General features: G+C 34.5%; 51 protein-coding genes and 3 other annotated features (1 of these 54 running past the window's edge). Of the genes, 6 read left to right on the top strand and 45 right to left on the bottom strand.

Annotation, left to right across the window (positions count from 1 at the left end; genetic code table 11):
• Both pheS and ADJ83_RS05835 read right to left on the bottom strand, forming a co-directional pair.
• Positions 1-960, bottom strand: the 5' portion of a protein-coding gene (gene pheS / locus ADJ83_RS05840; protein ID WP_031534802.1) for a phenylalanine--tRNA ligase subunit alpha. Its footprint begins 81 nt before the window's first position; 960 of the gene's 1,041 nt are visible here — the first part of the coding sequence; its start codon is at positions 958-960; its stop codon lies beyond the left edge, outside the window.
• A 66-nt stretch (positions 961-1,026) separates the two neighbouring features.
• Positions 1,027-1,277: a binding site (T-box leader), on the bottom strand.
• 102 nt (positions 1,278-1,379) lie between these two features.
• Positions 1,380-2,126 (bottom strand): TrmH family RNA methyltransferase, encoded by a 747-nt coding sequence (locus tag ADJ83_RS05835; protein WP_031534804.1) that lies wholly within the window; start codon positions 2,124-2,126, stop codon positions 1,380-1,382.
• Positions 2,127-2,308: 182 nt separating this feature from the next.
• Here ADJ83_RS05835 and sspI point away from each other — a divergent pair, with 182 nt between their 5' ends.
• Positions 2,309-2,515: a small acid-soluble spore protein SspI gene (gene sspI, locus ADJ83_RS05830; RefSeq protein ID WP_031534806.1), complete on the top strand. Its 207-nt coding sequence runs from the start codon at positions 2,309-2,311 to the stop codon at positions 2,513-2,515.
• A gap of 51 nt (positions 2,516-2,566) precedes the next feature.
• Here the strand turns inward: sspI and xylB are convergent, their stop codons facing one another.
• Complete coding sequence (gene xylB, locus ADJ83_RS05825; RefSeq protein ID WP_031534808.1) at positions 2,567-4,066, bottom strand: xylulokinase; 1,500 nt, start codon at positions 4,064-4,066, stop codon at positions 2,567-2,569.
• Between the two features lie 192 nt (positions 4,067-4,258).
• Positions 4,259-5,566, bottom strand: a complete 1,308-nt coding sequence (gene xylA / locus ADJ83_RS05820; RefSeq protein ID WP_031534809.1) for a xylose isomerase — start codon at positions 5,564-5,566, stop codon at positions 4,259-4,261.
• 278 nt (positions 5,567-5,844) lie between these two features.
• On the opposite strand from xylA, the gene ADJ83_RS05815 reads away from it, so the two are divergent.
• Both ADJ83_RS05815 and ADJ83_RS05810 read left to right on the top strand, forming a co-directional pair.
• The gene (locus ADJ83_RS05815; RefSeq protein WP_031534811.1) at positions 5,845-7,005 is read left to right on the top strand and encodes an ROK family protein; all 1,161 of its coding nucleotides are present in this window, start codon (positions 5,845-5,847) and stop codon (positions 7,003-7,005) included.
• A gap of 249 nt (positions 7,006-7,254) precedes the next feature.
• On the top strand, positions 7,255-8,367 hold the full coding sequence (locus tag ADJ83_RS05810; RefSeq protein ID WP_031534813.1) for an AI-2E family transporter: 1,113 nt from the start codon (positions 7,255-7,257) through the stop codon (positions 8,365-8,367).
• Positions 8,368-8,459: 92 nt separating this feature from the next.
• On the opposite strand, the gene ADJ83_RS05805 is transcribed toward ADJ83_RS05810, so the two are convergent.
• On the bottom strand, positions 8,460-9,545 hold the full coding sequence (locus ADJ83_RS05805) for a M42 family metallopeptidase (protein ID WP_031534815.1): 1,086 nt from the start codon (positions 9,543-9,545) through the stop codon (positions 8,460-8,462).
• Between the two features lie 290 nt (positions 9,546-9,835).
• Between ADJ83_RS05805 and ADJ83_RS05800 the strand changes: the two genes are divergently transcribed.
• Positions 9,836-10,201 (top strand): hypothetical protein, encoded by a 366-nt coding sequence (locus ADJ83_RS05800; protein WP_031534818.1) that lies wholly within the window; start codon positions 9,836-9,838, stop codon positions 10,199-10,201.
• A 289-nt stretch (positions 10,202-10,490) separates the two neighbouring features.
• Here ADJ83_RS05800 and ADJ83_RS05795 read toward each other — a convergent pair whose 3' ends face one another.
• The 21 genes from ADJ83_RS05795 to ADJ83_RS05700 form a co-directional block, all read right to left on the bottom strand.
• Positions 10,491-11,066, bottom strand: a complete 576-nt coding sequence (locus ADJ83_RS05795) for a TVP38/TMEM64 family protein (RefSeq protein WP_031534820.1) — start codon at positions 11,064-11,066, stop codon at positions 10,491-10,493.
• Between the two features lie 68 nt (positions 11,067-11,134).
• Entirely contained in the window at positions 11,135-11,401 is a 267-nt protein-coding gene (locus ADJ83_RS05790) for a DUF1294 domain-containing protein (RefSeq protein WP_109767440.1), read from the bottom strand.
• 74 nt (positions 11,402-11,475) lie between these two features.
• Positions 11,476-11,832, bottom strand: a complete 357-nt coding sequence (gene rplT / locus ADJ83_RS05785) for a 50S ribosomal protein L20 (protein ID WP_031534824.1) — start codon at positions 11,830-11,832, stop codon at positions 11,476-11,478.
• Positions 11,833-11,858: 26 nt separating this feature from the next.
• On the bottom strand, positions 11,859-12,059 hold the full coding sequence (gene rpmI, locus ADJ83_RS05780) for a 50S ribosomal protein L35 (RefSeq protein WP_016201803.1): 201 nt from the start codon (positions 12,057-12,059) through the stop codon (positions 11,859-11,861).
• A 15-nt stretch (positions 12,060-12,074) separates the two neighbouring features.
• Complete coding sequence (gene infC / locus ADJ83_RS05775) at positions 12,075-12,578, bottom strand: translation initiation factor IF-3 (RefSeq protein ID WP_016201804.1); 504 nt, start codon at positions 12,576-12,578, stop codon at positions 12,075-12,077.
• 150 nt (positions 12,579-12,728) lie between these two features.
• Positions 12,729-12,866 (bottom strand) — a sequence feature (ribosomal protein L20 leader region).
• A 296-nt stretch (positions 12,867-13,162) separates the two neighbouring features.
• Positions 13,163-15,100, bottom strand: coding sequence for a threonine--tRNA ligase (gene thrS, locus ADJ83_RS05770; protein ID WP_031534826.1), 1,938 nt, complete (start codon positions 15,098-15,100; stop codon positions 13,163-13,165).
• 81 nt (positions 15,101-15,181) lie between these two features.
• Positions 15,182-15,420, bottom strand: a binding site (T-box leader).
• Positions 15,421-15,489: 69 nt separating this feature from the next.
• Positions 15,490-16,335, bottom strand: coding sequence for a sporulation protein YtxC (gene ytxC / locus ADJ83_RS05765; protein ID WP_048717213.1), 846 nt, complete (start codon positions 16,333-16,335; stop codon positions 15,490-15,492).
• 193 nt (positions 16,336-16,528) lie between these two features.
• Complete coding sequence (locus ADJ83_RS25160; RefSeq protein WP_031534830.1) at positions 16,529-16,837, bottom strand: hypothetical protein; 309 nt, start codon at positions 16,835-16,837, stop codon at positions 16,529-16,531.
• A gap of 44 nt (positions 16,838-16,881) precedes the next feature.
• On the bottom strand, positions 16,882-17,811 hold the full coding sequence (gene dnaI / locus ADJ83_RS05760; RefSeq protein ID WP_031534832.1) for a primosomal protein DnaI: 930 nt from the start codon (positions 17,809-17,811) through the stop codon (positions 16,882-16,884).
• 15 nt (positions 17,812-17,826) lie between these two features.
• Complete coding sequence (locus ADJ83_RS05755; RefSeq protein ID WP_031534834.1) at positions 17,827-19,245, bottom strand: replication initiation and membrane attachment family protein; 1,419 nt, start codon at positions 19,243-19,245, stop codon at positions 17,827-17,829.
• Positions 19,246-19,490: 245 nt separating this feature from the next.
• Positions 19,491-19,946, bottom strand: a complete 456-nt coding sequence (gene nrdR / locus ADJ83_RS05750) for a transcriptional regulator NrdR (RefSeq protein WP_031534836.1) — start codon at positions 19,944-19,946, stop codon at positions 19,491-19,493.
• A 108-nt stretch (positions 19,947-20,054) separates the two neighbouring features.
• The gene (gene coaE, locus ADJ83_RS05745) at positions 20,055-20,660 is read right to left on the bottom strand and encodes a dephospho-CoA kinase (RefSeq protein WP_031534838.1); all 606 of its coding nucleotides are present in this window, start codon (positions 20,658-20,660) and stop codon (positions 20,055-20,057) included.
• Positions 20,661-20,821: 161 nt separating this feature from the next.
• On the bottom strand, positions 20,822-21,457 hold the full coding sequence (gene ytaF, locus ADJ83_RS05740; protein ID WP_031534840.1) for a sporulation membrane protein YtaF: 636 nt from the start codon (positions 21,455-21,457) through the stop codon (positions 20,822-20,824).
• A gap of 78 nt (positions 21,458-21,535) precedes the next feature.
• Positions 21,536-22,363 (bottom strand): DNA-formamidopyrimidine glycosylase, encoded by an 828-nt coding sequence (gene mutM / locus ADJ83_RS05735; RefSeq protein WP_031534842.1) that lies wholly within the window; start codon positions 22,361-22,363, stop codon positions 21,536-21,538.
• A 75-nt stretch (positions 22,364-22,438) separates the two neighbouring features.
• Positions 22,439-25,063 carry a DNA polymerase I gene (polA, locus tag ADJ83_RS05730; protein ID WP_031534844.1) on the bottom strand — a complete coding sequence of 875 codons (2,625 nt, stop codon included), beginning with the start codon at positions 25,061-25,063 and terminating at the stop codon, positions 22,439-22,441.
• Between the two features lie 869 nt (positions 25,064-25,932).
• Positions 25,933-27,687, bottom strand: coding sequence for a two-component system histidine kinase PnpS (pnpS, locus tag ADJ83_RS05725; RefSeq protein WP_031534846.1), 1,755 nt, complete (start codon positions 27,685-27,687; stop codon positions 25,933-25,935).
• Complete coding sequence (locus ADJ83_RS05720; protein ID WP_031534847.1) at positions 27,688-28,404, bottom strand: response regulator transcription factor; 717 nt, start codon at positions 28,402-28,404, stop codon at positions 27,688-27,690.
• A 232-nt stretch (positions 28,405-28,636) separates the two neighbouring features.
• Positions 28,637-29,572 (bottom strand): malate dehydrogenase, encoded by a 936-nt coding sequence (gene mdh, locus ADJ83_RS05715; RefSeq protein WP_031534849.1) that lies wholly within the window; start codon positions 29,570-29,572, stop codon positions 28,637-28,639.
• A gap of 189 nt (positions 29,573-29,761) precedes the next feature.
• Positions 29,762-31,030, bottom strand: a complete 1,269-nt coding sequence (gene icd / locus ADJ83_RS05710) for an NADP-dependent isocitrate dehydrogenase (protein WP_031534851.1) — start codon at positions 31,028-31,030, stop codon at positions 29,762-29,764.
• A gap of 205 nt (positions 31,031-31,235) precedes the next feature.
• Positions 31,236-32,351 carry a citrate synthase gene (gene citZ / locus ADJ83_RS05705; RefSeq protein ID WP_031534853.1) on the bottom strand — a complete coding sequence of 372 codons (1,116 nt, stop codon included), beginning with the start codon at positions 32,349-32,351 and terminating at the stop codon, positions 31,236-31,238.
• 484 nt (positions 32,352-32,835) lie between these two features.
• Entirely contained in the window at positions 32,836-33,303 is a 468-nt protein-coding gene (locus ADJ83_RS05700; protein ID WP_031534855.1) for a DUF441 domain-containing protein, read from the bottom strand.
• A gap of 193 nt (positions 33,304-33,496) precedes the next feature.
• On the opposite strand from ADJ83_RS05700, the gene ytvI reads away from it, so the two are divergent.
• Entirely contained in the window at positions 33,497-34,621 is a 1,125-nt protein-coding gene (ytvI, locus tag ADJ83_RS05695; RefSeq protein WP_031534857.1) for a sporulation integral membrane protein YtvI, read from the top strand.
• A gap of 72 nt (positions 34,622-34,693) precedes the next feature.
• On the opposite strand, the gene ADJ83_RS05690 is transcribed toward ytvI, so the two are convergent.
• Positions 34,694-35,677 carry an aldo/keto reductase gene (locus tag ADJ83_RS05690; RefSeq protein ID WP_031534859.1) on the bottom strand — a complete coding sequence of 328 codons (984 nt, stop codon included), beginning with the start codon at positions 35,675-35,677 and terminating at the stop codon, positions 34,694-34,696.
• A 355-nt stretch (positions 35,678-36,032) separates the two neighbouring features.
• Here ADJ83_RS05690 and ADJ83_RS05685 point away from each other — a divergent pair, with 355 nt between their 5' ends.
• A complete protein-coding gene (locus ADJ83_RS05685; RefSeq protein ID WP_035415958.1) occupies positions 36,033-37,208 on the top strand; it encodes an ROK family transcriptional regulator in 1,176 nt (391 codons plus the stop codon).
• Between the two features lie 57 nt (positions 37,209-37,265).
• Here ADJ83_RS05685 and ADJ83_RS05680 read toward each other — a convergent pair whose 3' ends face one another.
• From ADJ83_RS05680 to ADJ83_RS05595, 18 genes are all read right to left on the bottom strand, one after another.
• Positions 37,266-38,396 (bottom strand): glycosyl hydrolase family 8, encoded by a 1,131-nt coding sequence (locus tag ADJ83_RS05680; protein WP_031534862.1) that lies wholly within the window; start codon positions 38,394-38,396, stop codon positions 37,266-37,268.
• A gap of 19 nt (positions 38,397-38,415) precedes the next feature.
• A complete protein-coding gene (locus ADJ83_RS05675; protein WP_031534864.1) occupies positions 38,416-39,930 on the bottom strand; it encodes a GH39 family glycosyl hydrolase in 1,515 nt (504 codons plus the stop codon).
• Between the two features lie 155 nt (positions 39,931-40,085).
• The gene (locus ADJ83_RS05670) at positions 40,086-40,931 is read right to left on the bottom strand and encodes an SDR family oxidoreductase (protein WP_031534866.1); all 846 of its coding nucleotides are present in this window, start codon (positions 40,929-40,931) and stop codon (positions 40,086-40,088) included.
• Positions 40,915-42,030 (bottom strand): mannonate dehydratase, encoded by a 1,116-nt coding sequence (gene uxuA / locus ADJ83_RS05665; protein WP_031534868.1) that lies wholly within the window; start codon positions 42,028-42,030, stop codon positions 40,915-40,917. The genes ADJ83_RS05670 and uxuA overlap by 17 nt, the downstream gene beginning before the upstream one ends.
• Before the next feature lie 33 nt (positions 42,031-42,063).
• The gene (uxaC, locus tag ADJ83_RS05660; RefSeq protein WP_109767444.1) at positions 42,064-43,476 is read right to left on the bottom strand and encodes a glucuronate isomerase; all 1,413 of its coding nucleotides are present in this window, start codon (positions 43,474-43,476) and stop codon (positions 42,064-42,066) included.
• A gap of 158 nt (positions 43,477-43,634) precedes the next feature.
• Positions 43,635-44,312 carry a GntR family transcriptional regulator gene (locus ADJ83_RS05655; RefSeq protein ID WP_031534873.1) on the bottom strand — a complete coding sequence of 226 codons (678 nt, stop codon included), beginning with the start codon at positions 44,310-44,312 and terminating at the stop codon, positions 43,635-43,637.
• 30 nt (positions 44,313-44,342) lie between these two features.
• Positions 44,343-45,050, bottom strand: a complete 708-nt coding sequence (locus tag ADJ83_RS05650) for a DUF624 domain-containing protein (protein ID WP_031534876.1) — start codon at positions 45,048-45,050, stop codon at positions 44,343-44,345.
• Between the two features lie 107 nt (positions 45,051-45,157).
• Positions 45,158-46,780 (bottom strand): extracellular solute-binding protein, encoded by a 1,623-nt coding sequence (locus ADJ83_RS05645; RefSeq protein ID WP_031534878.1) that lies wholly within the window; start codon positions 46,778-46,780, stop codon positions 45,158-45,160.
• Positions 46,781-46,901: 121 nt separating this feature from the next.
• Positions 46,902-47,771, bottom strand: a complete 870-nt coding sequence (locus ADJ83_RS05640) for a carbohydrate ABC transporter permease (RefSeq protein WP_031534880.1) — start codon at positions 47,769-47,771, stop codon at positions 46,902-46,904.
• Between the two features lie 13 nt (positions 47,772-47,784).
• Positions 47,785-48,747, bottom strand: coding sequence for an ABC transporter permease (locus tag ADJ83_RS05635; RefSeq protein ID WP_031534882.1), 963 nt, complete (start codon positions 48,745-48,747; stop codon positions 47,785-47,787).
• 292 nt (positions 48,748-49,039) lie between these two features.
• Positions 49,040-49,831, bottom strand: coding sequence for a Nif3-like dinuclear metal center hexameric protein (locus tag ADJ83_RS05630; protein ID WP_031534884.1), 792 nt, complete (start codon positions 49,829-49,831; stop codon positions 49,040-49,042).
• 128 nt (positions 49,832-49,959) lie between these two features.
• Positions 49,960-50,595 carry a YesL family protein gene (locus tag ADJ83_RS05625; protein ID WP_031534886.1) on the bottom strand — a complete coding sequence of 212 codons (636 nt, stop codon included), beginning with the start codon at positions 50,593-50,595 and terminating at the stop codon, positions 49,960-49,962.
• Between the two features lie 171 nt (positions 50,596-50,766).
• Positions 50,767-52,887, bottom strand: coding sequence for a glycoside hydrolase family 52 protein (locus tag ADJ83_RS05620; protein WP_031534888.1), 2,121 nt, complete (start codon positions 52,885-52,887; stop codon positions 50,767-50,769).
• Positions 52,888-52,906: 19 nt separating this feature from the next.
• Positions 52,907-53,803, bottom strand: coding sequence for a carbohydrate ABC transporter permease (locus ADJ83_RS05615; protein ID WP_031534890.1), 897 nt, complete (start codon positions 53,801-53,803; stop codon positions 52,907-52,909).
• A 15-nt stretch (positions 53,804-53,818) separates the two neighbouring features.
• Complete coding sequence (locus ADJ83_RS05610; protein WP_031534892.1) at positions 53,819-54,697, bottom strand: carbohydrate ABC transporter permease; 879 nt, start codon at positions 54,695-54,697, stop codon at positions 53,819-53,821.
• 206 nt (positions 54,698-54,903) lie between these two features.
• Positions 54,904-56,223, bottom strand: a complete 1,320-nt coding sequence (locus ADJ83_RS05605; RefSeq protein WP_031534894.1) for an extracellular solute-binding protein — start codon at positions 56,221-56,223, stop codon at positions 54,904-54,906.
• Between the two features lie 107 nt (positions 56,224-56,330).
• The gene (locus tag ADJ83_RS05600) at positions 56,331-57,116 is read right to left on the bottom strand and encodes a response regulator transcription factor (protein ID WP_031534896.1); all 786 of its coding nucleotides are present in this window, start codon (positions 57,114-57,116) and stop codon (positions 56,331-56,333) included.
• A partial coding sequence (locus ADJ83_RS05595; RefSeq protein WP_048717209.1) for a sensor histidine kinase occupies positions 57,113-57,671 on the bottom strand: 559 nt, incomplete at its 5' end. The genes ADJ83_RS05595 and ADJ83_RS05600, both read right to left, overlap by 4 nt.

The following is a 57,671-nucleotide window of genomic DNA, read 5'->3' as shown; positions in this document are numbered from 1 at the left end:
CAACATCGCAATTCGCTCTGGACCCATTCCAAAGGCAAAACCAGAATATTTCTTTGAATCAAACCCCGACATTTCCAATACATTTGGATGAACCATTCCCGCTCCTAAAATTTCGATCCAGCCTGTTTTTTTACATACACTACAGCCTGCACCTTTACAGATAAAGCAAGAGATATCTACTTCAACGGAAGGCTCTGTGAATGGGAAAAAGCTTGGACGCAAGCGGATTTCTCTATCTTCCCCAAACATTTTTTTAGCAAAAACTTCCAATGTTCCAATTAAATCGCTCATTCGAATGTTTTCGTCTACTACAAGTCCTTCAATCTGCATAAATTGATGGGAATGTGTCGCATCATCATTATCACGGCGATACACTTTACCAGGACAAATAATTTTCACTGGCCCTTTCCCTTTATGCTTCTCAAGCGTTCTTGCTTGCATTGGAGAAGTTTGTGTTCTAAGTAATGTTTCTTCTGTTATATAGAAAGAATCTTGCATATCGCGCGCTGGGTGATCTTTAGGAAGATTCAATGCTTCGAAATTATAGTAATCATTTTCCACTTCTGGTCCTTCTTCCACGGTATAACCCATACCAATAAAGAGATCTTCAATTTCTTCCACTACTCTTGTAAGCGGATGATGATTTCCTACAGAAACTGGACGACCTGGTAAGGTAATATCAATTGTTTCAGAAGCAATTTTTTCTTGGACAATTGCTTCTTCTAAAGCCTTTTGTTTAGCTTCAATGTGGCTAGTAATATCGTCACGAATTACGTTTACTAGTGCACCCATTTTTGGTCTTTCTTCAGCAGATAGCTTTCCCATTCCTTTTAACACTTCTGTAATTGGACCTTTTTTACCTAAATATGCGATACGAATTTCATTTAGTTCTTTCATATCATTACTGTTTTCAATGCGTGATAGTGCTTCAGCTTGCAGTTCTTTTAATTTATCTTCCATCACTTTTCCTCCTTATATATTGGTTGATTTTGCATGAAAATTGGCATAAAAAAAACCCATCCCCAAAAAAGGGACGAGGTTATTGTCGCGGTACCACCCTAATTAACTTGTATGTATGATAAAACAAGTTCACTTCATTTGGATAACGGTAGTCTATACCGGTACATCTTTACATCATTTCTAAAAAGAAAAAATGGTCCCGATGCCGACTCAGGAGGTGAACTTCATTCATGTTTTTAATAAAAATGCTTACAGTCTGCGGCATTTTCTCCCTTGATTAAAAATCACCAATTACTTTTCTCCATCAATGTCTTTATTCATGTAATTTGTTTTTAATTATAATATATATCTATTCAGTTTTCAAATGCCTTTTTAGCCTAAGATTCCACCATTTCGAAAACTTTATTTAGGAAAACAGATTATTTAAAATAATACATCAAAATCCCAGCTGCTACAGCAACATTTAAGGATTCACTTTTTCCGTAAATAGGGATATACAAGTTGGTATCTGTCTTACTTAAAACTTCTTTGCTTACACCATTGCCTTCATTCCCGACAATCAAACAAAACTCGTCTGTTTTTACTGTTTCTCGGTAATCTCTGCCATTTTCAAGTGCAGTACCGTAAACGGGAACCTTTCTTTCTTTCAATTCCTCTATAAATGCAGGTATATTTGTTTTTATGATTGGCAAGTGAAAATGGCTGCCTTGACCGGATCTAACTACTTTTGGATTGTATATATCAACAGTTCCTTCTCCTATAATAACAGCATCTATCCCTGCTGCATCTGCAGTTCGGATAATGGTTCCCATATTACCAGGATCTTGAACCTGATCAATCGCAATAAAGGTTTGAGCAGTGGATAGTATTTCTTGATGACTTTGCTGTTTGCAGAGTGCAAGAATGCCTTGTGGTGTTTCTGTATCTGAAAGCTCTTTAATGATTTCTTTCGTAACAATTGTTATCGGTATATCTCTATAATTCCAAGCAGGTACATCTATATCTTCAGAAATAATCAAATCGATGATGGCATCTGCTTTGAATGCTTCTTCCACAAGGTGAAAGCCTTCCACCAAAAACGTTCCCGTTTTATCTCTTTCCTTTTTTGTTAATCTTTTTTTCCATTCTTTAATTTGTGGATTTTTTACTGAAAGTATGTGTTTCACTTACTATTCTCCTTCATAATCACCAGATGATCTCTATGTCCTCTATTATAGCTTAAATAAAATACATAATAAACGGCATTAGTGAAATGATAAAAATAGATGTGTTCTACAAAACGTCTATCTAATATCATTTCCAATTGAAATGGTGTTGATAGATAACAATGGAAAGAAGGGTGCTTATTATGAATTTAAATTTACGAAATGCAATAATCCACAATGTTTCTGGAAATTCTCAAGATGAATTAAAAGACACCATCGTGGATGCTATTCAAAATGGGGAAGAGAAAATGTTACCTGGTTTAGGCGTTCTATTCGAAGTAATTTGGAAAAATTCTTCTGAAGATGATAAAATTGAAATGTTGCAGACATTGGAAAATGGACTAAAATAACCAAAAAGAAGGAGATTTCTCCTTCTTTTTGGTTTAGCATTTTAAAATAAACTACTCATTTAACGCATGTAATTTATGTGCAGTTTCTTTTGTTGCTTCATATACACCTTTATAAATTTCATATACCTTTTCATATTTCTTCACATTTTCAGGAATTGGCTGAAACTCTTCCTTATAATGAACAAATTTCTCCACACACTCATTCATCGTTGGGAACCAACCTAATCCAACAGCAGCAATCATCGCTGCTCCTAATCCCGGTCCTTGTTCGACTGTCAAATTAACGACTGGCGCATTAAAGATATCTGCTTGAATTTGTAACCAATTACTGTTTTTTGCTCCGCCACCTACAGAGACAATGCGTGTAAATTGCTTATTTGCATTTTCCTCCATCAATATCTTACTATCATTAAGTGAAAAAGTGATACCCTCCACAACAGCACGTGCAAAGTTATCTAATGTATGCCTTGCATCCATGCCAATAAAACTTCCTCTAATTTGACTATCTGTATATGGTGTTCTTTCTCCCATTATATAAGGCGTAAACAATAAACCATCTGAACCAATTGGCACATTCCCCATATTAGAAAGAAGCTCATCATAGCGTTTATCTGCAGCAAAAGTATTTTTAAACCAATTCAAGCTATATCCGGCAGATAAGGTTACACCCATGGAATAAAAACTGTCTTTTATTGCATGATTGAAATAATGAACTTTTCCTTCATAATCCTGTTGCCCATCTTGCTCATAGGAAAGAAATACGCCAGATGTTCCGATACTTGCTAATCCCATACCTTCTTGCACAATCCCTGCCCCAACTGCTGCACAAGCATTGTCCGCACCTCCAGAAAATACAGCGATTTCATTTGTAAAGCCATACTTATCTGCAAGTTGTTTATTCATTACGCCTATTTTGTCAGAAGACTCGACAAGCTTAGGGAAAATAGATAGTGGCAAATCAAATAATTCAGCAATAGATTCGCTCCAAACCTTTTCTTCCACATTTAGCAATAAGGTGCCAGCAGCATCTGAATACTCCATTTGCTTATTGCCAGTTAAATAGAATCCTAAATAATCTTTTGGCAATAAAAAGTGCTTTGCTTCTTCCCATATGGTCGGCTCGTTTTCCTTCACCCACAGTAGTTTAGGTAAAGTAAATCCTTCTAACGCTTTGTTTTTTGTAATTTGAATAACTTCTTGTCCCGCTTTATCCATTATTTCCAGGCATTGTTTGCTTGTTCTCACATCATTCCATAAAATTGCGTTTCTTAATGGTTTACCATTTCCATCTAATAAAACCAAGCTATGCATCTGTCCAGAGAAACTAATTCCCTCTGTTTCTGATGCTGCTTCTGGAAATGCGGCAATTATTTCTTTTAAGACAATATCCAATGCTTCGATCCAAACATTTGGATTCTGTTCACTATATTTTGGCTGAGGAGTCAGAAGCTCATATTCAGAGCTCTTTGTTATAAGAACCTTGCCTTCTTTATCAACTAACAAGCCTTTTAATGAACTAGTTCCTAAATCAATTCCTATTACATACGACATTTTCACGCTCTCCCTTCCTAAGTCATGTGACAAATGATAAAAGAAAGGGCTGCCTCATTTATAGAGATTTAGACCTCCACAAGTATAAATAGTAGATTATTTTCAATTAGCTCCTACTAATAAACTTGTGATGCCAATTCCTTCTACCTGAGACACCCCTTTATGGTGTTATACCAAATTATTATATTTATATTATACTAAATAATCGTTCAAACGAGATTTTAAGAATTCTAGATGATTTGGCTCATTTTCAATTTGATCATGTTGTAATGCATATTCTGTTAATGTTTTCAAATCTTCTTTACCTTCTACAATGGACTTACCAATTCCAGTTGTATAGCTCATATATCTACGTTCAATTTCTTTGTCGAAGAAACGATCTTCTTTTAGTTTTGCAGCTGATTTTAATCCGCGTGCAAAGGTATCCATACCAGCAATGTGTGCTAGCACTAAATCTTCCATAGAGAAAGAAGAACGGCGTACTTTCGCATCAAAGTTAATACCACCAGGAGCAATTCCTCCGTTTTCTAGCACTTGATACATTGCTAGAGTTGTATCATAGATATTAGTTGGGAATTCATCTGTATCCCATCCAAGCATTACATCCCCTTGGTTCGCATCCAGAGATCCAAGTGCATTATAGCTTCTAGCTACTGCCATTTCATGTTCAAAAGTATGCCCTGCTAATGTTGCATGGTTTGCTTCTAAGTTTAGTTTAAAGTGTTTATCAAGATTGTATTTTTGTAAGAAAGCCATTGCAGTCGCAGCGTCAAAATCGTATTGGTGTTTTGATGGCTCCATTGGTTTTGGCTCAATTAAAAATTGAACTTCATGATTTAATTCTTTTGCGTAATCAACTGCCATATGGAAAAAACGAGCCATGTTGTCTTGTTCAAGTTGTAAATCTGTGTTTAGTAAAGATTCATATCCTTCACGGCCACCCCAGAATACATAGTTTTTGCCGCCAAGCTTTTTACTGATTTCTAACCCTTTTTTCACCTGAGCTGCAGCATATGCAAAAACTTCTGCATTTGATGATGAAGCAGCCCCATGTACAAAGCGAGGATTTGTAAACATATTAGCCGTATTCCAAAGTAATTTAATACCTGTTTGATCCATCTTCTCTTTAATCAAATCTGTGATTACATCTAAATTGTCGAAGAACTCTTGTAATGTTTCCCCTTCTGGAGCAATATCAACATCATGGAAGCAAAAGAATTCAAAGCCCATTTTTTCCATTAATTCAAAGCCTGCTTCTACTCTATTTTTTGCTGTTTTCATTGGTGTTTCACCAAACCAGTTACGAACATTAGTAGCTGCACCAAATGGATCTGATCCATCTTGTGTTAATGTATGCCACCATGCCAAGCTGAATCGTAAATGTTCTTTCATTGTTTTTCCTAAAACTACTTCTTCTGGATTGTAGTGACGGTAAGCAAAAATATTTTCAGTTTTTGGTCCTTCATATTTGACTTCTTTAATCATTGGAAAAAATTCCATGTTAATTCCCTCCTAATTGTTATAAAAGATATTTTTGTTCTTGCTTTAACTTACTTTTTAAAAGTAGCATCTTCTTTCTATTCTATTAAATCATTTTTAATTTGTTAGTTCAGTATACTAACTGCATTAATCATAAATCTAACTATATTTTTTGTCAAGCGCTTACAATAGTATTTTTATTATTTTATCCATAAATTTAATAGAAGTATTTTAATTAGTATGGTAACCTAACAATATGAGCATCGTTATAAGGGGATTAATTAGTTTGGAGGAAAATAATGGTCACAGATAAATATGTAATTAGAGAGCAAAATGCTTCTCTTGTCATGGAGCAAATTGTTCAACATGCTCCCATTTCTCGAGCAAGTCTTTCATCTAATATTGGTTTAAATAAAGCAACTGTATCTGATATAACAAAGAAATTACTTGAGGATAAACTTATTGAAGAAATTGGAATTGGTGAGAGTAGTCATTCTGGAGGAAGAAAACCAATTCTTTTACAACTAAATAATAAAGCAGGTCTTTCAATCGCTATCGAGCTTGGCTATGACTTCATTTCCACAATGGTCACATACCTAGATGGAGAAGTTGTCTTTTACAATAAAGAAAGAGGTATATTTATTACAAAAGAAAATGTCATTGCACATGTTTCAAATATAATTGAAAAATATCAAAAAATAAGCCATCTGACAACCTATGGTATTATCGGAATTGGAATTGCAATTCATGGTATTGTAAATGAAAATACTATCTCGTTTACACCATATTATGATTTAGACAAAATGGAACTTTATGAGGAATTAACGAAGCTATACCAGTATCCTATCCATATTGAAAACGAAGCAAATTTAACAGCAATAGGAGAGTCTACTTTTTCTACTGAATTTAATAACTTAATCAGTTTAAGTATTCACAGTGGGATCGGTGCTGGAATTATAATTGATGGTCAATTATTTACAGGACTAGATGGAAGAGCTGGTGAAATTGGTCATTCTGTGCTTTATCCAAACGGCAAAGCTTGTCCTTGTGGGAATAAAGGTTGCTTAGAGCAGTACTGCTCCGATAAAGTTCTTCTAGAGCTGTTCAAAGAAAAGAAAGAGTTAACAGATGTCACTCCTGATTTATTAGCTGAGCTATATTTTGCTAAAGACCCCCTTGTTCAAGAAATTATTCAAGAACATTGCTATAATTTATCGAAGGGCATAAACAATATAATGACTTTTTTTGCTCCAAAGCTTATATTCATGAACAGTTCTGTCATTCGAAGAATCCCTGAGATACTTTCATTAATCAGCAATAATCTGCAAAGCTCCTTTAATAAAGACATCGTCATTGAAAATTCGAGTTTAGGTTCGAAGGCATCTTTATTTGGGGCTACCGCTTTGAACATTCGTAATTTCTTAAATATTTCCCATCTGAAAATTATTAATACAGATTAACATAGCATTTTGCGTATGGTTCATGGAATGATACAATCTTATTTCTAAAAATAACAGATTGTATCATTTTTTCTTATACTTTAAAGGAAATCTTCTTAGGATAAATGAAACTTTTCTCCTCCTTATCTCGTAATATCATTATGAACGTAAAGTGTGATACAATCGTTTAAAATACATAATACAATATTTACAAGAAATTGAATGAATATGCTATACTTGCTATACAAAATAAGAAAAAGGTGAAAAATTTTGACAAAGAAGAAGTTTCATTATTGGTTACTGCAGATTCTCATCATCGCTGCCATTATTTATCTCTGCACAAAAATTACGTTTTTATTCAAACCAGTTGCAGTGCTATTTTCCACACTTTTTGTGCCAATTATTATTACTGGTTTCTTATATTTTTTACTTAATCCAATCGTTAAATTTTTGCAAAAAAATAAAATTCCGAAAACACTCGCAATTATTATTCTCTATCTTGCAGTGATTGGAATTATTATTTTGGCAATTGGCAGTGTTGTACCGATGATTAGTAAACAGGTTAGCGAATTATTTAGCAATATTCCTAAATATGCTGATGATGCAGTTCACTATTTCCAATACTTAAATGATACTAAACAGTACAAATGGATTATGAACCAAGAATATGTAAAAATTGAGGATATTACGGAGAACCTAAAGGCTTATGCTCAAACTATTCCAAGCAATATAACAAATGGAATTGGGACAGTTATCAGTACCATGACGAATATCACCATTACTATTGTAACGGTTCCATTTTTACTTTTCTATTGTTTTAAAGATGGTAGCAAATTTCCTGAAGCATTATCAAAATTCTTCCCTTCTTCTTATCGAAAAGAAGGTTTAAGAATTATTAAAGATACAAGTGAAACAATTGCAGCCTATATTCAAGGACAAGTAATAGTAGCTTTGTTTGTAGGAACCTTATCATTAATCGGCTATTTGAGTATTGGGCTTGATTATGCACTTGTAATGGCCTTAATTGTTGCTGTTACGAATATTATTCCATATGTTGGTCCTTTAATTGGTGGTGCACCAGCTGTTATAATCGCCCTTTTCACATCGCCAACACAAGCGTTCCTAGTTATTATTGTCATTACCATTGCTCAACAGATTGAAGGAAATATCCTATCTCCATTAATTCTAGGAAAAAGGTTGGATACCCATCCAGCAACAATTATTATTTTGTTATTAGTAGCAGGAAATTTAGCAGGAATTTTAGGAATGATTCTTGCCGTACCGACCTATGCTGCTGTCAAAACGATTGTAGTTAATATTAATCGTCTCCTTAAAGCACGGAAAGCAGCTATATTAAATACCCAAATCCCTCCAATCGAGTAAAAGATTTTGGTATAAGTTATAGTATTTTCTTTGAAATAAGAAAAAGGGAATTTGATTTTTGAAGATCAAATTCTCTTTTTTATTTTAGCTGTTTATGCAAATGTCAAGGAATCAACTGTTTCACGATCTAATCTCTTAATAACTTCCACAATTAATTTGACTGCATTTTCATAATCATCACGATGAAGCATTGCAGCATGTGAATGAATATAGCGAGTTGCGATTGTAATCGATAACGTCGGAACTCCTTTATGTGTTAAGTGAATAGAGCCAGAGTCTGTCCCGCCTCCTGGCACACTATCAAATTGATAAGGAATGTTTAGCTCATCCGCTGTATCTGTAACAAGGTCACGTAACCCTTTATGGGAAACCATTGAAGCATCATATAAGATGATTTGTGGACCCTTACCCATTTTACTTAGTGCTTCTTTTTCTGTAACTCCCGGTGTATCTCCAGCTATTCCAACATCAACTCCGAACCCAATATCCGGCTCAATTAAGTTCGCTGCTGTTTTCGCTCCACGAAGACCAACCTCTTCTTGAACTGTTCCAACACCATATACAATATTAGGATGATTGATTTCTTTTAAATTTTTTAATACATCAATTGCAATTGCACAACCAATTCGATTATCCCATGCTTTTGCAAGCAACATTTTTTCATTATTCATTACTGTAAATTCGAAATATGGAACGATCATATCTCCTGGTTTTACTCCCCATTCCATTGCTTCTTCTTTAGAAGATGCACCAATATCAATAAAGATATCCTTAATATCTATTGGTTTTTTTCTTGCTTCTGGGCTTAATACATGTGGAGGTTTAGACCCTGTAATTCCAGTAATTTCGCCTTTACTCGTTACAATCGTTACTCTTTGAGCTAGCATTACTTGGGACCACCAACCGCCTACTGTTTGAAAATAAAGAAACCCTTTATCATCAATACGAGTTACCATAAATCCAACTTCATCCAGATGACCTGCAACCATAATTTTTGGTCCATTTTCCTGACCAACTTTCTTAGCAATTAAGCTTCCTAAATTATCTGTTGTCACTTCATCCGCATATTCTGTTATGTACTTTTTCATTACTTCTCTTGGTTCTCTTTCATTGCCTGGGATGCCTTTTGCATCTGTGAGATCTTTAAGCATCGTTAATGTTTCATCTAATTTGGACATTATTTCGACTCCCTTAATATAATATATTCTTCATTATTATACTAGAAAATAGATATAGTACAAAGTATTAATTACTTATAAAAAGAATCTTCCCTCAATAGTTGCTTACTACCCGTCTTATATGGGTATAGAAAGAACCCTTGCTTTTATTATGTATCAAACCTTGGTTTCTATTTATTTAATCTTTTTTCTTTTAAAAAAATATTTTTTCTAAAATAATGAAACCTTTTCTATTATCAATCGTATTCTATTAGTTAATCCTGAAAAATTAAGTTACTGGAGGCTCTTTTATGAAATGGCTTTTGTTAATTGTTCTGCTCGTATTTCTTCTTTATGGTTTATTTCGAATCCTTTCTTTCTTAATGAATCCACAACAACGATTGAAGTTAGCGCAAAAGCGGAGAACTTTTTATTTGCTCGATCAAAAGGATAATATAAGAATGAATCTCTTATTAACCTATAAAGGGCATTTACTCGAAGGGGAAAAATACGCAGTAGCAAACGAAGTTGATCACATCTTACTATTCCCTACCAATCCTTATAATACGAAGATGTCAAAACAAGACAAAGCCTATATAGAACAGTCACTATTGTCTATATACCCAAAGGCTAAAATTGATTGGACACGGTTTAAAGAAGCAGAAAAAAATACGTAGAGGTTCGGACAGTATTCCAGCTCATTGAAAAACCCGACCAACCATATCAAGTTCCATATGGTTGGTCGGGTTTTTATAGTTTATAAAAGACCGTTTCAGTGAAGTTGGTGTTGTTCCCTGCAGCACATTTTGTGTCTGTAGCAGAATGGGAACGAATTAGTTTTTCATTTGATTATTTTTCATAACTCATATTGGATAACAGCTATTTGTGAAATCGCTATATTAGAAATTGTTCGTCTTCACAGATTAGCAAATTAGTTTTGTCCTAGACTTTTTTACATGAAGTATTTTACTCATGGGCTTCTTTAAAAAATTCTCTCCATTTAATAATCGTAATTTTTTCCCTTAAAATATAAACAAGTATCGCTAATGCAAACATAATAATGACGACCATTGTTAACGAAAATTGACTAATAAACTGACCGAAAATAGTATAAAAGAACGCTAAAGGTATATTGCTTAAAAAAGCGCTTTTTCCATATTCATTTAAACTTTTTCTTTTCTCTAATAGGCAAAAATTTAGTAAATGATAATGAAATACTGGTATTAAACGCAATACTGTGATTTGTCCAAGTGTCAAATTACGATACTCCCCAAACCATCTTTTTTTTAAATTAGATAGTTTCCGATGTGTCTTTGGCAAGCGATGAATGACAGTATAGAAAATGAGACAATTAATTGTTAAGCCTATAATAGAATAGATGGTTCCAAGCGTCACTCCAAATAAAACTCCTCCTGCAATACAGACTAAGATTGGAGGAATAAACAAAAATTGCCGTAGGGTATGGAATAAAATAAATATAATTGGCGCTAAAATGCCACTAACTTCTACCATTACAAATAGGACTGATAACTGCTCTTCCATCTTATCACCTTCTGCTCTAAAGAATCATGCTGTTATTAAAGTGTATAGAAAAAGACAAGAGAATATGCCTAAACATTCAACCAATAGAGTACAATCCCTAATTCTAGTAATGTTAGTGCTGGTAAACCATATTTAAATGTAGCATGCTTTGTTTTATGCCGAAAATTTTGCATACCTATGTATAACCCTAAAGCACCGAAAAAAATAGCAATTGTCCAAAGGGTTCGCTCACTTATGCGATACTGATGCTTGATCGCTCTTTTTTTATCAATCATCATGAATAAATAGCCTGTTACATTGATTAACACTAAATAGATGGATAGTAATGGCATCATCCTGCTTCCTCCTTCTTTCAAAGAAAAAAATATAAAAAAAAGAAGGTAGCAAATACCTCCTTTTTTTAATAAACTTATTTTAAGTTTTGTTTTGCAACTGTAGCTAATTCAGCAAATGCTTTTTCATCACTTACAGCAAGTTCAGCAAGCATTTTACGGTTTACTTCAATACCAGCTAACTTCAATCCGTGCATTAAACGGCTATAAGAAAGACCGTTGATACGAGCAGCTGCGTTGATACGAGTAATCCATAATTTACGGAAATCACGTTTCTTTTGACGACGATCTCTGTATGCATACATTAATGATTTCATTACTTGTTGGTTTGCAACTTTGTATAATGTATGTTTTGAACCATAATAACCTTTAGCTAATTTAAGAACTTTTTTACGACGTTTGCGTGTAACTGTACCGCCTTTAACACGTGGCATATAATTTCCCTCCTATATTGAAAAAATTACTTAATGTTGTCTAATAAATGACGAATGCGTTTGAAATCGCCTTTGGATACTAATCCAGCTTTGCGAAGTTTACGTTTTTGCTTAGTAGATTTGTTAGCAAATAAGTGACTAGTATAAGCTTTTGAGCGTTTTAATTTACCAGAGCCTGTCTTTTTGAAACGTTTAGCAGCTCCGCGGTGAGTTTTCATTTTTGGCATTTGGTATTCCTCCTCTTACTTGTCGTTTTTAGGCGCTAAAGTCATGAACATGCTTCGACCGTCCATTTTTGGATGTGATTCCACAGTGGCAACTTCTGCACATGCTTCTGCAAAACGAACAAGTACTCGTTGACCGATTTCCTTATGTGTAATAGCACGTCCTTTAAAACGAATGGATGCTTTTACTTTATCGCCTTTTTCTAGGAACTTAATAGCATTACGAAGCTTTGTATTAAAGTCATGCTCATCTATAGTTGGACTAAGGCGAACCTCTTTAATATTAATGATTTTTTGATTTTTACGTGCTTCTTTTTCTTTCTTTTGCTGTTCAAACTTGTATTTACCATAGTCCATGATACGAGCTACTGGCGGTTTTGCGTTTGGAGCAACAAGAACAACATCAAGATTTACACGTGTTGCAATTTCAAGAGCTTCAAATTTCGTTTTAATCCCAAGCTGTTCTCCATTTTGGTCAATAAGACGAACTTCTCTTGCACGAATGCCTTCATTTAAAATCATATCTTTGCTAATAGTTAAACACCTCCAAGGTTAATGACGAATACAACGTTCGGGTCAAGAATAATCTATTCTAGGTCACCTTCTCTAGCTTAGATACTAATTGACACTTGACTCTCAAGTTGACATCGTAGGCTTTGTAATCTTTATCATCCAAATAAAAAAGTGTGGATGAACAATTCACCCACACTTACGAAACAAAAGTAATACCTAAAATGTTTTACGTAATACCTGTTAACTACTTGGAATCTGTGTCAATCAGGTGAGAAGCGGGTGCTTCTTCTTTTCCTCAAACTCGTATTCAATTTACCTTAGTAACTATATCACAAATGATAACTGTAAGTCAACGAAAGAAATATCACAACGAGAAAAATTTTATCAAAATAATTGATTCAATGCAATACTTTTTATGCATAAATTCAGAAAAGCTAGGAATATGGAACGAAATTCGGACTTTACAACCTTTAAAACGACAGAAGTTCGTTTGTTTTTTGCTTTCTGGCAGACGTCCATTCCCTCTGAACCTTATCCTAAGATCCATGAAAACTAAGTCATAAGAATGCTACTTCATAAAAATCTATGCTAACTTAGTTAGAAAATTTTACTTCTTGCGTTAATTTTTCCAAGAAGTCTACATAAGAAACTGTTTCTGATTTTTGTTCTCCGTATTTGCGGACATTTACGGCTTTGTCTTCTACTTCTTTATCTCCGACTACTAGCATGTAAGGGATTTTTTTCATTTGCGCCTCACGGATTTTGTAGCCGATTTTTTCATCACGTTCGTCAAGCTCTACACGGATACCGTGTCTTTGTAAGTTTTCTTGTACTTCTTTTGCATAGTCAAAGTGTACAGAAGGTGATACAGGAATCACTTGTACTTGCACTGGCGATAACCAAGTTGGGAATGCCCCTTTGTATTCTTCGATAAGGAATGCAATAAAGCGTTCCATTGTAGATACTACTCCTCTATGGATAACAACTGGACGATGTTGTTTTCCATCCTCCCCAACATATGTTAAATCAAAGCGCTCAGGCAATAAGAAGTCCAATTGCACAGTAGATAATGTCTCATCTTTTCCTAAAGCTGTTTTCACTTGCACATCCAATTTAGGACCATAGAATGCAGCTTCTCCTTCTGCTTCAAAATAATCTAGACCTAGGTCGTCCATTGCCCCTTTCAGCATGCTTTGTGCTTTATCCCACATTTCATCGTCATCAAAATATTTTTCAGTATCTGCTGGATCACGATAAGATAGTCGGAATGAGTAATCTGTAATATCGAAATCTTTATATACTTCTAATACTAAGTTTACGACACGTTTGAATTCATCTTTAATTTGGTCTGGTCTTACAAAGATATGCGCATCATTTAATGTCATTCCACGAACACGCTGTAATCCAGATAATGCACCTGACATTTCATAACGATGCATTGTTCCAAGCTCTGCGATACGAATTGGCAATTCGCGATAGCTGTGAATATCATTTTTATAAACAACCATATGATGTGGACAGTTCATTGGACGAAGCACTAACTGTTCATTATCCATTTCCATTACTGGGAACATATCCTCTTGATAATGATCCCAGTGACCAGAGGTCTTGTACAGGTCTACACTACCCATAATCGGTGTATATACATGGTTATAGCCTAATCTTTCTTCCTTGTCTACTATATAGCGCTCTACAATGCGTCTGATTGTTGCACCTTTTGGAAGCCATAGCGGTAGGCCTTGTCCCACTTTTTGAGAAGTCATAAATAAATCTAATTCTTTCCCAATTTTACGATGATCTCTTTCCTTCGCCTCTTCTAAAAATCGTAAGTGCTCCTCTAACTCATTCTTCTTAAAGAATGCAGTTCCATAAATACGCTGAAGCATTTTATTATCGCTATTTCCTCTCCAATAAGCCCCAGCAATATTTAGTAATTTAAACTCTTTTAGTTTTCCAGTTGAAGGAACATGTACACCACGACATAGATCAACGAATTCACCTTGTTGATAAAGTGTTACCGTTTCATCTTCTGGGATTGCATCAATTAATTCTAGCTTATATTCGTCATCCATTTCTTTAAAAAGCTCAATCGCTTCCGCTCTGCTTACTTCTTTACGAACAATCTCCAGATTTTCATTGATTATTTTCTTCATTTCCTTTTCAATAGCCGGTAAATCTTCTGGTGTTAATGATTGCTCTAAATCAATATCATAATAATACCCATTTTCGATAACTGGACCTACACCAAGCTTTACATTTCCATAGATACGTTTAATTGCTTGTGCCATTAAGTGTGCAGTGCTATGACGCAAAATTTCTAGTGCATCCGGGCTATCAGGTGTAACAATTTCAAAAGAAGCATCTTCTAAAATTGGTCTTTTCAAATCATATAATGAACCATTTATTTTTCCTGCAAGTGCTTTTTTTCTTAACCCTGGGCTAATGGAACCGGCAATATCTTCTGTTGTTGTCCCTACTGGAAACTCCTTTACCGCTCCATCTGGAAATGTAATGTTAATTAGATCTGACATAAAACTTCCTCCTTCATTCTCGCCATTAAGCTTTTCATGTACGATAAGAACCGATTGAACGCAAAAAAACCCATCCCTATGCGAAGGGACGAGTTTTATAAATATAAACACGTGGTTCCACCCTAATTCTCAGACAATCCATTGTCTGACTTTAGTTTAAACAGATAACGGCTGCTGAGACCGCCAGTCATTACTTAGGTTCCCTGTTCCTGACTGAAGTTTAAAGGTGGTAAGTAATCTCATCGTGTTAGGAAGTTCCCAGCATCCTTCCCTCTCTTTAAACCGTACAAGAAAACTATTGTCCTTATCAATACATGTATAAGTTATAGTTAATTTATGTACGTTATTATATGCTTTTCTAAACATAAAATCAAGGGGAGATAAAAATCTTATTTTATTTCTGTTTGAGTGTTTATTCTTAGGAAAAAATGACCCTTTTCAAGAAGCTGTACTCTCTCTTCAAAAATGTTTAAAATTGTTCGCACAATAGGCAACTCCCTATCTTCAGTATATAAATAGATTGTTTTCGGAGCAATTGCCAGCAGTGGTCCTAAAGAATATGGGTCAATATAATAGGGAGAAGAAGCTAAACTTCTTTGCTCATACAACATCATTAATTCCTGTTGGGGAATCTCTTGATATTCGGTATCAAAAAACTGGATTTCTAAGTCAACTAAAACATGAATATGATTCACTTTTGCAGTTTTTTTAGAAAGGGAATTTCGTAAGCTATGAATAAACACCTGATATTCTTGTTCCATTTTGTACTCATCAATCGATAATTCTATGTATTTTAGTAGCTTTTCAAAAAAAGCCTTTAATCGAAAGGTCACAAATGAATCAAAAGAAAATGCATGATGTGTTTCCACCATAAAATTATTCATACTTTCTGCAAGACATGCTTTTATATTTATATCTTTTGTTATATTTGCTAGTCCTTCACGCTCTTCTTCTATTAAACTATGAAGAAGTTCTAATATACTGCGTTGTTCTAATTCATCCATATAGAAATAACGATTTTGTAATATTTCTTTTGCCCAATCATCTGTTTTAATATGCAAGATAAAAGCAGTTAAGCATTTTTGCACTACCTGACTGCTTCCATCTATTTTAACGACATTTCCACTATTGTCATCACTTATTCTTTCAATCGACTCAGCAGGTTTTACCTGTTTATTCATTAAACGCAAAAATTTCTTTGCATCTTTTTCAGATTGAAATTGAATTTCGATCAACCGTATCCCCCCTTTATAAAGAAGTCCTCGATTCCATATATATGGGGGATAGAGAGAAAATAGACTATAAAATAAGGAAAATCATCGGAGTATGTCCGTTATCGTAATATATGCTTACAATATATAGGAATTGCCTTTTCTAAAAAAATAGACAGACTTTTAATTAGTCTGTCTTCGTTCGTAATATCCAAATTCACAAAAAGAATACGATTGCTCCTACTATAATGACATACACAATAATGTATCTTATATACATCACTTGTAAAGAAATGGATCGTTTTTCGCAAAGATTTCTTACGTATGCAAGTAACCTTCTATTTTTTGTAACATACGTATAAGTTAATCCGAATACCAATAATGCCAAGATTATTTTATAAATTCCCGGGCTATAAAACGAGAGAAAAAATGGGATTAACAATAGCAAAATAGTGATGGATACAAAGAAAAGAAATTGATTATAACGCTTTATCAGTAATTTTTCTGCATTCGAAATTTCCGTCAACTCAACACTACTCCTTACACTTATAAACATCTAGTATAAATTTTTTATATCCGCTTATTTTTACCTTTTACATGAATCGGTGTAGATAAGTAACGAATTCTTTCCATTACTCTCATTGCTTTCATCTTTTCCTCTTCTCCTCTTTGAGAGTAGGTAAGATGATGCTCTAGTCCACTAAAGTCAAAATTAGATGTAAATAAAGTCGGTAAATTCTCTAACATCCTAAACTGTAAGATTGGTCCTAATACCTCGTCTCGAATCCAACTAGACATTGTTTCTGCACCAATATCATCCAGCATTAAAATCGGCTCCCTTTTGATGCTTTCGATTTTGTCATTTAATGTACTATTAGCAATCGAGCTTTTCATTTCCCTAAATAATTCAGGAACATATACGATCATAGAAGAAATTTGCTTTTGAGAAAGTTCGTTTGCAATGGATCCTAAAATATAGGATTTACCCACTCCAAATTCACCGTAAAAGTATATTCCCTTTTGTCTTTGACCAGGTTTATACTCCTCTACAAATCGAATAGCTGCATCTACCGCTTCCATTCTTTCTCCTTCTATGTCCAGCCTGTCAAAAGATGCTTCTAAAATGTCCTTGGGCACATATAAACTTTGGATTAATTTTTCTTTTTTCTTTTGGTTATCCTCTTGGAGCTTCCTTGGGCAGCGGTCATATTGAATCTCAATATTCCCCCTGATAACAACTAGACTCGGATGATAACCCTGCATCATATTCACACAACCTTGAAGGCTTGGGCACTTATTACAAGCCTTGCTTTGATTAGCATATTCATATAATTTCATCATTCCCACATCTACCGCATTGGAAGTCAACTCATCTTCATGCTCGCGTAAAAAGGCTCTCACATCAGGGTGTGTAAGTACTTCCTGTTTCATCGCACGGTAACGTTCCTGAAAATTATTACCTGCCCCAAACTTCTTTAACGTATCATTAATCCTTTCCACCCTTTGATTCACCACCTATTTTTTTAATTTTTTTATGCGTTCTTCCAGCTCTCTTTTCTTCTGCTCCAAGTCTTTGTCGCTTGCTGCATTATCTTGATTCTGTTCTGCTGTTTTATTTGCTTCTTCATTCCCCTGATCTTGTTGTCCAAACCATTCTGGAATTTTTTCTGTACGAATTGCTTTGCGACGAGTTGACTTTGATTGTTGATTTTTTTTACCTTGCGCCCATTCCATATATTGCTTATGTTCCTTTTTCGCTAAATCCATTGCATCCTTCACCGTACGAATATTCTTTCTTACCCATTGACCAGCTATCTTTTCTATATAACCTTTCGTTAATTTCATATCTGTTTTTAGCATAACATATTGAATAAGCACATTTATTACTCCAGGTAAGAGCTTTTGTGAAAACATAATTTCTTCGATTATTTGCAAATCCGTTTTAGATGGTTCAGCACCTCCTGAAATATCTTTTAATACTTCACGAGGAGAAGTATGATCTAAATAATAGATTAATTCTTCCTCTTTTGATTTTGGTGCATCCATAGACGAATAATCTTTCTGCGGCTGTTTTCGGTCAACTAACATTGGCAGCAAATCGTTATGCTGAAATTGATACCAATCACGAGCAGCTATTCTTAATTCTTCCATATCAATCTCATCCTGTTGATTAATTGCACTGATAACGATATTCTTCATTTGAATGGGGTCAATTCCATAGATAAAGGCAAGATTTTGTATCGCTTCCTTCACCTTTTTGGTAAAGGCTTTTTTCGAAAGTAAAGAATCGTGTATTCCTGCATAGAGTAGTTCAAAATCAAAATCCACCTTCGTAATTTGAATTCCAGTCTGCTCTTCTCTTCCAATATAGGTTTGGTCAGTCTCTTCTTCATCCTCTAATTCATGTATTGCCCGAACAGCACTTCCATGATCAGACATAAATACCTCTTGAAAACCTTTTGTTACAAGCTGAAAACTTGGATCAACAATTTTTTCATCGGAAAAGAATTTCTTCAATCTGCTATATTGTGCTTTTCCAATTTTTCGATATAAATAAACATTTAACATTCCGTCGAGAAAATATTGTGCTGGCGATAAAGGTGGCTGCAATTCATAAATAAACGAGCGATTGCCATCCTCCTTCTTTAAATACGTTTTTAAAAGACCAATTCCCTCTAGCTTTAGTCTTGCTTCATATATATCATTTAAACCACAGCTCATGAAATTCATTAAGCTATGATGTGTATTTGTCATGGACCACAAGCGATTTTCTTCTACTTCAGCCCATAAAGTCATGTATAAAGCTAAACACTGTGTCCCAATTAATGGTTGATACAAGAATGTGATTGTTTTTCGATCATAATCACTTAAGAGTCCATTCACAGCTACTCGATATCTGTCGACGGGAAGTAGGTCTTGCCAGTGCTGAGACATATTAAGTCCCCCTTCCTTACATTCTATTTCCATCAAAGGAGTTGAAAGGCAAAAAAGAGCCAAAGAAATCTTCAGCTCCCTTAGTAATCATTTCCATAAAGTGAAACTCATTAATGAGTTTTTCCCCCCATCCATAGTTGAACCAATCGGATCTTTATGGACAACAATCTCCCAACTTTACTCCTCGTATTCTCCTAAGCAAAAGGAGAGAGTCTTATGGTCCGTATAGAGAGGGATAAAATTCGCTAGTCTTTTTTGATTAATTCTTTAAGTTCGTCAATAAACACATTTATATCTTTAAACTGGCGATAAACAGAAGCAAACCGTACATATGCCACTTCGTCAACTTTTGCTAAGCGATCCATTACCATTTCTCCAATTATTTCACTCTTTATCTCTGAGGCAACATTACTTCGAAGCTCTTTCTCTACTTCTGCAGTAATTTCCTCCAGTTGTTTTAATGCAACCGGTCTCTTCTCACATGCTCTAATTAAACCACGCAATATTTTATCCTTACTAAATTCTTCACGTGTTCCTTCTTTCTTCACTACAATCAAAGGAATCTCTTCTACTTTTTCAAAAGTTGTAAATCGATTGCCACAGGCTTCACACTCTCTTCTTCTACGAATCGATTTATATTCATCAACTGGTCGTGAATCAAGAACACGGGTGTTATTATGTTGACAGGTAGGACATCTCATTTCATATCAGCTCCGAATTCTTTGTTCCATGTATATACTTATCTTCATATTATATAAAATTAAAGGCTTGTACAAGTAATTATATTAAATTTCACCTATAACCTAATGTCAGATAGGAAAAACATGCCACTTTTCCAAAATATTCTTCGCTTGCTGTAATGAATTTTCGATTGTCCCATTATTATTAATTACTTCATCAGCAAGAGCTTTTTTCTCCAGCAAAGGCATCTGCGCATTTATTCTATTAACTGCCTGCTCATAGCTTAAATTATTTCTGTTCCTTAACCTTGCTATTTGGATATCTCGATCTACATATACTAAAATAGTTCGATCAACCATTGTGTTTAATTTATTTTCAAATAGTAATGGGATATCTAAAATTACGATTTTTTCGCCCATCTTAACGGCTTGTCTTTGCTTTTCATCCATTCTCCTTCTTACATCAGGATGAACGATACTATTAAGCACATCCCGTTCCCCTTCATTCGAAAAAATAATTTCTCCAAGCTTTTGGCGATTTAAAGTACCATCTTGATGAAGAATATCCTTACCAAAATGAGCAACAATTTCTACATATGCTGGTTCTCCTATTTCAACAGCTAATCTAGACTCGATATCAGCGTCAATAATCGGAATATGCAATGATTGATAATAGGAGGATATTGTCGATTTGCCGCTCGCAATCCCCCCTGTTAAGCCTACTATTAATGTCATGACAATACCTGCCTTATTAAATTTAGTATGTAACAAAATTAAATGAACAAACACTTTTGTAAATATATAAAGCAATAGATAGGTGAAATTCCTAAGGCGATTCGCCAAGGAGGGTCACCACCTTAGAAAATATAACCTATTCGCTAATTTTTTCAAGCGATTTAGAGTTTAAATATCCCAATAATAATTAAAATAATCCCTGGGATAAAAGAAAATTTATCCATATAACTTTTTTCTGACAGAAATTTACCTAGATAAATCCCTAACGAAACAAAGGATGTACTCATAAAGATAACGGAAAGTGTTAAAAAAAGTGGAGGAAGTCCTAGCATGGAAGCTCCAATTCCTGCGCCAAAGGCATCTAAAGACAGAGCAAAGCCTAACATAACTGCTTCTACCCCTGTAATTGTTCCCGATTTATCAAAGTCGGCTGACAAAGGTTTCTTCAATATATTTATAACGATACCTAAAGATTTTATTTCAAAATTAATAATATTCTTTTCTTCTGTTAATACTTCCTTTTCCTTGCTTGGCTTAAAATATTGGTAAAGAATCCATCCACCTAATATTATTAATATAATGCCACCTAAACTCTCTGCAAACGAGGGGGAGAATATCCTTGAAATAACATGACCTACCAACATTGCTGTAAGCAGTGTCAGACCGGAACAACAGGCGATAATAAGGATAGAATTTAAGGGCATTTTCATTTTTCGCAGACCATAAGTAAACCCAACACTAAAGCTATCGATGCTAACAGCGATTGCTATTAATAAAAGAGAAAACACCTGGGCCATAAAGATAAGCTCCTTCCAAATCAATAGTAATATACTATATGGAAAGAGCCCATCCAATGTTAATTTAGATTTATTGTTTTATTTTTTTTGACAATTAGGACAAAAAACAGTTCCTCTTCCTCCGACAATAATTCTTTCTAATGTATGTCCACATACTTTACAGTCTTGCCCTTTTCGGCCATATACATATAGTTCAAGCTGGAACATTCCTATTTGCCCTTGTGTGTTTACATAAGAACGAATCGTACTACCACCCTTTTCAACAGCTTCCGATAAAGTAGCAATAATCTCTTTATATAGTTTCTCCATTTCGGCAGATTTTAACGAATTTGCTAATCGCTCTGGATGAATGCCACTTCGAAACAATGCTTCATCTACGTAAATATTGCCTAAACCAACGACAATTTTTTGATCCAATAATGCCGTTTTTATGCTTCGGCTGGTTTTTAATAATCGCTCTGTAAAATTAGCAATCGTAAAATCAGCATCAAATGGTTCAGGACCTAATTGAGACAGTGGCATGGCATTTAATTCCTCACCCTTTTTAAATAAATGCATTGTTCCAAATTTACGTACATCCTTATATCTTAATTCAGAACCATCTTCAAAAAAGAAAATAACATGGGTATGTTTATCAACGGGTTCACCAGCTTGAAACACACCGTATTTGCCTTCCATTCGCAAATGCGAAACAATCGTAAAATCATTTGTTTCAATTAAAATGAATTTGCCTCGTCTTTTTACATCAAGGATGGTTTGACCAATTAATGCATCGGAAAACTCTTCTACATTTTCTGGTTTTTTAATCATTTTTGCCCATGACACAACAACTTCCTTAATTACTTTATTTTGCGTTAATTGTTTTAACGTTTTACGTACCGTCTCAACTTCTGGTAATTCTGGCACCTCATATACCTCATTTCCTTGAGAAAATTGCTCATGATTCTTTACTTCTCACCAATATTATAAAATAATCATTTATTACTTCGCATCATACCAAGTTGGTCCATAAGAGTAATCCACTTTTAAAGGAACACTTAATTCAACTGCATGTTCCATTACATCTGGAACTATTTCTTTCAACTTCTCGATTTCTTCTTTTGGAGCCTCAAAGATTAATTCATCGTGCACTTGTAATAATAATTTAGCCTGTAATCCTTCTTCTTCTAAACGTTTTGCCATTTCAATCATCGCTTTTTTTATAATGTCAGCGGCACTGCCTTGTATTGGTGTATTCATTGCTGTTCTCTCGGCAAAGCTTCGAAGATTAAAGTTTCTGCTTGTGATATCAGCTAAATACCTTCTTCTATGAAGCAATGTTGAGACATATCCTTTTTGTTTTGCATCTGCCACAATTTCTTCCATATAACTCCTTACTCCTGGATAGCTTTCTAAATAGCGTTCAATAAACTTGGCTGCTTCTTTTCTCGTAATGTGCAAGCTTTGCGATAACCCATAGTCACTAATACCATATACAATTCCAAAGTTAACCGCTTTTGCATGTCTTCGCATATTAGAAGTGACCGCATCTGCTTCTACATGAAAAACGGACATAGCTGTTTCTGTGTGGATATCATGGTCTTCTCTGAATGCTTCTATTAATTTCTCGTCATTGGCAATATGAGCAAGAACACGTAACTCGATTTGGCTATAGTCAGCAGCAAAAATAACCCAATCCTTTTCTGTCGGTACAAATGCTTGTCTAATTTTTCTTCCTTCTTCTAACCGAATTGGAATATTTTGAAGGTTAGGATCAATAGAGCTTAAACGACCTGTTTGTGTCAATACTTGATTAAATCTTGTATGAATTCTTCCATTATGTACCACTTTTTGCAAGCCTTCTATATAGGTTGACTGTAATTTACCAAGCTGTCTATATTCAAGGATTTCTCTAATTACTTCATGTGAACTTGCAAGCTGTTCCAACACATCAGCAGAGGTTGAATATCCTGTCTTCGTTTTTTTCACAACTGGCAAGCCAAGCTTTTCAAATAAAATAACACCGAGCTGCTTCGGAGAGTTAATATTAAAGGTTTCACCTGCAAGCTCATAAATTCGCCCTTCAATTTCTTTCAGTCTTTCGGAAAGCTCTTCTCCCATTGCTTTCAAGCGATCAACATCCACTTTCACTCCCGTTGACTCCATATCAGCTAGCACTAGGCTTAATGGCATTTCTAAATCATAAAATAGTGCTTCTTGGTCATTCTTTCTTAATTCATCTTCCATTTTCTCTTGTATAGCCTGCATAGCGAATGCTTTTCTTACGATGTGATCAGATAAGAATTCTTGATCTGGAACCTTTCTTTTTGCTCCTTTTCCATAGAAAGCTTCATCTGATTGTAAGTTAAGATAGCCATATTTTTTAGCAACAGAAGCAACATCTTCAATCGTTGCAGAAGGATCTGCTAAATATGCAGCAATAAGAACATCAAACGTAATTCCTTTTAAATGAATCCCTTGATGTCGTAAAGACACTTCCGATCTTTTAGCATCATAAACAATCTTTTCTTTGTTTTCATCTTCTGCCCATGCTTTGAAAGCAGACGATACTAAAGCTTGATTGATCGGTAGATAGTATGCTCCTGTGTCATTTAATAAAGAGATACCTAAGATTGGGGCATAATGATAGTTATCCTCCAATACTTCGACATACATTATATTTATATCAGAAAAAATAGCTTCTGTAATATTTTCAACCGTTTCAAAATTTATATCTTCTAACACTAGTTCCTCTTGTTCAGGTGTTTCTCCTAATTTTTCGAGTAAAGAGTTAAATCCAAGCTCCTTGAACATTTCTTTTAGCTTTTCTATTTGCATTCCAGGAAATTCTGTATCTTCCAAAGTTATTGTTAGAGGAGCTTTTCTTGTAATAGTAGCTAGTTCTTTGCTCATTAAAGCTTGATCCTTAAATTCTTCTAGCTTTTCTTTCAGCTTCTTACCACTTACTTGGTCAATAGACTCTACCAATTTTTCTAATGAATCAAATTCCTTCAACAATTTAATTGCTGTTTTTTCTCCTACCCCAGGAACACCAGGAATATTATCTGAACTATCTCCCATTAAGCCTTTCATATCAATAATACGATCTGGAGTTAGACCGTATTTTTCCTGAACATGTTCAGGCGTATAGGATTCCATATCTGTTATCCCTTTTCTTGTGATATAAACAGTTGTCTTATCTGAGCTCAATTGTGTTAAATCTTTGTCACCAGAAATAACAACCACTTCAAACCCATCCTTTTCTCCTTGAAGAGAAAGAGTTCCAATAATATCATCTGCTTCATAGTTTTCTAATTCGTAATGATGGATACCATAGGATTTCAATAGCTCTCTTATATAAGGGAATTGCTCTGACAATTCTGGTGGTGTCTTCTGACGCCCTCCCTTATATTCACTAAATGTTTTATGTCGGAAAGTTGTTTTTCCTGCATCAAAGGCTACTAAAACATGTGTTGGCTTCTCTTCTTCTAAAATTTTCATTAACATCATGGTAAAACCGTAAACAGCATTTGTATGTACACCTTTATCGTTATTTAAAAGCGGTAAAGCGAAAAACGCGCGATAGGCAATACTATTACCGTCTATTAATATTAATTTCTTTTTCAAGAAATCCTCCTCCATCCTATTTATGTGTTATGTTATCTCGTAAAAAAAACGATGATTGTTACATGGCTCAATACTATTTATTTTACATGACATATACATAAATGTAAAAAGGCAGAGATTGCTGAAAAAGAGGTTCCTTCCTACGCTTATATTTATTTCATTCATTGACGAAATAAACGTGGAACAAACACCTTTTACCAACTATCTCTGCTATTTTTACAACTTTAATAAAAACATTTTAGGTATATTGACATGGTCTTGAATTGGAGAAAACTATCTATTCTACTAACGAGCGAGAACCAATTCTTCCCTCTTCCAAGACTAATTTTACACAGGGGAAGCCAAAAGCGGGGTAGCTTTCAGCTTAAGTCCTTAACCAAATGGATAAGGGGGACTTCACAAATTATTGTATCAACAAAGTGTAAACCCACCATAAACCAAATGTAAAAACAATGTAAAGAGAGAAAAGCGGAAGGCACCGTTTAGCGCCGTGTGAACTGGAGCGATTTTCTTGAGATAAAGGAAACACGAAGAACGATAGTGATTCGATGTTGACTTATCGTAGAGACAATCGTGAAGTTCATCTGGCGCTGGTGACTGGAGCTAGACAATGAAAAGCGGAAGGGCCTGTTTTTTCGGTGTACAAACTGGAGACTCTCGACTGAGATAAAGGAAACACGAGGAACGGCAGTGAGTCGATGTTGACTTATCGTAGGGAGATAGTCGGAAGTTTGCTAACCGATAGGCACTGAAGCTAGACAGAGAAAAGCGGAAGGCACCGTTTAGCGCCGTGTGAACTGGCGCTGATACCATAGGAAAATGTGCAAGATTTAGAAAAAAGAGGATACCGATGTCAGTATCCCCTGTCCTTAAAATGGAAATTCCTTGTGCAAAATAACCGTGAAGGTAGTTCCTACACCCATTTTACTTTCCACATGAATCGTTCCTCTATGTAATTCCACTAAATGCTTAACAATTGCAAGACCTAGCCCTGTTCCGCCAGAATTTCTACTTCTTGCTTTATCTACGCGATAAAAGCGCTCAAATATTCTTGGAATTTCTGCCGAATCGATTCCAATTCCTGTATCTTGAATTCTAACTTCAATTTTCTTTTTCTTTTCCACAACATAGACGTTGATTTCGCCATCGTTTGGAGTATAAATCACAGCATTTGTGATTAAATTTAAAAAGACTTGAGTTAACCGACTTCTATCTCCTTGAATCTGGATAATTTCATTTGATTGAGGAAATTTCAGTTTTATATTTTTCGCCTCTGCTCGACCTTCTAGCATTTTTGTTGCCTTATTTAAAATTTCCACCAAATTAAACTCGTCTTTATTTAAAGAGAAGTGATGTTGTTCTAATTTTGATAAATCTAGAAGATCTTGAATTAAAGTCTGTAATCGATGGCTCTCTTTTAAAATAATTCGCAAAAATTCTTCCAGCGTCTCTTTATCTTCCATCGCCCCATCAAGAAGTGTTTCAGAAAATCCCTTAATAGAAGTAATAGGCGTTTTTAACTCGTGTGAAACATTGGCTACAAAGTCTTTCCGAACTTGTTCTAGCTTCTTCAACTCCGTAATATCATTAAAAACGAGCAAAATCCCCATCCACCTATCATTTGTCCCAATAATGGGAACTCCATAAACCTGAAAGCTCTTTTTCTCATTTTTAATTTCAAGTGTCATGTCTCGAATAACTTTATGTTCTGTCATAAAAATTTCTTCCGCAAGATCTGTAACTTGTCTATATGGAATAACTTTATAATATTGTTTATAAAGATAGTCAGCTGAACGAACAGAGAAAATATCTTTATAGGATTTATTGATTAAATTAATATACCCTCTGCTATCTATTAAAAGAAGGCCACTACTAATACTCTCAATCAAAGTACCTAAACGATCTTCTTGTATTTCTTGTGCTTTTACCATTTCTTGCATATCTTTGGCAACCTTATTAAGAGAAGAACTAAGAATCCCTGTCTCATCTACTCGATCTTCATATGTTCTAGCATGATAATTGCCATTTGCCAAATCAACAGCAACTTTGGTAGCCGACTCAATTGGCCTTGTGTAACGATAAATTAATTTATAACCAACTAGATAAATTACTATGAATGAAAATACAAACGAAGAAAAAATAATCCAATTGATATGTTGGTATGCATTTTCTATCTCGTCTACTTTTGCCCCTATTAGCAAATAACCTTGACCGCCTTCTTCATCAGAAAGCTCCTGTTGGTAAAAATGAAAGTTAGGGTTACCATCAATCGCAACGGCATTTACTTTTTCATTTAATAACAAAGCCTGCATTTGATTTTCATATTCTTCATCTGTCTGCAGCTCTCCCACATTGAACAATATCTCGCCAGATTCATTAATAATCGTAATCTGTAACTCTAATGCTTCGCTATATTCGATTATTAAATCATTATTAACTTTTAAAATCCCACCGTTATTCATTATTTGATTTGCTATTAATGTAGCTTCTCTTTCTAGGCGGTGATCAAAAGAATCCATAAAGGTTTTCTTATTATAAGACTCAATAAAAATAGCAACAAATAAAAACACGATAAAAATAGTAAATAAAACACTAGCCATTAATCGGGATTTAAAACTCTTCATTTACTTTGGTTCCTCTAATTTATAGCCTAAACCACGAATTGTTTTAATATATATAGGTTTTTTTGTATTTTCTTCAATTTTCTCTCGTAAATGACTAATATGTACATCTACAATTCTTGTATCGCCTACAAAGTCATAGTTCCAAACTGCACTTAACAGCTGGTCTCTTGTTAAAACTCTGCCTTTGTTTTTTACAAGATATAATAATAGCTCAAATTCTTTAGGCGTTAATTCTAATAATTCCCCTTTAAAATAGGCTTCATAATAATTAGGAAGGACTTTCAACTCTGCAATTTTAATACCTTCATCCTCATCTGTGTTTACTTCATTAGATGATGTTGGCACTTGCATCTGAGTTCTTCTTAAAACAGCTTTTATACGGGCGATAACCTCTCTCGGACTAAAAGGTTTGGTCATATAATCATCTGCACCAAGCTCAAGTCCTAATACTTTATCGAACTCATCATCTTTTGCTGTTAACATTAATATAGGAGTTAACACTTTCTGTTGGCGTAGTTCTTTACAAACATCCATCCCATCTTTTTTTGGCAACATTAAATCAAGTAGGATGACATCTGGATTAGCAGTTAAAGCTAGATTCAATCCTTCTTCTCCGTCCATGGCAGTCAATACATCATACCCCGCCTGTTGCAAATTATACTTTAGTAAAGTTACGATAGATTGTTCATCATCTACAACTAATACCTTTTTCTTCATATACAGCCTCCAAATATGTTAATTCCCCTTAAGTCCCCTTATACCTATTTACATTATAATATATTGTGTAGCGAAAATGGAAAAAACATTTCGTTACTATTTCCAAAAGGAAGTATTGATTTAAACGCGCAGGCTATAACAATGATACTATTAGAAAAACTAGGCTTGTAACTTAATTAATTCCATAAAAAAATCGGCTAACTTTTATGTTCGACCGATTTTTCTCATTTATTCAATTTAATAATGTCATTACATGACGAACGGAATGAACAGATTTTTCTAATGCTGCTTTTTCATCTTCTGTTAAATCAAGTTCTATAATTTGTTCGATTCCATTACCGCCCAAAATCGTAGGGACACCTAGATAAAGATCGTTATACCCGTACTCTCCTTCTAAATAAGCAATGGTTGGAAGAACTCGTCTTTGACTTTTCATAATTGCCTCACACATATCCACTAATGAAGCCGCCGGAGCATAATAAGCGCTTCCATTCCCAAGTAGATTTACGATTTCGGCACCACCATTTCTTGTTCTTTCAATAATCTCTTCCAATCTATGCTTCGGAATGAGCGATTCTAACGGGATTCCACCTGCATACGAATAGCGTATAAGCGGAACCATATCATCTCCGTGTCCTCCTAATACAATTCCTGTAATATCTTTAACAGAAAGGTTTAGCTCCATCGCAACAAAGCTTCGAAAACGAGCGGTATCTAAGACACCTGACTGACCAATCACCCTATTTTTCGGAAAACCTGATTCCTTATAGACTGTATAAGTCATTGCATCAACAGGATTCGTAAGTACAATAATGATACAATTAGGGGAATATTTCACTATTTCCCTCGTTACTGATATCATAATGGATTGATTTGTCTGTACAAGATCATCTCTACTCATACCTGGTTTTCTTGCCATACCAGCTGTAATAATGACAATATCAGAATCTGCAGTATCCTTATACTCGGATGTTCCAATAATATTTGCATCAAACCCTTGTACAGGACTCGCTTCAAACATATCTAAGGCTTTACCTTTAGTTGCATTTTCATTTCGCGGAACATCTAATAAAACAATATCTCCAAGCTCTTTTTGAGCAAGTAGAAATGCTGTTGTGGATCCGGTAAATCCACCACCAATAATTGAAATTTTCTTGCGCTTAACCATATAATATCCCCCTTATTAGACCAAGAATGCATGAGCCACTAATAGGCAATTTACTAGGCAGAGTCCCCTTTTACTCAAATCTAGTAACACTATTTCATATTAGCTTATCCCATTCTAATCCAATACACCAAACTGCTATTTTAGACAAAAAGGAAGAAGAGATGAGACTATCTCTTCTTCTATTTGTTATTAACCCATGTTCTTAATTAATTCATCACCGAATTCTGAGCATTTCACTTCCGTTGCGCCCTCCATCAAACGAGCAAAGTCATAGGTAACAACTTTAGAAGCAATTGTATTTTCCACAGATTGAATTACTAATTGTGCTGCTTCTGTCCATCCTAAATGTTCAAGCATTAGAACCCCTGAGAGAATAACAGAAGATGGATTTACTTTATCTAAACCAGCATATTTTGGAGCAGTTCCATGTGTTGCTTCAAAAATTGCATGGCCTGTTTCATAATTTATATTTGCACCAGGTGCAATACCGATTCCACCAACCTGTGCCGCTAATGCATCAGAGATATAATCCCCATTTAGGTTCATTGTCGCCACTACATCAAACTCTTTTGGACGAGTAAGAATTTGTTGAAGGAAGATATCTGCAATAGAATCTTTGATAATAATCTTTCCTGCTGCTTCTGCCTCTGCCTGTGCTTTATTAGCAGCATCAGATCCTTGCTCTTCTTTGATACGATCATATTGAGCCCAAGTAAATACTTTTTCCCCAAATTCTTTTTCTGCTAACTCATAACCCCAGTTTTTAAATGCACCTTCTGTATATTTCATAATATTACCTTTATGTACTAGAGTTACAGATTTACGACCTTCTTTAATCGCATAATTAATCGCAGCTCTTACTAAACGGCTTGTTCCTTCTTCAGAAACTGGTTTAATTCCAATTCCAGATGTTTCAGGAAATCTAATTTTATTAACTCCCATTTCTTGTTGTAAAAAGTTAATTAATTTAGAAACAGCCTCAGAACCTTTTTCATACTCAATTCCAGCATAAATATCTTCTGTATTTTCACGGAAGATAACCATATCTGTATCTTGAGGTCTTTTTACTGGAGATGGTACGCCTTCAAACCATCTTACTGGGCGTAAACAAACAAAAAGATCTAATTCTTGGCGTAGAGCAACGTTTAAAGAACGAATACCTCCGCCAACTGGTGTAGTTAATGGTCCTTTAATAGCAATTAAATATTCTTTAATAACATCTAATGTTTCAGAAGGTAACCATTCTCCAGTTTCATTAAATGCTTTTTCCCCAGCTAACACTTCTTTCCAAACAATTTTCTTTTCTCCATTGTATGCTTTTTCAACAGCAGCATCTATTACTCTTGATGACGCTGCCCAAATATCTGGGCCAATTCCATCTCCTTCAATATAAGGAACAATTGGATTTGCTGGTACATTTAATACTCCATCTACTACTGTAATTTTTTCTCCTTGCATGCTTCTATCCCTCCGTAAAAAATAGTTTCCTTTTCCAATGCAATCAATTGGAAAAAGAATGAAATAATTTATTATAACAAGCTTATAAAAGCTGATTATATTTACTATTCTGACGAATAAAATTAAGTAAACGTTAATCCTTTTATTAAACTCTACAACACTAAGTATATATCATCCTTTTACTCTATGGGGAATTATATCCTTTTTAACGTTGATGAACTGGTACATATTCTAAGCGTTCAGGACCAACATAATCTGCTCTTGGTCTAATAAGACGATTATTCTCATACTGCTCAAGAATGTGAGCAAGCCAACCTGAAACCCTGCTTACAGCAAAAATTGGCGTAAATAAATCATGGTCAATACCTAAACTATGATAAACAGATGCAGAAAAGAAGTCTACATTTGGCACTAGATTTTTTTCTTCTTTTAACAGGCTCTCAATTTTAATACTCATATCATATAGTTGAGGCTCCCCTGTTAACTGCGTTAATTTTCTTGCCATTTCCTTTAAATGCTTCGCACGAGGATCGCCCTTTCGATATACACGATGACCAAATCCCATTATCTTTTCTTTTTTCGCCATCTTTTCTCTAATATATGGCTCTACATTTTCGATACTTCCGATTTCTTTCAACATCTTCATAACAGCTTCGTTCGCCCCACCATGAAGTGGCCCTTTTAACGCACCAATTGCCGACGTAACCCCTGAGTATACATCCGATAAAGTAGCGACACATACTCTAGCTGTAAAAGTTGAGGCATTTAACTCATGATCTGCATGAAGAACAAGTGCTTTATTAAAAGCCTCTATCGCAATTGCTTCAGGTTCCTTTCCAGTTAGCATATAAAGGAAATTAGCGGCAAATCCTAAATCCTTTCTTGGAGAAATTGGATCAAGCCCTTTCCTTAACCTTGAAAAAGCTGTTACGATAGTTGGAATTTTCGCTTGAAGCCTTACAGCCTTGAAATAGTTTGATTCAGAATCCATGCTATCTGCGCTTTCATCATAAGCTCCTAATAAAGATACACTTGAGCGAAGTACAGCCATTGGGTGTACCTTATCTAACGGGATTAGTTTCATTTGTTCAATCAAAGAGATAGGTAATTCAGCATTATCTGCTAATTCTTGTTTTAGTTCTGCCAATTCGCTATCATTTGGTAGCTTTTGATGCCATAATAAATATACAACTTCTTCAAAACTGGAATTCTCTGCTAACACATCAATATCATAACCAACATAAGCGAGTGAATCATCTATAATGGAACTGATAGAAGATGTTGTAGCAATAATCCCCTCAAGCCCTTTTGTAACAGCCATACATATCTCTCCTTCACACTTTTTCTTTTTAGTAGTACAAATCTTTCAAACTCCCATATTGTATCTATCGTAGTTACCAATATTGTTAAAATCTGTAAAACCAAAGCAATGGAATACACTCTAAAGTAAATGTTCACTATTTTGTTAGATTAACTGAATATGTACCTAAAAATCAATTAAAAATGTAATCCGGATTTATTTTAAAAAAGATGGGGGAGTTTTTTCGTTAAACATTAAAGTGAGTATTCTATATTTGAAAATGCTTACATTTTCAAATAAAAAAATAAACGATTTTGGTACTTATAGATGAGATAATTGTAACTACATACTCATTATAAACAAAAAACGTTAAAATGTCTCATATTTTATACTTAAAAACTGTAGATATAGTAAAAAAATTTTTTTCTGATTCCCTTTTACACTATATTCTTTTATTCTTGAATTATACCATAAATCCCAATCAACTGTCTGCCGGTAGAGTGGATTATGTTATCCACTCTACCACTTTAATTGCAGCATAAGCTATTCCTGCTCCAATTAACGGTCCTACTGCTACCCCATTAAAGACAGCCACAGACAAAATAGTCCCAAGAACCAGCGCTGTCGTAATCTCAGGAGAATCGGCTAATAAATTTACTCCGCCTTTTGCTAGTAATGCTACCATAATTCCAGAAATCAGCGCAATCCAAGCATAAGGTGATTTAAATGTTGCAGATAGATCTTTAAAGCCAATATCTCCTGTTGCAATTGGTACAAGAACAGCAATAGTAATAATCGTTACTCCCCAATTAATTCCTTTAGATTGAATCAAAGAAAAAAGCTTATTATCTATTCCAATCAGTTTTAATACTAACAAAAAAACAACGGCAATAATTAAAGAATTGTTTTTGGCAACAAGTGCAATTGCCAAAAGCAAATATAAAAATAAATATGGTTGGCTAAATAAAAACATGGATAATTCTCCTTTTAAAAAAATTATGCTGAAATTTTCCATCCGACTTATTATTTTATAATAAAAAGCAGGATTTCCGATTAAAAAAGCATAAGTATAGAAAATATGAATGACAAAAGGAATATATTTCTATTCTTATTCTTAATAAATTAAGTGACCACTATTTATTATACTAAAAATGGGAGGACTAACGTTGAATTTGACTTATTTGTATCGTACGATTCGATTTATGGTAGTACTTATTGCTACCATCCTATTATTTGTAAGCATCTTTTATTTATCCAAAGTCACCTACCCTTTTATTATAGGCTTTCTTATTGCTTTTCTAATGAATCCACTCGTAAATTTCCTGCAATTTACGTGTAAATTACCAAGAGCTTTTGCGGTTATTGTAAGCATTCTACTCATTTTATCTGTTTTTGCTGGATTACTTTCATTATTAATCGCAGAAATAGTTGCAGGCACAGCATATTTAGGAGAGGTAGTACCAAAACATATTGATATCATCATTCGATATATAGAAGATTTATTCGCAGGACAAATCATCCCATTATATAATAAAATATCGCAAACCTTTGATAATCTCGAAACAGGCCAACAGGATACCATTATGTCAAATATAAATAAAGTTGGTGAACAAGTTGGCAATGTTATGGGAGATTTTTTACAATCTATTTTCCTTAATATTCCCATTATCTTGTCCTGGTTTCCTAATGCAGCAAGTGTCCTAATATTTTCTTTATTGGCAACATTTTTTATTAGTAAAGACTGGGTTCGTTTATCTTTAAAGTTTGGAAAATTCTTTCCTTCTAAATGGCTAATTAGTGGAAAAACTGTATTCTTTGAATTAAAGAAAGCGTTGTTCGGATTTTTAAAAGCTCAATTAACACTTGTTTCCATCACAACCGTTATTATTTTAATCGGCCTATTAATCCTCCGAGTAGATTATGCTATTACGATAGCGCTATTAACTGGAATAGTAGATATTATCCCCTATTTAGGTACAGGATTAATATTTGTTCCTTGGATTATTTATGAAATTATCACAGGGCAAATTGTCCTCGCAATTGGGTTATCCGTGCTTTATACTATCGTGCTTGTCCAACGACAAATTATGGAGCCAAAAATTCTCTCATCTAACATTGGGTTAGACCCATTAGCAACATTAATTTCCTTGTTTGTTGGTTTCAAGCTTTTTGGTTTTATTGGCCTGATCATTGGTCCAGTCTCTCTCGTCATTATCACTACCTTACATAGAGTAAATGTATTTCATGACATCTGGAGATTTATTAAAGGGGAAAGTGAGATACCAAAATAAGGGAACTGAAAAAAGAGCCGTGAATATCAAATGATTCACAGCTCTTTTTCTTTGCAAACTTGTCTTTAGTATTTAGTAAGGCCCTCGAATGGCATTTTTAACTTTTTCTTCATAAAAAGTTCTTAAAGTTTGTAATTCCTCGGTATGAAATGTTTTTTCTTCTAAAGCCTTTAAGTTTTCAACAATTTGCTGACGATTTTTAAATCCAGGGATTACACAAGATATCCCTTGTTGATCCAAGATCCATCGTAATGCAGCTGTAGCCATTGACTCTCGACCATTTGCAATCCAAGATAGTTCATCCGCTAACTCTACACCTTTTGCAAAGCCAAGACCTGCAAATGTTTCCCCTACATTAAAAGCTTCTCCATTTTCATTAAACTTTCGATGATCATCTTCAGCGAAAGTATGCGCTTTCGTGAATTTCCCAGTAAGTAATCCACTTGCCAACGGAAGTCGAACAAGAATTCCGACACCCTTTTTCTCGGCTTCAGGAATCAATTCCTCCAGTGGTTTTTGACGAAAAATATTAAATATTACTTGTAAAGCTTTTACATTTGGATTTTGCAAACATATTAGCCCCTCTTCCACTGTTTCAACACTTACCCCATAGTTGCGAATTTTTCCTTCTTGCTGCAATTTATCAAGTACTTCAAATACTTGACCACCTTTTAAAATATCTGTTGGCGGACAATGGATTTGATATAAATCAATTGCTTCTCTATTTAGTCGTTTTAAGCTATTTTCACAATATTTGCGAACACTTTCCAAAGAGTATGTTTCCTTTGCAAAAATATCGCCGCCACGACAAAATTTAGTCGCAATATGAATTTGATCCTCTTTTCCCTTCGTTGCCTTTGCAAGTAATTCTTCACTATGTCCTTCACCATAAACATCAGCTGTATCAAAAAAGTTTACCCCTTTTTCAATCGCCAAGTCTAAGGATTTTAATGCTTCACTGTCATCAACCTTTCCCCATGAACCACCAATTGCCCATGTACCGAAACTTACTTCACTGATTTTTAGTCCTGTGTTTCCTAAATCTCTGTAATTCAATTTGTGAGCACCTCCATTAGCTATGAATACTTACGCAAATATTTATTGAGCCTTATTCTATTATAAAGGAAGCGGTAGCTATACAGTACTTCTCCTATTTCTAAAAAATAAGTGCTCTTAGAGAAATTATAACAACCAACCCTAAGTTTGTATATTAAATAAACTAACTTTCTATACATCCTCTTGGATTTTTCTTAAAAGACTATAAACAAATTCTCTTTCGGTTTGGTTCATAAAGAAAATATAGTATAATTAATCAATTATACTAAGACCCAAAGCAAGATTCGGAGTATGTAGAAAATTAACCCAACAAACACATAATTCCATCATTATGAGAAGGAGAGTAGGAATAGCTATGCATGTCACTTGGAATCAACAACTAGTTAAAAAAGAGAATAAATCACTCTGTTTAAATTTAATTAAGAACACTGCTCCTATTTCCCGAGCTGAAATAGCTCAACAAACAGGTTTAACAAAAGGAACTGTTTCCTCCTTAGTATCTGAGTTACTAGACAAACAATTAATTTATGAATCTGGTCATGGAGAATCGAGTGGGGGCAGAAGACCTGTCATGTTACTATTAAATGAACATGCTGGTTATTCGATTGGTATCGACCTAGGTGTCAATTACATATTAGGAATCTTAACTGATTTACAAGGAAAGATCATCCACCGAATCAATGAAAAGTATGTAAATTTAACCTTTGAAGATACACTACAGATTATTAAAAATATAATTACTACTTTAATGGACATTGCTCCTGAGTCTCCTTATGGTGTAATCGGGATTGGTATTGGAGCACCTGGCATTATTAACATGGAAGGCGATATTCTGCTTGCTCCAAATCTTGGATGGCATAATGTTTCCCTAAAAAAGCCTTTAGAAGAATTATTTAATCTGCCAGTCTTAGTTGAAAACGAAGCAAACGCAGGAGCATATGGAGAGAAGCAATTTGGTCTCGGCCAACCTTATCAAAATCTTATCTATGTAAGTGCGGGAATTGGTATTGGCGCTGGAATTATTATGGACGGAGAATTGTATAAAGGAAGCAATGGTTATTCTGGAGAAATAGGCCATATGACCATTCAAAAGGATGGAATGAAATGTCGATGTGGTAATATTGGCTGTTGGGAGCTATATGCATCGGAGCAATATCTATTAACGAAAGCCTCCGAATGGAAGCATGGGGATACAGATCAAGTCCATTTAAATGATTTGATTGAACTTGCCAACCAAGGAAATGAGCTAGCAATCAATCTATTGAATGATGTTGGTGATCATTTAGGAGCTGGAATAATTAATATCATTCATACCTTTAATCCAGAGCAAGTTATTATTGGCAATCGTCTAACCTTAGCAAAAAAATGGATAGAGCCACGCGTGAAAAAAATGATAAGTAATCATACTTTACCCTTTCATCAATCGGAACTTGCTATCCATTTTTCAGATATCGATTTTTCCTCTTCTGCGCTAGGGTCTGCTGCTTTTACCACAGAGAACTTTCTAAGGTTTATGGTGCAACCGGATTAATGCTATTTTCGTAGATTTAGTCAAAATTTTTTTACAAGTATGAATAATCTTTAGTCCTTATTCTGCAGGATTCCAAATTCGGAAATTACCACTTAAAGCCAGTAAACTAAAAAAGTATAAACAATTATCATAATAACGCCTATCCCCTTTTCGGATCGGTGTATTCCAAAATAATTCAACCATTCGTTTCGCATTCGGGCCTTCTGCTGCTAAAGAAGCCATTGCATTTGTTGCAATTAACCCAATTGGATGAAGTGATTTCTCAGAAAAAGGAACTCCATCAATAGTATATCTTCTGTAATCTTCAGGATCGATTTCTGCGAAAAAGTTCTGAATTTTATTAGCCGTTTTCCTTTCCCATTCACTTCCTCTAAACCATTCATAATCAAGACCAATATTCCCAGCAACACGATAGGAATCACTATAAAAATGGCCGTAGCCTTTTTCATTATTTGGTGTCCCATCATAAAAGGCATATTCAGGGGAGAGCCCTGTTTCTGGATGGCAAGAAAGTTCCAAATATTCACGACTTGCCTTGGCAGCTTCCTTCCAAAATCCTCGATCTTCCGGAAATGCCCAGCTAGCAAAAAGCTCATAGAAATGAGGTAGATGATAGGACGGATTGGTAAATTCACAATTAGGGACAAACTTTATTAACTTATTGTCTAAATTCCACATTGGGTTCCCGTCTCCATTTTCCCCCTTATGTAGGCAGGTTCGTAATAAGCTTCTTGCTTGCTGACTATAGTTGAAAGGTTCTTCCCCATCTCCCCATCGATGTGCTGCAAAAAATAGAGCAAGTGCAAAATACTCTTCTCCATCTGGAGCTGGACCATACGCCCGCTTTGTTCCATCTGGATTGCAAGACCAAGCAAAATAGCCAGCATTTTCACCAGTATGCATGTACATATGCTTCTTTGTCCAATTCCATATTCGGTCAAATTCCTCTTTTTTATCTAACTGGACAGAAATCATCATTCCATAGGACATGCCTTCCGTTCTAACATCTAGATTACCTGTATCTAATAAGTAACCACCATCACTAGAAGGAAAATATATTCTAGTGTCATTATCTCCATAAAAAATTTGAGTCCACGCATCTTCTAATTTTGTCTGAATAGCATGATCTGTATAACCCAACTCTTTAAATACATTTCGGTATTTCCCTGTTTTAAATGCACCACTCATTTAAACAATCACTCCTTTTTTAAGACGTATAGGAAGTTATCAGACTATCATCGATTCCTTTATATGTTTCTGTTTCATCTTTCATTTCATTTAGTTCTATTAGCGTTACTTCATTTTTAGATAATGTAATAGCAAGCTTTAAATAGCCCTCTTCCTCTTTATTTATTTTTGCCGTCATAAGCTTTGGTATAGAAGCTTCTCTTAATGTTTCAATTGACTGTTTGTCTGGAAAACGAGGTCTCCCCATTTCTTTCCACACTTTCCAAGAATTCGCATGGTGTTCATCGACACTTTGCCGCTTAAGAAAGTATTGGTCGCTGCTAACAGGTATTTGTATCAATAAATCTTTTTCAAAGCCCTCCCCTTTTTCCATCACAGTATTCCAAGCTACAAGGGCAATAGATCCATTTTCTTTTCGAGTAATAATCATTTGGGCATCGCGATAGAGCATTTCCTCACCAAGCCTGTTGAAAAAGGCAAATAAATGAAAGGTAGGCTTTGGGATGGAATGAAGGGCTATTAACCCAAACCCTCCATGGAATGGTGCCTTCGGTATATCAGACTCCTCAAAAACATCACTAAATGTCCAATAGGAAAATGAGTCTACATAATCTCCTCCCTCACTCAATATGCGTGCAAGATAAGCAGCATTTAGTGGTGTATCATGCACTGGATTAATGGGACTGTACGACGTATTATATTCTGTAATATGGAATGGTAAATCAGAAAAGGCTGATTTTTTAATTAGACCACGTACTTCCTCAAATTGTTGAAGCATGTCCGTATTATCCACTAGGTCTTGATAATAGTAATCGGGAGTCACTTTCTTAGGACTTTGCGATGTATAGGCATGACGGCTGACAAAATCGACTGGCACTTCTTCTTTATGACAAAATTCCAAGAAATCAACAATCCACTCATCTGCTCCCCCGCATATTGCCGGACCTCCAACCTGTAAATCCTGGTTCACAGCTTTTATTGCTAATGCCGTTACTTTATATAGTTTAAAATATTCTTGCTTATCTGCGTCCTTCCAAAAATTCACTAAGTTAGGCTCATTCCAAACCTCAAATGGCCATTTTTTTACTTCCTCTAATCCATATCTTTCGATAAAATGCTCTACTACCGCTGTAACTAAATCACTCCATTTTTGATAATCTTTCGGCGGTGTAACATTTCCTTTCCAATAAAAAATTGTTTGATCACCAGAAGCTAACAATTCCGGCATAAAACCAAATTCAATGAACGGGCGTAGATTCAAATCAAGAAAGGAATCAAAGATACGATCAATATAAGTAAAATTATAAAATACCTTCACTTCTTCTCCTATCTTCATTTCCCGATAAATACCAACATCATCAGAAAGCAGCCCATGCCCTCTTATATATTTAAAACCTATTTTCTCCTGGATTATTTTTAAATGATCAAGATATTCTTTCTGAAGAGCCAATCCCAGCCTTCCTGTTCCGATACAGTACTTCCAATTTTCTGTTAACTTTTCCTTTCCTTTTGCTGCTACAATAATAGGTTTCATTTCCTTCTCTCCTATTCTTTTGTTCACATACATTTTCAGAAATATTTTCTAGTAAAATATCATTCTTTTCATTTTATTTTTACTCTTCAGGATAGTTTCAATCTTTTGTAAATGTCGAAATTCCCCAGGAAATATTGTTTTAAGAGCTTCAGCAGTTAAACTCCTGAGTAAGCCATAAACCCTCCATCAACTGGAACGCTGATTCCGGTAACAAAACCACTTGTTTCTTCATTAACTAGCCACAATAAGGTGCCCAATAAATCCTCTGGTCTTCCTAATCTTCTTACTGGTGTATGTGCCAGTATTTTTTTCATACGGTCTGTATAAGTGCCATCAGAGTTTTTGAGCAACCCTTCATTTTGCTTCGTAAGAAAGAAGCCAGGAGCAATAGCATTTACTCTGATTCCGGTCTCAGCCATATGAACAGCAAGCCATTTGGTAAAATTTTCAATCCCCGCTTTTGCTGCACTATAGGCTGGTACTTTTGTCATTGGACTTGGCGCGCTCATAGAAGAGATATTTATGACAGTCCCACTTTTTCCAAGCATTTGCTTAGAAAATATTTGTGTAGGAATTAATGTTCCGATAATATTTAGATTAAATACAAATGAAAATCCCTCAATTGTTAAATCGAAGAAACTCGTAATCCCTTCTTTATCTAAATCTTCCATACGAAGAATTTCCTCTGATGTAACCCCCTTTGGATGATTTCCTCCCGCTCCATTAATTAAAATGTCACAGTTCCCAAAAGTTTCGTATACAATTTTCTCTGCTTCTTTTACACTATGGACATCGACTACATCACATGCAACTGCAATAGCTGTTCCACCTGCGATATTTATTTCTTCTGCTACCTTTTGAGCTTTTTCATACGTACGATTAAGCAGTGCTACTTTTACACCTTGTCTAGCTAACTCCTTTGCCATACAACTACATAGTACTCCTCCACCGCCAGTAATAACTGCAACTTTCCCTGATAGATTTTCAATTAAAGGCAACATTTTTGTCTTCCCCTTTCTGTTTGATTCCTTCGCCTTTTTCTAAACTATCCCAAATTCCTAATATATACATTATTCCTAAAGCTCGATCATAAAGACCATAACCAGGTCTTGCCTTTTCTCCCCAAATCATTCTACCGTGATCTGGTCTGAAATAACCTTTAAATTCATAATCATGTAGCGTCTTAACTATTTCATATAAATCAAGCGTGCCATTTTCCGTACTTCTATGGGATGTTTCCTCGAAATCTCCATTTTCTGCAATTTTGATATTCCGAATATGCACAAAAGGTACACGTTCTTTTTTCAAAAAATGTCGTAATATATCAGGAATATCATTATTAGGATTTGCTCCTAAAGAACCCGAGCATATCGTTAAACCATTAGATGGACTATCTACTAACTTAATAATTTTGTCTAAATTTCCCTTTGAATGAACGATCCTAGGCAAACCAAAAACAGACCATGGTGGATCATCTGGGTGGATAGCCATTTTTATATCACATTCTTCTGCAACTGGAATGATTTGTTCTAAGAAATACTGAAGATGGTTAAATAGATCTTCTTCTGTTACATCTTTATATAATTGAAATAGATACTTAATGGATTTAAGTCTTTCCGGTTCCCACCCTGGCAATGAGTATCCATTTGATAAGTTCTCCATTTGCTCAATTAAAGCCATTGGTTCAATCGATTCTATTTTCCCCTTTTCATATGCTAAAACAGTCGACCCATCAGGAAGTTCCTTTGCTAGATCTGAACGAGTCCAATCAAAAATCGGCATAAAATTATAGCAGATAACCTTCACTCCAGCTTTTGCTAGATTACGAATCGTTTGTTTATAATTTTCAATATATTTTTCTCTTGATGGAAGTCCAAGTTTAATGTCTTCATGAATATTAACACTCTCAATAACTTCTAAACTCATACCATTTCTATTGATTTCTTCCTTTAACTCCATAATTCTATCTTCTGGCCAAACCTCTCCAACTGGAATATCAAACAATGCTCCAACTACCCCATCTATTCCAGGTATTTGTCTAATATGCTCTAATGAAACACTATCATCTTCTCTACCAAACCATCTAAACGCTACCTTCACTTATGAATCCTCCTAGAAAGTCATCTCTTTTTATCAATTATCTCTATTAATCTCAAAATAATTTTTTGCATTAAAATAGGAAATATCCTGAACTAATTTTCCAATAAAATCATAATCTTTTGGTACCTCTCCATTTTCTATCCAGCTCCCTAGCATATTACAAAGAATTCTTCTAAAATACTCATGCCGGGTGTAGGATAAAAAACTTCTCGAATCTGTTAACATTCCAATGAATGTTGACAAAATCCCTATATTGGCTAAATCTTTCATTTGATTTATCATTCCATCTTTATGATCATTAAACCACCATGCGGCTCCACTTTGTATTTTCCCCTTCACCCCTGCTGCTTGAAAGTTTCCTGCGGCTGAGGCAATGATTGGACCATGATTAGGGTTCAACGAATATAGGATTGTTTTTGGTAATTGATTATCTTTATCCAAGCTATTTAAAAATTGGTTAAGCGGTCTTGCTAAGGTAAAATCATTAATGGAATCATAGCCTGTATTAGCACCCAATGACTGAAACATACGATTATTATTATTTCTCTTTGCTCCAATATGCAGTTGCATCACCCAGCCTAAGGAAGAATATAACTGTCCAAGGTATAGGAATGTATACGTTTTAAACTTATTTTCCTCTTGTTTAGAAATGGTTGCTCCTTCAAGCTTTGCTAGAAAAATGCGACTTGCCTCTCCTAACGTGCATTCTTCATATGGCAATTCTTCCAACCCATGATCAGCAATTCTACATCCTTTTAGATGAAAATAATCAATACGTTTTCTAATCGCTTTTAGAAAAACCTCGTAATCTGTAATGCTAGTATTTGTTTTCTTTCCCAAATTTCTTATATAAGAAAGGAACGATTCTTGATTAATTTCAAGTAAAGAATCAGGTCGAAATGAAGGAAGAACCTTTGTTTTAATCTCAGAATTTTCCTTTATCATGCTGTGATATTCTAAATCATCTAAAGGATCATCTGTTGTCCCAATCATCTCGACATTAGATTTAGCAATAAATCCTTGGGCAGTATATTCTTTTTGCTTAAGCTTCTCATTACAAATATTCCAGATTTCATCGCAAGTATCTTCATTCAATACAGTGTCAATCTGAAAATATCGCTTTAATTCTAATTGGGACCAATGATATAAAGGATTTCCTATGCAATAAGGAAGAACTTTTGCCCAAGCCTGGAACTTCTCATAATTACTTGCCTTCCCAGTTATATAGTCCTCCTCTATTCCGAAGTATCGCATTGCTCTCCATTTATAATGATCTCCTGCTAACCATAGCTCACTAATAGTATCGAAGGATTTATTTTCTGCTATTTCTTTCGGACTTAAGTGGCAATGATAATCAATTATTGGCATGCACTTACTATATTCATGAAATAGAATTTTTGCAGATTCATTTTGTAATAAAAAATCTTCTTCTATTACTTTCATCAACACTCTCCCTCTCTCCTTACCTGAATATAAGAAATAAAAAACAGTTAGTGGTTTTTCTTTGGATAATCCATATCTTCACCTTGAAAATGTATCCTCTACCTATCTAAATAGATAAAATAGAAATTTTCTTTCCCTACTAAACAATGCTTAAATATTTTTTAGCCAATAAAGTAATTTGGATACTTTTCCTTTAAAACATGCTGTTCTAAAAAGGCTAGCCGAAGATGTTTCTCCATTATTTCACTTGCCTTTTCTCCTTCCTTATTCGTAATAAGTTGATAAAGGGACTTATGTTGATTAATGATTATTTCCCAATTTGTATCACTAGAAAATCTGAGGAGTCGTAATCGCTTAAAATGACTATTTAGAAGCTGAAGCATATTCCATGTTCGTTCTTTTCGACAGGCAGCAAATAATAATTGGTGAAATTCCTCATCTAGTTCAAATATTTTTTGAAAATTATTTTGTTCCATACAAAGTTCTTGCATTCTAATATTACTTTCTAATCGAAAACGAAATACTTCTGGAAAATCCTTACTGACCAGTATAACAATTTCCTTTTCCACCATTTCTCTAATAAAGCGACCTTCTTCTACATGCTCTAAATTTATTCTTGATACAATCGTTCCATATTGAGGGATAATATCAAGCAATTCCTCTTGTGCTAGCTTCATAAATGCTTCTCTAACAGGAGTTCTGCTTACATTAAGCTCATCTGCAATTTCTTTTTCAGATATCTTCGTACCTGGTTCTAATTCCAAACTCATAATTTTTTCTTTTAAAATATTATAGGAGTAATCTCTTGAAGAAACCCTCACTCCTTGCGTAGTTAACATTTTTATTCTCCTTCGTTTGAATTATGAATCCTATACACTTGTATCACTGTTTCCTGTCTTCTTTAGAAAATTACTTTCAATATGACCTAACATCGCCTTAGAATTAAATGTCATCCCCATCGCAATCAAACTTGCAATAAAAATCACTAAAAAATCAGTCGTAAATACTGTTACAAAAGCAACTAAAAATAATATCAATATATTGCCTATCGTTTCTTTAAATTTAGTAAACTGATAAAAGGCAGATAACTTTACTAAATCTCTTATCCGAAAAGTAAACCTTGCATTGATCACTAACATATTGATACTAAGCATTGTCCAAATAAGAGTAAGTACAAGCAATACGATAAAAATCATTTGATTGACTGGAGTTACTGTTATTCGGAGGTATTGTAAATCGATGAGTAAAACAAAGTATACGGCAAGGATTATTGTCCAGGTGAAAAACGTGCCTTTTAAATTTGATCGATAGCCATAGAAAAAGTCCGCAGTGGGTGACAGTTCCTTCGTTCTCACTAATTTCTCCATGGAATAAAGTAATCCTGATATAGCAGGACCAGATGGAATTAATGCAAGAACATACAAACCGATATTAGAGAACGTTGGTGTTAATGTCATAAAGAAAAAAATGAATATTGCATTTGTTGCTACAAAATAAATATTGGTTAATAATATCCAATATACGTAATTGCTGAATGTAAATAAGATCCCTTGTCCAAACTCTTTTTTATGTTCCATGCCTTTCACCTTCTTTCAGAATAAAGAAATGTCCTAATGAAAAAATATATAGGATAAGGTATCCTTATTGCTAGTCGGTATAGGATACCTCATCAATTCTTCATCTATTATTTATTATTCTTCTTATATTCTTGGTATGTTTTATTTGCTGTTTCTACATATTGATCTAACCCTTGACTTTTTAGCTCTTTAATAAAAGCATCATATTCACTTAAATCACGTGTACCTAAAATAAACTTTAATGTGTTTTGAGTCGTATAGTCTTTTAAAGGTGTGCTTTGTAAAGTAGCTCTTTCTCTATCTTCTACAGAATACGGAATAATTGGTTCTGCTGGAATTGTTGTTTTCACTGCTTTCATATCGTTTTGGAATTTAATTTCCTCTTCACTCATCATAGATTGAAGTAAGTCTGTTGTTCCCCCATATGCAAAAACCCCATTTGAGAATCCATAATCCACACGTAAATCTTTTGTTCCTTCTGGATTTAAACCGTTATAAGTGACGTCTTCCGTTAATGTTCTTACTCCATCTTCTTTTGTAAATGTTGTTCCTTCCACTCCCCATTTAGCGAATTCTTGACCCTCATCACTGTAATATAACCAGTCAACAAACTGCAGAATTGCTTCAAAATATTCACTTTCCTTTATTTTTGAAGAAATCATAACACCATTTTCTAATCGAGAACCTGCCATTAATTGACCTGCAGGACCACCAGGAACGGTTATTTTTGAAATAGAATAATTTCCTTTTCCTAATGTTTTATCCATATCTGTGCGGTGTAAATTAATAGTTTGTGAGTTACCATTGATAATAAAGGACTTTCCAGTTACAAATTTTTGCGTTGCCTGTTCATCAGTCTGTGTGAAACTCTCTTCATCTAACAGCCCTTCGTCTACTAGTTTATGAAAATAAGTTACTAATTCTTTGTATTCGTCTGTAGTAGGTGCATAAACAAATTCATCTTGTTCCTCTATATAAGACAATCCATTTCCAAATCCCCATCCTGCCTTTGTTCCAAAGCCTGTTGCAGCAACATTTAGGGTACTATCAAACTTAAAACGATCGGAGAACGGAATAGAGTCTGGATAGATTTCTTTTAACTTCTTCATTGCTACATATAGTTCATCCCAAGTTGTTGGTATATCAATATTATTTTCTTCAAAGACATCTGTTCTAACGATCAATGTATAATCTGGCCAAACTTCTTCATGCAAACCTGGAAGGACATAAAACTTTCCATCCTGTTGTCGTAAAGTATCTATCTCTTCTTCTAGGTTCCATTTTTCTATTTTATCTTTTAAATGAGGCATTTTATCAATGTAATCGCTTACCGGAAGTGCAGCGCCTGAAGAAACAAACGCAGTTTCTTCGCCAGGATATGTTTTTGGAATTAATAATGGTGCTTCACCTGAACTAATCAACAAACTTCTTTTTTGCGTATAATCACTCAAAGGTACGATTGTTGGCTCTAAGGTAACATTCGTAATTTCTGTTATTTTATCCCATAGTAGCCAATCTTTATCGTATGGATATGTAGACTGTTCCATATATAAGATTGGTAATTCAAATGGTTCTGTAGCTTTAAATGTGTCTCCAACCGAGTACGATTCCATAGCTCCTTTTGTAGATACTTCTGTGCTTGCCGCATCATCATCAGAACACGCAGCTGTAATAAGTACAAACATACATAAACTTAGAAATAACCCAACCTTTTTTAAACTTTTCTTCATGGTATTTCCTCCCCTTATATATATAGGAAAAGCGTAGGTTTTTTTCTCAAGATATGGCATTGTAAACACTTCTTAGAAAAATAACTACGCTGAATTCCAGTTAGCTAGCGACCCTGCTTTACTACTTAACAGAGCCGAGCATGACACCAGAAACAAAGTATTTTTGTACAAATGGATAAACAGACAGTATTGGTAAAATGGTTAAAACCATTGTTACGGCTTTAATGTTGGCGGAAATCTGTGTTAAGTTGTCTGCCGACGTTGCTCCTGCTGACATAGCGCTTGTTGCCCCTGCAATCATATTTCTTAAGTAAATTGTTACTGGAAATAATTCTTTTTTATCTAAATAAATGAAAGCACTAAACCAAGAATTCCAATATGCAACCGCATAGAATAATACCATTGTGGCAATTACCGCTTTACTTAGCGGCAAAACTATTTTTAATAAAATACCGTATGTGTTTAAACCATCAATAGAAGCTGCCTCTTCTAATTCTTCAGGCATATTTTCAAAAAAGGATTTCATTATTAGCATATTGTAAATACTAATTGCTCCAGGGATAACAATTGCCCACATCGTATTACCGAAGCCCAATGCATTGATTAATACATAGTTTGGAATCAAGCCTCCGTTAAAGAACATGGTAAAAACGGCAAACACTGTTAAAAACCTGCGGCCAACCAATCTTCTTTTTGAAAGTGCATATGCAAATATAGTTGTTAAAAACATGGATATGATTGTCCCCACTATTGTATAAACAACTGTATTTTTATAATTTATCCAGAACATATCATCACTAAGAACTTTTTGATAGGTATCTACATTAAAACCTTTTGGCAATAAATTTACCTGTCCTGAATTAATATAGGACTCACTACTAAATGACTGTGCCACAACATTTATGAACGGATATAACGTACAAAAAATGATTACTAATAGAATACAAACATTAAAGACCTTAAAAATTTTATACTGCTTCGATTCTTTCATCTAGTCTCCCCTCCTACCATAAACTTCTTTCTGTAAGTTTTCTTGAAATACTATTAGCCGTTAAAACAAGTATTAATCCAATGATAGATTCAAATAATCCAATAGCTGCAGCATAACTGAAATTATTAGACTCTAGACCAACCCGGTATAGATAAGTAGAAAGAACATCGGAAGTTTCATATGTTAAAGGATTATAGATCAATAAGATTTTTTCAAAGCCAACCGCTAGAAAGCTTCCTATGTTTAGAATTAATAGGGTAACAATTGTCGGTAAGATACCAGGAATCGTAATATGCAGTGTTTGTTTCCAACGATTTGCACCATCTATTTTCGCTGCTTCATAGAGGGATTCATCAATAGTTGTTAAGGCTGCCAAGTAAAGAATGGCTCCCCATCCCATTCCTTGCCATACTTCTGATGTAACATAAATGGTCCTAAACCATTCTGGACTTTGAATAAAGCTTATTTTATCTCCTGTGAAAAATTCTACTATGGCATTGATCGAACCGTTTAATGCGGTTAATTGTAAAACCATCCCAGCAATTATAACGATAGATAAAAAATGCGGTAAATAAGAAGCAGTCTGTACAAACTTTTTGAATTTTTTTGACTTCACTTCATTTAAAAGAAGAGCAAAAATAATCGGCATTGGAAAACAAAATAGCAGTGTTAATCCACCTAAAATAAATGTATTTTTAAATACATTCCAAAAAACTGGATCTTCAATAAACATTTGAAAATAATACAAGCCGACCCATTGCTCGCCATAAATCTTACCGCCTGGCATATACCTTCTGAAAGCGATAACATTCCCAAACATAGGACCATACTTAAAGATTAATAAATAGATGATTGGCAATATTAACAAAGAATAAAGCTGCCAATCTTTTCGTATAGCAATCTTCAAAGTCTTAAATTTATTTCTTTTTGGCTTACTAATAGTCTTTACCTGTGAATGAACTACTTCAGTTTCCATTAGGACCCCCCATTTCTGTTATTAGTAACTTTTTAGTCATATACAAATTCTTTAATAAAGCCTCATCTTACAAAGATTAAGCAAATACACCTTCTTAATAAAGCGCTTACTTTTTACTATTTTTAGAAGTCTAGTTTTAAATTATGAAATACTATTATGAAAAAGGATATAATATTATAGAAAATTTGAGATGAAACAATTAAATGAAGTGATTGAGAGTGATAAGATTGTATTTTTTCAGAAAAATACTAGTATGGTAGTATACCTAAAAAGCGATTATCTTTTTAAATATTTAATAAATTTGATACAATGGCTTTTCTTTGAAGTAATGAACTGGAATATGTGGAAAGTATGCTTGAACTAATGATTGGAGGTACTCCATTCCAGGTTCTTCGCTAACTGCATGACCAATCATAATAAGTGCCTTTTTTTCTCCTTGGTGGATAGCATCCCTTACATATTCTGGAGCTTCCCATTCTGGACCTTCACCTGCTATAACTAAATCTAGGTGTTGATTCTGAAATAAAGGAATGACTAATTCTCCTCCACCTCGATAACCTGCCAGCACTCCGATTCTTTTGCATTCCATTAACTGATCACCAACAACTTTAACAAAAGGAGCGCCAAGCTTTTCCTTTACATACATCGCTATCTCCATAACCGATTTCTTTGGAATGGTTAAAATAGTTGCAGTAGGTTGGTTCTCTTCAACATATTTCTCCCATTCAAGCTTTCGAATCAAACCGACCATAATTCCATCTGGAGTGTAGCGATGAAAGTAATCATGAAAGCGAAAAATATTAATATTTGCTTCTTCTATTACTTGGAGTTTTGCATTACAAATTGGATCTTCAGCATATGCCTCTTTCCAATTATCATGACTATAAAAGGGACCTTCATGTGTAATAACCATATTTGCTCCAATAGAAATTGCTTTTTCTAATACTTCTTGCGTAAGCATGAATGCGATTACAATTCCTTCAACATCAACATTAGCTGAACCTTTTACTAATATATCAGTTGTTGATTCAAATCTTCTTGCAGGTTCGATTAACTTATCAATTACTCTTTGAATATTCGTCATTCTATCTCCCCCATCAAGTTAATCAAATTATACCATGATTAAGTTCGTTCATTCAATATACAAACTATTTTTTTTACAAGTTTTTCTATGAATTTTTCTTTCACGATAAATTTCGTCTCAAACTCTACTTATTCCGTGATAATCTTGTTTGTTTTCTGGTTTTGCAATCGCTGAAAAATGAGTAGACCACCTGACATTAGTATACAAGCTATTGAAACACCACTGAAAAATGGTAGAAGTCCAGGTAAATAAATCAATAGAAAAATATCTGCAGCTACTCCAAGGATTACTAGAATCAATAAATGGAGATTTAAAATTCCTACAAAAAAAGAATATTTAAAATACTCGATGAATTTTAATTGAAAATGGACATATACAGGAAAAAAGAATAAAAGTGTAATAATATACAAGCAAGAAATTAGTAATACGATACTTGTTGATATAATACTGATTATTCCCTCTAAATTTAAAATTAGATAGTAATCTAGATACAACATCGCTCCAGCCATTGCAAATACCATGCCAAAACCATTACTTTTGATAAATTCACTTTTATAGACAGAGAAGAATGTTTTCCAGATGGGTATCTCGGTTTCTTTCATAAACCATTTTCGAACAACAGTAAATAAAGCTACTGTCGCAGGCATAAAACCGAATACAATTAATCCGCTTAACAGAAACATAATCCATAGTAAATTAATATAGGCCAGCTTCATAATCCATTCACAGATGGTATATAATTTTCCCATTGGTTTTGTTGACATGTAATTCCCCTCTACTTTCTTCTGTCCTGCTAACTTTCTACCTAGTCTTTTTTATCTTTCTTGCAAACTAAGAGTAAATCTCTCTGGCAAATAACTGTAAATAAAGGAAATGGGGCTACTTAAGCTCCCATTCCCCTTTCACTAGGAATGCTTTTTTCACCATAGTTACTTTTAATGCTGTTCCTCCAACCACAAGATGCTCGTTACTCCACGTGGATAGTATTTACTTCCTGCGATTTCACCTGCTATGATTTGATCGCTCCAGCTCCAAACGGATAACTCAGGGTGTGTTAGCCATTCTACATGTGCAGCATCTGCTTTTGCCCCTTTTTCATCCCATTCCCAGTCTAGAATTTCTCGAGCGATAAATTGGCATAAATAAATTTTGCTTAGCCATGAATTATTACTTGTAGAGGAGATTTTCCATCCTCCATCCTCAAATAGACAAACACCTTCTGTTAACACTGTTTCAAGATGTGTCTTTAATGCCTGAATATAGACACCATATCGTCCATGTTCATCTAACGCATCTTTACAATTTGTAAAGTATGGGAAAATCAGTCCTTCTATTGCAGGGATAATTTTCGAGTCATTTCCTTCTCCAATGACAGCTGGAATATACCCATCTTCGGTAACATGCTCGACAATGGTTGCTGCGCATGTTTCTGCTTGCTCACCTGCAAGCTTAGCTAAATCTTCTCTTTCATTTTCCGTAAATATTTTTTCAAGTGCAATATAGGAAGCCCATATTTTTCCCGCAAGATAACTATTGTTTCGCGCTTGCCCTAACGACACGTCAAGACTGTCATAAGTGGTAATTTCCGCACCGCCCATTACCCTTGAAGAATCTAGTCCCATTAAACCATTACGCTTATCAGGTTCTGGATGGTCTCTGTTTAATATACTTTTAAAACATTGTTCCACTATCTCAAGATTTGCATCCAACCATTTTTGATCGCCTGTATGATGAACATAAAGGGCAGCACATAACACCCAGTTTACTAGCTGTTCATGGGTCATATGCGAGAAGCAACCATCAAGTCCATACAACTCATAGGATGAGTATTGCGGACGAGAAATTGTATTTGCTACACCCATATCATGGGTAAAACTTATCCCACCAGGATATTCTGTATCATCATTGGGAAAACGAACAGTATCTTGATAACTAAATCGTTGGACAAACATATCTAATTCATTTTTTACTGTCCATGGGTTCATTCTTAGCTCAAAGAAAATTTGATCAACCGTTAAATCAAATGTATTCATCATTCGATATTCCCCCTCATTCACTACCCAGAAGGGTTCACCATTATAATCTAACAATTGTGTAGATCCATAATAGCTGCGAATCGAGTGAATCAACATAAATTTTTGATCTTCCGATAAATGATTTGTACTAGTTATTTTTTCATTCGCATTTTTCGATCTGTCTGCAAGTAGATCAAAATTTCCAAGCGCATATTCAGCAACTGACTCGATATTATTAAAGAAGTTTGTATAGTAATAAGAAGTATCCATTCCTGCAGTTACAATCCCACCTCTATAAAAACAGATGGCAAATTGGTATGTTCTTTTTTCTCCTACTGGGACATCCATAACAAGCGCTCCTAAAGGTCCTAATCCAAATGTCCAATTCTCTTCTTCAGGAGTTGTTAGAATATTTTCCAAACTAAAGTGCATTGCTGATTTTACATCAGGATTGTTGGATACAATAGCAGTCAATCTGCCTTGACCAATACCTGCAAAGCCATCCATTGTATCATCGACTCTTCGCATCGATGAATAAGGATCACTCCCCTGATAGCCGAAAAAAGCGCGTCTATTTCTTGTTCCGTTTGTATTATCTACTGTCAATTCAGCAAGTACAGCTGGCAAAATAGTACTTTTCAATTCTTCTTCATCTGCAGCTTTTGGATCTGGAACACCTTCTACTTGGGAGTAAATAGTAAAAGATAGATCCTCAGATTCCCATGTATCTGTTCCAAGTTGAAAATTACGTTTTATTTTATCTTTAGAGATAGGAAAAATTATATTAGGCTTATCTGGATCTGGATCCATATTTTCAATATCATATCGCTTACTTTCATCATCGGCTTGGTATGCAAAGAACGGAAAAGCTTCATATGTCCCTTCATTATCTAAAGATTCAGCTCCAATATAAATATTTTGCTTTGGAGAACGACCTAATTCTAAATCTAATCCACCACCATCACCAGGAAATCCTAGCGTAAAGCTGGAGAACGCTCCTATTGGAGAATGATGAGCATTAAAAAATAAATTTTTTGGCATCGTGATTATTTCCTCCTTTTTATCCTTTTACAGAGCCGGCAGCTAATCCTTCGACAATCTTATTACTTAGGATGATGAAAGCAATTAAAATTGGAATAATACTTATCATTAAGGTAGCTCCAATAGCTCCCCAATCTGTTAAATATTGACCTACGAAATTATTAACACCAACGGTTAAAGTCTTCCATTTATCAGAACTAATGAACGTATTAACGAATACGAATTCATTCCAGTTATAGATCATATTGATAATAACAACTGTTGCCATAACAGGAGTTGTCATTGGTAGCGTGATTTGAAAGAATATGCGATGGATCGAACAACCATCCATTACAGCTGCTTCTTCCAGTTCACGTGGCAATGCTTGATAGAATCCTAATAAAATCATGATGGTAAGCGGTAGGTTAAACGCTGTATACGATAAGATGATTGAAATCGGATTATCGATTAGTTGTAATTGATTAAAGAAACTAAATAAAGGAATTAAGGTGGAATGCAATGGAATCATAATTCCAACCATAAACAATCCAAGAACAAGTTTACTTAGTTTCCAATGCATTCTTGTTATTGCAAAAGTAACAAAGCTTGCTAGAATTACAGTTAAAACTACTGCGACAATAGTAATCCACACACTATTAAAGAAATATTGGCTTATATTCCCTTGTGTCCATACTTTTACATAGTTCCCCCATTGTGGATCTTTTGGAAGAGCAAATGGAGATAAGCCAAATACTTCTTGATTCGTTTTTAAAGAAAAGAAGAATAACCAAATTAATGGATATATTTGAAAAATGGCAATTATTCCTAGTACTAGATACAAAATTCCGTATCCTATTTTACTTCCAATTGATCCTCTTGTTTTAGGAGATGTGGATAAATTAGTTTTATTATTTTTTTGTACAACTACTTCACTCATGATCCTCTCTCTCCTTTAATACTGAGCATCTTCTTTTGATGCTGTTAATTTTTGTATCACCCATGTCATCACTAAGCAGATTATTAATAACGCAAAGCCAATAGCACTACCATAGCCAAAATTATATGTTTTAAATGCTTCCTTATACATATAAGATGCCATTACTTCACTAGCACCATTAGGTCCGCCGCCAGTCATTACATAGATTAAATCAAAGTATTTTAATGAACCTACAATTGCTAGTACTATCGTTACTTTTATTACTGGAGCAATCAGTGGGAGCTTTATTTTGTAAGCGATTTGTAACGGGGTAGCTCCGTCGATTTTAGCTGCCTCCATAATTTCATCTGGCACCCCTTTTAAAGCTGCATAATAAATAATGATATAAAATCCTGCATATTGCCATACAATTGGAATGAATATCGAATATAGGACCAAATTAGGATCTGCAAGCCATATCGGTGTATTTTCCACTCCAAACATTTCCAAAAGCTTGTTCAGCATTCCGTTTGTTGGATCGAAAATTTTTAACCATAACTGAGCAATTGCTACAGAGGATAATAGCATTGGAATTAAATAAATTTTGCGTAAAAGTCCTGCTCCCTTAATCTTACTTGCTAAAATTAACGAGATTACTAAATATGCTACTAGGCTTATTGCAGAAAATACTGCTAATAAAACCGAATGATACGTACTAGTCCAGAACATTTTATCTTTCATGAGCTCTATATAATTATCTAGCCCAATAAAGGTCTTAGCCCCTATACCGTCCCAATCCATTAAGCCATAATATCCTGTTAATACAATAGGAATATAGATTAAAATTAAAATGAGCAACAGTGCAGGGAGCACATACAGAGTGATTACCCATTTATTCGACATCACATTTTTCATTTTTCTGCTCTCCCTCCTTATTGATTTGTAAGGGCTTTGTCAAATGATAATATTGGGTATTCTAATGTGATTTTTTTCATCAAACCAATATTATCGTTCAACAAAGCCTTCTCTTAAAATCAATAATGTCAATATCATAATTAAATGATTATTTTTAAATAGTGGAATCCATCTTTTTCCCTATGATAGATTCCACTCATTATTTGTTATTCTTCTTCAGCTAACGCTTCTTCTTGTTTTGCTGTAAATTCTTTTGGTGTTGCCTGACCGCCAAATAGTGATTGAATCATATCTAAATGAACTTGAGCAACACTTGAGCTCATTTGAACGTCAGCATATAATGTTAAGTTCGATGCTTCTCCTAGATCATTTAAAATATCAATGTACATTGGGTCAAGATCAATATTGGAAGTATCCACAACAGTTGCCGGGATAACGCCAGCATCTTTAACAGAGTTTTTGCCCCATTCTTGGACTAGATATGCTACAAAATCTTTCGCTTCTTCTTTTACTTTAGATTTTTCAGAAACAAACAGTCCAACACCAGGACCACCTACAAAGCTGTTAATATCGCCTTTACCGCCTTCATAAGTTGGGAATTTAAAGTATCCAACTTTGTCTTTAAATTCTTGTGTAACATCTGGGCTTGTTGTATAGTTTGGCAACTCCCAAGTAGCCATTAAATACATAGCTGCTTGCTCATTCATAAAGTATCCTTTTGCCTCATCATTGGATAATCCGTTAAATCCTTTTACAAATCCACCCATATCTACTAATTTATTAATTTCTTCAGCAGCTTGAACAAGTGCTGGATCCTCAAAGCTTCCACTGCGATTAATCGCATTTGTTAATACTTCTGGTCCACCAATTCTATCTGCTAGGTACATATACCACATAGAACCAGTCCAACGATCTTTATTACCTAAAGTTATTGGAGTAACATCATTATCTACTAGTGTTTTCACAACATTCAGGAACTCATCATATGTTTCAGGAACTTCTAAATTATATTTTTCAAAGATTTCTTTATTGTAATATACAGGTGTAATGTTTAATTCAAGTGGAAGTCCATATGTTTTACCATCCATAGCAAAGGCTTCTGTTGTACCTGCTACAAATTGATCTTTAAAATTGCTATCAATGACATCATCTAATGATGCGAACATTCCACCCTTAACAAATGGCTGCATGTATCCTGCTGCCCATGTAACTCCAACATCTGGAAGCTCATTAGAAGCAGATAATACTTTAATTTTATCTTTATATTGCTCATTTCCTAAAATTTCCGTTTGTATTTTCACATCTGGATGGTCTTTTTCATATTGCTTAATGATATCGTTTACAATTGTGAACTGAGCTTTTGAACTTCCTTCTGGCCACAAATGCATAAATTTAATAACTGTTTTACCATCATCATCTGAAGCGCTTTCATTATTAGAAGAAGTGGATGAAGAACACCCTGCTAAAACTAAAACCATTAATAAAGCAACCGATAATAAGGCTGACATTGCTTTTCTATTAAACATTAAAACTACCCCCTATACATTCTATTTATTTCTTTCTTACAATTAAAGTCTATCATTATTGGATTTCCGAAAAAAGGTAACAGTGATTAGAAAAAGTTCAACTATTTTTAGAAAGCCCTTTCAACATTGGTTTTTCGATAGGCACTCGGTGTTATTCCTTCTAATTCCTTAAAAATTTTTATAAAATATTTAGGGGTTTTATATCCTGATTCTTCTGCAATATCAGCAATGGAAAGCTTTGTTGACATAAGTAGATTTTTAGCATGCTGAATTCTCCTTCTCGTTATATATTCACTAAATGTTAAATGAATTTCTTCTTTGAACAACACGCTAAAATAACTTGGATTTAAAAAAACATGGTCAGCTACTTCACGTTGGTTTAAATCTTCTTTTAAATGCTTATCAATATATTGCAATGCCTTCTGTATTGGTTCTCGGGCCGATTCATTCGTTACGGTGGCATCAATTAACTTGTCATCAACAACTTTTGAGATTATATTGGCTCTTTCTCTATTTTTATCAATCGTAATAGCATCTTCCACTGCTTCTATTAGTTTCTTTTTACTTATTGGCTTAAGTAAATAATTGATAACACCTAATCGAAGTGCTTCTTGGGCATACTCAAATTCAGAATAGGCAGAGATAACAATAACTACAGGTTGATGTTCTTGATTTTTCATCGTTTTTAACATCATTATACCAGTAATTCTCGGCATTCGAATATCTGTTATGAGGATGTTTATTTTTTGCTTTTTCATGGTGTCAATTGCAGCTTCGGCATTGGCTGCCAATAATATTTGATATTGCCCGTTAGACCAATTCTCTAATGTTTTTTTTATCCCTTCCCTCGATCTTGGCTCATCATCAACAATTAATATTGTTTTTGTATTCATTCAGACATCCCTCCATCTTTTGGAATTTCAAAAGAAATTAATGTTCCTTTATTTTCACTACTTTCCATTATTAGTCCCTTTTGTTGCCTATCCTGATAATAGAGTGCAAGCCTTTTGTATACATTAGAAAGAGCCATTCCCTTGCCTGCTGCAGAGGTTATGCCTCCTTTTTCCATTGATTCTTTAATACTTTTTAATTTAGACGCATTGATGCCAATTCCATCATCTCTAACACTAACTCTTATTCGGTTATTCTCCTCTGCTTGTTCAACAATAACATCAACCGTACATTGTCCAAGCTTATTTTCTGCTCCATGTAATACAGCATTTTCAACTAATGGCTGTATTAAAAATTTAGGAATTCGTACTTCTTCAAATGCTTGAGGTAGCTTTATATGCCATTTTAACTGCTCTCCAAATCGCATTTTCATTATTTCCATGTAGTCCTCTATATGTTCTATTTCATCTTTTATACGTACCCACTCCTCCTCTGAGGAACGAGAGATTGTATATCGAAATAAATTAGACATCGTAACAACAAGTTCTGCCAGCTCT

The sequence above is a fragment of the Bacillus sp. 522_BSPC genome, from assembly GCF_001076885.1.
Taxonomy (GTDB): domain Bacteria; phylum Bacillota; class Bacilli; order Bacillales; family Cytobacillaceae; genus Niallia; species Niallia hominis.
The sequence above is the reverse complement of the archived record's forward strand: the minus strand, read 5'-3'. Positions and strand labels throughout refer to the sequence as shown.

Bases quoted from the DNA above. Each gene is read 5' to 3' on its own strand.
- ADJ83_RS05700 (WP_031534855.1), bottom strand. From the start codon at position 33,303: ATGTTTTTATTTAGCCAACCATATTTATTTTTATATTTGCTTTTGGCA.
- pnpS (WP_031534846.1), bottom strand. From the start codon at position 27,687: ATGAAGAGTTTTAAATCCCGATTAATGGCTAGTGTTTTATTTACTATT.
- ADJ83_RS05630 (WP_031534884.1), bottom strand. From the start codon at position 49,831: ATGACGAATATTCAAAGAGTAATTGATAAGTTAATCGAACCTGCAAGA.
- ADJ83_RS05640 (WP_031534880.1), bottom strand. From the start codon at position 47,771: ATGAAAGAATCGAAGCAGTATAAAATTTTTAAGGTCTTTAATGTTTGT.
- ytaF (WP_031534840.1), bottom strand. From the start codon at position 21,457: ATGGCCCAGGTGTTTTCTCTTTTATTAATAGCAATCGCTGTTAGCATC.
- icd (WP_031534851.1), bottom strand. From the start codon at position 31,030: ATGCAAGGAGAAAAAATTACAGTAGTAGATGGAGTATTAAATGTACCA.
- xylA (WP_031534809.1), bottom strand. From the start codon at position 5,566: ATGGAATTTTTTCCAATGATTAAAGAAGTCAAATATGAAGGACCAAAA.
- ADJ83_RS05615 (WP_031534890.1), bottom strand. From the start codon at position 53,803: ATGAGTGAAGTAGTTGTACAAAAAAATAATAAAACTAATTTATCCACA.
- ADJ83_RS05635 (WP_031534882.1), bottom strand. From the start codon at position 48,747: ATGGAAACTGAAGTAGTTCATTCACAGGTAAAGACTATTAGTAAGCCA.
- ADJ83_RS05675 (WP_031534864.1), bottom strand. From the start codon at position 39,930: ATGAAACCTATTATTGTAGCAGCAAAAGGAAAGGAAAAGTTAACAGAA.
- ADJ83_RS05680 (WP_031534862.1), bottom strand. From the start codon at position 38,396: ATGAGTGGTGCATTTAAAACAGGGAAATACCGAAATGTATTTAAAGAG.
- ADJ83_RS05620 (WP_031534888.1), bottom strand. From the start codon at position 52,887: ATGCCAAAAAATTTATTTTTTAATGCTCATCATTCTCCAATAGGAGCG.
- ADJ83_RS05610 (WP_031534892.1), bottom strand. From the start codon at position 54,697: ATGAAAAATGTGATGTCGAATAAATGGGTAATCACTCTGTATGTGCTC.
- ADJ83_RS05795 (WP_031534820.1), bottom strand. From the start codon at position 11,066: ATGGAAGAGCAGTTATCAGTCCTATTTGTAATGGTAGAAGTTAGTGGC.
- sspI (WP_031534806.1), top strand. From the start codon at position 2,309: ATGAATTTAAATTTACGAAATGCAATAATCCACAATGTTTCTGGAAAT.
- mdh (WP_031534849.1), bottom strand. From the start codon at position 29,572: ATGGTTAAGCGCAAGAAAATTTCAATTATTGGTGGTGGATTTACCGGA.
- ADJ83_RS05670 (WP_031534866.1), bottom strand. From the start codon at position 40,931: ATGTTGCCTTTAATTGAAAATCTATCAGGGAAAGTTGCAGTTATTACT.
- ADJ83_RS05655 (WP_031534873.1), bottom strand. From the start codon at position 44,312: ATGTTAACTACGCAAGGAGTGAGGGTTTCTTCAAGAGATTACTCCTAT.
- ADJ83_RS05805 (WP_031534815.1), bottom strand. From the start codon at position 9,545: ATGTCCAAATTAGATGAAACATTAACGATGCTTAAAGATCTCACAGAT.
- coaE (WP_031534838.1), bottom strand. From the start codon at position 20,660: ATGACATTAATAGTAGGCTTAACAGGGGGGATTGCGAGCGGCAAATCG.
- nrdR (WP_031534836.1), bottom strand. From the start codon at position 19,946: ATGAGATGTCCTACCTGTCAACATAATAACACCCGTGTTCTTGATTCA.
- rpmI (WP_016201803.1), bottom strand. From the start codon at position 12,059: ATGCCAAAAATGAAAACTCACCGCGGAGCTGCTAAACGTTTCAAAAAG.
- ADJ83_RS05755 (WP_031534834.1), bottom strand. From the start codon at position 19,245: ATGTCTCAGCACTGGCAAGACCTACTTCCCGTCGACAGATATCGAGTA.
- ADJ83_RS05600 (WP_031534896.1), bottom strand. From the start codon at position 57,116: ATGAATACAAAAACAATATTAATTGTTGATGATGAGCCAAGATCGAGG.
- ADJ83_RS05815 (WP_031534811.1), top strand. From the start codon at position 5,845: ATGGTCACAGATAAATATGTAATTAGAGAGCAAAATGCTTCTCTTGTC.
- ADJ83_RS05645 (WP_031534878.1), bottom strand. From the start codon at position 46,780: ATGAAGAAAAGTTTAAAAAAGGTTGGGTTATTTCTAAGTTTATGTATG.
- rplT (WP_031534824.1), bottom strand. From the start codon at position 11,832: ATGCCACGTGTTAAAGGCGGTACAGTTACACGCAAACGTCGTAAAAAA.
- ADJ83_RS05650 (WP_031534876.1), bottom strand. From the start codon at position 45,050: ATGGAACATAAAAAAGAGTTTGGACAAGGGATCTTATTTACATTCAGC.
- thrS (WP_031534826.1), bottom strand. From the start codon at position 15,100: ATGTCAGATCTAATTAACATTACATTTCCAGATGGAGCGGTAAAGGAG.
- ADJ83_RS05720 (WP_031534847.1), bottom strand. From the start codon at position 28,404: ATGAAGAAAAAGGTATTAGTTGTAGATGATGAACAATCTATCGTAACT.
- infC (WP_016201804.1), bottom strand. From the start codon at position 12,578: ATGATTTTAAATGAAGGCATTCGTGCAAGAGAAGTTCGTCTTATTGAC.
- ADJ83_RS05605 (WP_031534894.1), bottom strand. From the start codon at position 56,223: ATGTTTAATAGAAAAGCAATGTCAGCCTTATTATCGGTTGCTTTATTA.
- citZ (WP_031534853.1), bottom strand. From the start codon at position 32,351: ATGGCTGTTACAAAAGGGCTTGAGGGGATTATTGCTACAACATCTTCT.
- ADJ83_RS05800 (WP_031534818.1), top strand. From the start codon at position 9,836: ATGAAATGGCTTTTGTTAATTGTTCTGCTCGTATTTCTTCTTTATGGT.
- ADJ83_RS05790 (WP_109767440.1), bottom strand. From the start codon at position 11,401: ATGATGCCATTACTATCCATCTATTTAGTGTTAATCAATGTAACAGGC.
- ADJ83_RS05685 (WP_035415958.1), top strand. From the start codon at position 36,033: ATGCATGTCACTTGGAATCAACAACTAGTTAAAAAAGAGAATAAATCA.
- ADJ83_RS05625 (WP_031534886.1), bottom strand. From the start codon at position 50,595: ATGTCAACAAAACCAATGGGAAAATTATATACCATCTGTGAATGGATT.
- xylB (WP_031534808.1), bottom strand. From the start codon at position 4,066: ATGTCGTATGTAATAGGAATTGATTTAGGAACTAGTTCATTAAAAGGC.